This window comes from Mycobacterium sp., assembly GCF_036490025.1.
In the GTDB taxonomy this organism is placed as follows: domain Bacteria; phylum Actinomycetota; class Actinomycetes; order Mycobacteriales; family Mycobacteriaceae; genus Mycobacterium.
In genome coordinates, this window is the sequence record NZ_DASXEP010000182.1 from 1 (window position 1) to 49,104 (window position 49,104).

Here is a 49,104-nt window from a genome sequence, read left to right on the forward strand (position 1 = left end):
ACGTAGCCATTGCGCCTAGAGGCCAGGTAAGCGGTGATCGAGGCGATCTCCTCGGGAAGCCCAGCGCGCCCGAGATCGCATGGCTGGTGGAAATTGTTGTCGATCCAAGTCATCACATCGTGCGGGTTGGACGCGTCGAGGCCGTCGGCGGCGAGGACGTCCTTGAGGTTTTCGGTGAAGCTCGCGGTCACAATGGTCCCCGGGCACACGCAGTTCACCAGAATCCCGTCCCCGGCAAGGCTTTTCGACAGGTTTTTGGTGACGCTGGCCAGTGCCGCCTTCGACGCGGTGTAGGCGACGATACGCGGATTCTGCCGCTGGATGGAATGCGCGGACAAGGTGACGATGCGGGCCCAGTCCGCGGCGCGCAGCATCGGCAGCGCAGCGCGAACAGAACGGACGCCCGACATGGTGCCCAGCGCGAACGCGGCGTCCCACTCGGCGTCGTCCATCTGCTCGAAGTACCCGTCACCTGGACCGATCGTGTGAACCAGGCTGTTCAGCCGCCCCCAGCGGTCGGCCACCTCGTTGAAGCCGCTCAGGATCGACGTGGCATCGGTCATGTCCACCCTGATCCCGACGGCGTCGGGTGCGCCGGCCGCTCGGAGCGCTTCGACCGCGGCGTCCAGAGCTGTTCTGCCCCGGGCCATCACGGCGACACTGGCCCCTTCGGCTGCCAGAGTTTGCGCGATCGCCAGCCCCATACCCTTACTGCCGCCAGTGACGACGGCTGTCGATCCGGCCAAACCCAGGTCCATTGCTGCTCCTTACAGTTAGTCGCGCGCGGCGATGTCAGCGATCGTTTCGGGCTTCACCCCAAGCCCGCGCAAGCAGAAACGGAGAACTCGTCGCCGAATGTCGGATCGGCCGCAATCTCCCGCGGCCCAGTGTCTTTCGGTAATCGCCCACACCACACCCTGAATTGAGGGTGCTTCGGTCATCGGATCAACGTCGTGGAACACGCCACGGCTTAGCCCGTCGTCCAGCTGGTCAATCAGCGGTTTGAGCATCTCTTCGTAGGCGGGCTGAATCAGCTCGGGCGCGGCGAACATCTGCGACTGCGCCTCCAACGACAGACGGCGCAGATCGGATTTGATGGTTTCGTCGAACGCCAAGTCAAGGCGACCGTCGATCCACGCCGCGACCGCCTCGACAGGGTTGCCGACCTGCGCCATTTTCCTTTGCAGCCTCCGCTTCTCGGCGCCGGCCATCTCGAGAAAGACCGCAGCCACTACCTGGTCCTTGGATTCGAAATGCCGGTAGAACGCACGGGTGCTCAACTCGGCGCGATCGAGGACGGCAGCGACGTTCAATCGCCGAACTCCCTGCTCGCGCAGCACTTCTGAGGCGGCCGTCACGATCGCGCGGCGCACGTCGGGGTTCGGGGCAAGCTTGCTTCGTCGCCGCGTACGTGGGCTCGTCATACGCTCACATCGTCACCACATCTGCCTGCATATGTGCGCCTTAACTGAGAACCGCATTTTCACTTAGGTCTCGATCACTATCACAGCGGCTCGTCGAAATTGTCAATGGCCGGCCCGAAATCGCCGGTTTCGGGTCTTCTGCGTCGAAGCAGAAGCCCGGGCTGTAAGAATCGCAAAGTCACGACCGTGGCAGCTGGCTCGCGGCGAGGAGGGTACGTGACAGATCTCGAGACAGGCAATGGTGTGACGGTCGTCCGGTTCGACAATCCGCCGGTGAATGCTCTCGACTTGGACTCGCTGGAGGTCATCATCGCCTCGATGCGAAGCGTCGAGGGACCGGTCGTCATCACCGGGGCCGGCCGGAGCTTCTCGGCAGGTGTCGACCTGCACCGCCTCATCGACGGCGGCGCCGACTATGCCGAGCGCTTCGTGGCCGCGCTGTCGGAGGCTTTTCTCGCGATCTTCGATCACCCGGCGCCGGTGGTCGCGGCGATCAACGGGCACGCGATTGCCGGCGGATGCGTACTGGCCATGTGCGCCGACGTGCGGCTGATGTCGGGTGGGACGATCGGTCTCACCGAACTGGCCGTCGGTGTGCCATTCCCGGTGGCCGCACTCGAGATATGTCGCGACGCCATGGGGATATCCGCAGCGCGTGCGGCGCTGCAGGCCAAGACAATCGACGCGGACACCGCATTGGTCCGCGGATGGATCGACGCGGTGGTTCCGAAGGACGAGTTGCTCACTCAGGCACTGGCGACCGCGGGTGAACTCGGTCAGTACTCCGCGGCCGCCTACGCAGACACCAAACGGCAGCTACACCGGCCGACTCGTGCCGCGATCGATGCCGGTGCCACAACGGATGCCAAGGTCCGGGCCAGCTGGATCTCGGAGGAAACCCGGGACCGCATCGACGGATTTCTCGAGTCCTTGAACCGCGGCCGCTGAGGTCGACGACTGTGAGCTTTTGGATCACCCGGACCACGCGGACGCTGAGTGAGGAAATACCCGCGCCACCAGATGAGGTCCGCGACTTCTACGTCGATCTCGACAACATCAAAGTCGTGCACCCTCTGGTGGTTTCGGTGCAAACCACAGAGCACCGCCAAACTCCTGATGGCTACCAGCAGACCTATCGAGTCCGCGACCGTATTCCATTCGGGCCGTTGGCGATCCGAATCAGCTACTGGGCGCGAGTGGAGGTCCCGACGCACGGAGACGTGATCACCGAAGCCCGTCAGTTCCCGGGGGTGCGGCTGAACGGGATCGTGGCATTTGAACCCATCGGCTCGGGGACCCGGCTGACCGAACGGCTGACGATCGCGGCCCCCCGCCCGCTCGCCGCGATGACCCACCGCGAAGGGGTCAACGCGCACATTGCGATGTTGGCCGGCATCCGCACCCACTTCGAACGCGGTTAGAGCCTCACCGCTCCGTCCACTCCGACGTCAACGCAAACTTCGACAGGTATTTCGTGGAGCTCCATCCACCGTCGACCACGATGGTTTGCCCGTTGATGAAACTGCCGCCCGGCGAACACAAAAACGCGACGGTGCTAGCCACATCCTCCACGGTCCCGAGTCGCTGGTGTGGGGTCATCTCGGTGTTGATCCGGCGAAACCTAGGGTCCTGCAGGCGGTCCTGGGTCATCGGCGTCTGGATCACGCCGGGAGCGACGGCGTTGCAGCGGATACCGTGCGCTCCGTATTGGCAGGCGATGTGGGTTGTCAGCGCTGTCAGACCTCCTTTGGCCGCGGAGTACGGGCCACCGCGGAGCCCACCCACGACGGCGAAGGTCGACGTGATGTTGATGATGGCCGAACCGGGTTGCATGTGCGGCAACACGTCTCGCGCCAGCCGGAACGGGGCCCGCAACATCACGTTGAGGAAGTGGTCGAGGGTTTCGTCGTCGGTTCCGTGCAGCGGCGTCGGGTTGCCCACCCCGGCGTTGTTGATCAGGAAGTCGATGCGGCTCCACCGCTCGACGGCGGCCGCGACGACGCGGGCGGGCCCATCGTCGCCGGTCAGATCGACCGCCACGGTCGCGACCCGGTCCGGATCACCGATCGCGGCCGCCAATTCGTCCAGCCGCTGTTGATTGCGGCCGGTGGCCAGCACGGCCATCCCCATCTCGGCCAGCTTGGTCGCACATCCGAATCCGATACCGCCGGTCGCGCCGGTCACGATCGCTACTTGCATCTCATCCGTCCGTCGTTGTCAGGGCCGCCTGGATCTGGTGCTTGAGCACCTTTCCGGCGTCGTTTCTCGGTAGCGCCTCCCAGATGACCACCTGCTCAGGCGCTTTGAAGGTGGCGACGCCGCGGGACTGCAGGAATTCGCGCAGGTTCGCCACGTCGGGTGGTGTTGGGCCGGCAGGGACGATGACAGCGCACGCTCGTTCTCCGGTGCGGACGTCGGGCAGCCCGACGATGGCGATCTCCGCGACACCGGGATGGCCGATGAGAATATCCTCGATCTCTTTAGGGGCGATGTTCTCGCCGTTGCGGATGATCAGATCTTTGGCTCGCCCGGTGACGACCAGGTAGTCGCCGTCGACCCAGCGGGCCAGGTCGCCGGTGCGGAAATACCCGTCGACATCGAACGATTCGGCTTCGTCCTCAGGGTGCAGGTAGCCGACCAGCATCTGCGGGCCGCGGGCATGAATCTCACCACTGGGGTCGTGCAGGGAGATTCGCGCGAATCCGGCCCGTCCGTCGGTGTCCGCGGCGTGGTCGGGGTCGAACAGGGCACCGACTGTCGTCACCGGAACTTCTGTCGAACCATACACACGGGTGACGACGGCCCGCTCGAAATAGCCAGCCGCCCTGCGTATCAATGACGGGGACACCGATGCCCCACCGCAGACGAACAGCGTCAGCTCCGGCAACCGGGTGCCCGCGCGCTCCGACGACGCGAGCAGTTGCTCGAGGAACGGCGTCGCCCCGGCAAGGTGAGTGCAGCGAGTGTCCTGGATCAACTCGACCGCCTCATCGGCATTCCATCGGTCCATCAGCACGGCGGATGTGCCCAGCAGTAGCGGACATTCGAACGCGTAGATGGAGCCACCGATATGTGCGATGGGCGACGGAACGAGGAACCGGTCGCCGGGCTGCACCTGCCAGTGGCCACGGAGTTGGCAGATCAGAGCATGCATCGAGTTATGACTGTGCAGAACGCCTTTGGGTCGGCCGGTTGTCCCCGACGTGTAGAGGATCATCCGCACCGCATCGGGATCCAGCCTCGGGAACCCGGTCGCGGCAGGCCGGCGCTGCAGCAACGACAGGTAAGACGTGTGGGCAGCCTGATCGCGCACGGCCACGACTTCGGGAGGCGTCTCCAGCTGGGCGACCACCCGCGAGAGCATCGACGCGTAATCCTGGCGTCCGAAAGCCGAAGGCACGAATATCATTCGGGTGTCCGCGTCCCGGAGAATGAAAAGCAGTTCGCGATCCCGCAGTGAGGGCAGGATGGGGTTCACTACCATCCCGGCCATCGTCGCCGCCAGGTAAATGACCGCAGCCTCATGCCAATTAGGCAGCATGAACGATACGACGCTGCCGGCCGGCATCCGCTCCAGCAACGTCTGCGCCAGTGCCGTCGCCTGGTCGTAGAGGCTTTGACAGTCCAGGCGACAGTCGCCGTCGATCAGGACCACTCGCTGCGGCGTGCGCCGTGCGGCGTCGGCCAGCGAATCGGCCAGGGTGTCGCGCACCCACCACCGGTGGGCATAGGCTTCGGCGGCCCGCTCGTCGTCCCAGCGGACCGTCCGTCCACCGATCAGTTTGGTGTTCGACATCGCCGAATGTGAGATTAGCCGCGGACCCGTCGCATCGTCATCGAGTGACGGAAACGGGACGCCGGGTGCGTATTGATGGTCAGCTGGGCAACTTCGCCATCCGAGGTCGCGTAGGTGCGGTGCACTTCGAGCGCCGGGCTGCCGGCCTCGACGCTGAGTTGGGCGGCCAGCGTCGAAGAGATCAGCACCGCCGCGATCTCCTGGCGAACCTCGACGATGCTCAACCCGAAGATGTCTTCGATCAGCGGAAATATCGGGCCGGTGTGACGCGGCAGCAGCCGGCCGACCCCGGCGAATGCCCGGTTGATGTAGTACTCGGTGCGGCAGACCGGAAACTCTGCACCATCCATCCGGCGAAAACCTTTGACGGCCAGCCATTCTTCACCACCGCTGAGCCCGGTGCGGCTGGCCAGCTCGTCGTCGATCAGGACCATCCCGGTGGACTCGATCGCGAATTGGGCCCCGGTGGCGAAGGCCAGCAGGTCGTTGATCGAGACGACGTCCTGGACGTAGGAGTCCGAGGCCGGACGCGGAACGACGAGCGTGCCGGCCCGTGGCCGCGACGCGACGAGGTTGTCGTCACGCAGACGCCGCAGCGCCTCCCGCACGGTGTACCGGCTGACCGAAAAGCGTTCGCACAGCTGATGTTCGGTGGGCAGCTGTGAGCCCACCGGGTACACCCCGTCGACAATCTCCTTCCGTAACGTGCGCGCCACCTGCAGGTAGCGGTGATCGGTTGGTTGGGTGTCAGCCATCGCGGTGTTCCCGCCGGAATGCCAGCACGCTGCCGTCCGCGTCGGCCGAAACGTACAGGGTGCCGTCGGACGCCGCGGCAATGCCGGCGAACGGCCCTTGCGGTCCGGAGAACGGCGGCATTCCCTTCAGCGGCTTGGGAACCACACCGGGCGCGGCGCCGAGTGGCAACCCGGCGGCGATGGTGCGCCGGGTCGAGTCCTCCAGATCCAAGGCGACCAGTGCCCTGGCGCCGGCGTCGACGATAAACAATTGTCGGCCGTCAACCAAAATGCCTTGCGGACGGCCTAATTCGGCTACGACGGGGTGGGCGCCGGATCCGGTGAGCTTGACCACCCGGCCGGCGCCGGCTTCCGACACCAGCCAACCGCCGTCCGGTGCGATCGCCACCCCGATCGGGTCATTCAACCCGGAGGCGATCACCTCCACCCGTCCGCTCTGGATGGAGAGCACACGCCCGGTCCCGAGTTCGGCTGCCGCGACCCTACCGTCGTCGGCGATCGCCACCCCGTAGAGCTGGTCGAATCCGTCGGCCAGCACATCGCTTTCGCCGCTGGCCGGCCGGTAACGCGACACCTGCCCACCGGAGGTGGTGACGACGAACTCACCCGGTCCGGCCGGAGCCACACCGCGCACGAACCCCGGGTAGCCCGCGGTGAACAGCATGCCCACGGTCTGCAGGGTGTGATCGGGAAGCAGGACGTAAAAGTAGGTGCCGTCGGCGATGTACAGGTTGCCGTCCGAGCCGACGGCCAGATCCAGCGGCCAGTTCAACCCGCCGGCCAACACGGTCCGGGTCGCGCGGCCGGCGAGGATCTCGGTGATCTCTCCGGTGAAGTTCGAAACGAACAGCCGATCTCCCACAAAGGTCAGGTTGTCCAGGCCGGGGTTGAGGTCGGCGAGCACCGTCTGCTCGCCGTTGCGAGGATCGATGCGCAGCACCTGGCCGCTGTGTACCTGCGTCGAGACAATGCGCCCGGCCGAGTCGAACTTCACCGAATCGGGCACGCCCAGACCGGCGGCGACCGTTTCGGCTACACCACCGTCGAGGTCGACGCGCCAGATTTCGTTGGCGCCCATCACCGGGAAGTACAGCAAGCCGTCGGGGCCGACCTCCATCGCGTTGGGCGACGGAACATTGTCCAGCAGCACCCGCGGCTCGCCACCATCGAGATCGAGCTCGAGAAGCCTTCCGCCGTCCCGGCATTCGCCGATGAACAGCCGGCCCTGGTGGACCGTAATACCGTTCGCGGACGGGACATCCCCGCGCAGCACCCGGGTATGGCCGCCGGCGTCGCGCACGCTGACCCGACCGTCCATCACCTCGGTGGCAATAAGCTCGCCGCGCGGACCGAAGGCCACATCGTCCGGCGCGATGATGTCGCCGCCCTTGGGGCTGATGGTCTCCAACTGCCCGTTGCCGATATCCAGCGCGCTGACCTGGCTGCCGGTCACCTGGGCGATGTAGATTCGGCCATCCGGACCGGTTCGCAGTCCGTTGGCGCCGAACAGCCGACTGGGCGGGGTGAGTCGCTCCATGCGCCAGTCGCCGGCGAGGGTCGGTGATACCCCTGCGCCGGAGCGACCATCTTGCAGCAACATCGGTGATGACTCCCGGGGCCGTTGTTTCGCGGCGGTTCCAGCCGGTCACGTTAGCAACCGAGCTTGGTCCAGACAATAGGTAGAGAGGCCTCGGTGCAGGCCACTTGACGCTCAGCCATTTGCAGAGAATCATATTCTCAATTATGCGCATCTTGCTATCTTGTCCGGACAAACACCGGATGAATCTTCGCAGTGGTCGATAACCCGATCGGTCTCGAACGTCGCGTGGTCGTGGTGGCCGGCGCGGCGGGCGGCGGTATCGGCACCACCGTGACCCGCATGGTCGCCGAGGCGGGCGCGACGGTCATCGCGGTGAGCCGGTCCAAAGAAAACCTCGACGACCACATCGCGCCGCTGATCGAGCGCGGACTGTCGATCGTGCCGGTCGCCGCCGACGTCGCAACCGAGGACGGCGTTGCCGCCGCCATCGAGCCGGCGCTGCACGCCGACGGCGAACTGCACGGGCTGGTCAATGTGGCCGGGGGCGCCGCGCCGGAAACCTGGATGCCGTCCACCCGGGTGACCCGCAACGATTGGCGCGACTTGTTCACCCAGAACCTGGAAACCGCGTTTTTCATGAGCCAGGCGGTAGCCGCAGAACTCAAGGCAAGCAAACGGCACGGGTCGATCGTGTCGATCTCCTCGATCAGCGGGATGAATACCGCGCCGTTCCACATCGCCTACGGGACGGCCAAGGCGGCGGTCGCGGCGATGACCCGCACCATGGCCGTCGAACTGGCCGCCGACGAAATACGGGTAAACGCCGTGGCGCCCGGGGTAACCGCGACACCGGCCTCGCTCACCTACGTCGGCGAGGACGCCGAGCGCGATCGCCGTGCCATCGCGATGGGCCGGCGCGGCCGACCCGAGGAGATCGCCGGCGCCATCCTGTTCCTGTTGTCCGACCTGTCCAGCTACATCACCGGCCAGACCCTCCTGGTGGACGGTGGCCTGGACCTCAAATGGACGCACCTGGACGCCGACAACACCTCGCTCTTCCTCAAGGACGACTCCTTCCGAGCAGCGATCAGGAGCACCTGATGACCAACACCGAAGTCGAAGCGGCCGAACAGCTTTCCGCGCCGGCGACGATAGGCGTCGAGGCCTATCTGTCCGAGGCCTACGCCCGGGCCGAGCGCGACAAGCTGTGGCGCAAAGTGTGGCAGCAAGTCGGCCGGGTCGAAGACCTGCCGAAAACCGGCAGCTTCCTGACATACCAGATCCTCGACGACTCCGTCGTCGTCGTGCGTACCGGTCCGGACACCCTGAAAGCGCACCACAACGTATGTGTACACCGCGGCCGGCGCCTGGTAGATGTCCCGGACCGCGCGAAAAGCGCATGCGGGCACAAGAAGTCGTTTGTGTGCGGGTTCCACGGCTGGACCTACGACCTGGACGGCAGCTGCACGCACATCCCCGAACAGCAGGACTGGCAAGGCTCACTGACACCGCAGAACACCCACCTGGCCCCGGTTCACGTCGACACCTGGGGCGGCTGGATCTGGATCAACCTGGATTCCGACTGCGAACCGCTGCGTGACTATCTCGAGCCGGCCGCGACCATGCTCGATCCGTTCGGTTTGCAGAACATGCGGTGCAAATGGCGTAAGTGGCTGCATTTCCAATGCAATTGGAAGGTGGCGATGGAGGCGTTCAATGAGACCTACCACGTCGCCACTACGCACCCACAGTTCAACAAGTTCAGTACGTTCCGCGGCTGGGCAAAGGCGCAAGGAAAGCACAGCAACATCGGTTACGACGCGCCCAAAGACCTCACGGAGACCAAGTCGAAGATCCGGCTCGGCTCGGGAGACCCGCGGATCTCGACGGCGGAGATGCAGGTCTACACGCTGGAAGAAACCAACGCCACCACCACGAAAACTTTGGTGGACGCCGCGCGACGACTGGTCGATGAACTCCCGGAGGACACCCCGGCCGACCAGGTGCTCAGTCATTGGCTTTCCGCGGCCCGAAGCGACGATGCTGCCCGCGGCGTGATCTGGCCGATCATCGATCCCGAGCACTTGGCCAAAAGCGGTACCGCCTGGCAGATCTTTCCGAACTTCCAAATCGGCCAGGGTTTGACGACGGCGCTGTGCTACAGCGCGCGGCCCAACGGCTACGACCCCAACAGCTGCATCTTCGAAGCGTCCTGCTACGAGCTGTACCCCGAGGGCAAAGAGCCGCAGACCGCATGGGTGCACATGGAGGCCGACGATCCCAACTGGCGCACCGTGTTCCCACAGGACTTCTCGAATATGGCCGCCGTACAGCAAGGCATGAAATCGCTTGGTTTCCAAGGCACCAAGCCCAACCCCTACATGGAACGCAGCACCGTCAACCTGCACCGCAACCTCGCCGAATACATGGGCACCGGTGCGCCGCGCGAACTGGCAAAGGATTAGAAGGAGTCGCCAACAATGAAAGTCAACCTCGGTTTCGGGTCGCACAACTCGCACGACTGGGACCGCGTCCTGGCCGGCGATTTCAGCCAGCCGCCCGCAACACCGGACTGGGAATGTGTGCAGGGCACGCTCGCGATAGCGGATCTGGCCGAACCGCTCGGGTTCGACGGCATCTGGATGCCCGAGCACTGCGGGACGCCGTACGGCATGACGCCCAACCCGATTCAGGCGCTGAGTTACTTCGCCGGACGCACCGAACGGGTCGGCCTGGGGACCTTCGTTGCCGTGGCGCCGTGGTGGCACCCGATCCGGCTGGCACACCAAATCGCGTACCTCGACATCATTTCCAAAGGTCGATACACCACGATCGGGATCGGCCGCGGGGTGTCGAAGGGCGAGTTCGACGCCGTCGGGATACCGCGGGAGGAAAGCAGGCAGCGGTTCAACGAGACACTGGACATCTTGGAGCTCGCCTTTTCCGGCGAGCGGTTCTGCTATGACGGGGAGATCTTCAAGGTTCCGGAAATGTCGCTTCGCCCGGAGCCGCTGAGCCGCGATCTGTTCTCGCGCATCTACAGCTCATCGTCGACCGCCGAGTCGCTGGAGATCCTCGCCCGGCGCGGAATGGTGCCACTGTTCGTCGGCAACAAGCCGATCGAGGAGGCCGGCCGGGAAGTGCAGAAGGTGAACACCTTCCGTCAGGAGGAGGGACTGGCGCCGTGTCAGCCAAAGAACGTCATGTTCATGTATTGCACCCCTGACGCCGACGGCGCCGCCAAGAGTGAGGAGTGGATCTGGACGGCCAACCGCGATGTCACCGTGCACTACGGATTCGCCGATGCCTCCAATTTCCAAGGCGTCAAGGGCTACGAGGCCTACGCGGCCAGGGAAGCCACCGCGACGGCCGTGCTGGCGTCCGCGGTGACCGGCGACCAGAAGGGTAAGCCGAAGACCGCCGGATACCACGCGTCGAACCTCTTGATCGGCACGCCGGAGGAGATCTTCAACCGGATCAAGGCTGCCCAGGAAGCCTGCTCGTTCGAGGAGCTCACCATTGTCCCGCAGTTCGGCACCATGCCGTATGAGGAGGCAATGGCCAGCACCGAACTGTTCGCCAAAGAGGTGCTGCCTGCGACGCACAAAATGGCGGCGCCGCTGCACCGCGCCGCGCTGCCGGAGAACGCGCTGGCATGACGCGCCGTCGACGATGCAGAGCGAAGTGATGAGGAGGAGCGGCGCCATATGACGCGCCGTCGACGATGCAGAGCGAAGCGATGAGGAGGAGCGGCGCCATATGACGGACTGCGAGCAGCCGACGCAAACACCCGACGACGTCGATATCGCGGCCCTGCGGGAGAAGTATCGGCAAGAGCGTGAAAAGCGGTTGCGCTCCGAGGGTTCCAAGCAATACGTGGAGGTCGAGGACGACTTCGCCGGGTACTACGAAACCGACCCGCACTCTCCGCCGCTCGTGCGCACCCCGATCGACGAGGACATCGACGTCGCGGTCGTCGGCGGTGGCTTCGCCGGGCTGCTGTGCGCCGCGCACCTGAAGAAGGCCGGCGTCGAGGACGTCCGGATCATCGAGCTGGGCGGCGACTTCGGCGGCGTGTGGTACTGGAACCGCTACCCGGGGATTCAGTGCGACAACGAATCCTATTGCTACATACCGCTACTCGAAGAGCTCGACTTCATGCCGAGCAGGAAATTCGCCGACGGCTCGGAGATCTATGAGCACTGCCGGCAAATCGGAAAGCATTTCGGCCTTTACGATTCCGCAATCCTGTCCACCCAGGTAGAGGACCTGCGGTGGGATGACGTGATCAAGCGCTGGCGGATCAGCACAGACCGCGACGACGACATCCGGGCGCGGTTTGTGGTCATGGCGTCCGGGCCGTTCCACCGCCCCAAACTGCCGGGTATACCCGGCATCAAGGACTTCAAAGGGCACAGCTTCCACACATCCCGCTGGGACTACTCCTACACCGGCGGGGACAGCAACGGCGGGCTGGACAAGCTGGCCGACAAGCGGGTCGCACTAGTCGGGACCGGCGCGACCGGTATTCAGGTAACACCATTCATCGCACGTCATGCCAAGCACCTCTATGTCTTTCAGCGCACCCCGTCGACTGTCGACGTCCGGAACAACACCCCGACCGATCCCGAATGGGTGAAATCGCTGCAACCGGGCTGGCAGAAGGAACGGCAGCGCAACTTTCACTCGTGGACATTCGAAGGGATGGCGCTGGGCCAGCCTGACCTGGTCTGTGACTTCTGGACTGAACTCGGCCGCAACACTGCCGCGCGAGTACTCGCGCTGGAGGATCCTGCGGCGCTGAGCCCGGAGCAATTCATGGCCATCCGCGAGGAAGAAGACTACAAAGTCATGGAGCGGCTACGCCGCCGCGTCGAAAGCATCGTGGAGGACGAGGGCACGGCTGAGACCCTCAAGCCGTATTACCGGTTCCTTTGCAAGCGACCATGTTCCAACGACGATTACCTGGCGACGTTCAACCGGCCCAATGTCTCGCTGATCGATGTCTCTGCGACCAAGGGTGTGCAGCGGGCGACCGAAAAGGGCCTTTTCGCCAACGATGTCGAATATGAAGTCGACTGCATCATCTATGCCAGCGGATTCGAAATCACCACCGAACTCAGCCGCCGATACTCCATCGACGCGATCGAAGGCCGCGACGAACTCGCACTTTTCGATTACTGGGCCGACGGTTACCAGACCTTGCACGGGATGACCAGCCACGGTTTTCCCAACCAGTTCTTCACCGGCTTCACCCAGGTGGGTATCTCGGCCAACATCGCCGCCAACTACGAGCTACAGGGCGAGCACATCGCCTACATCATTGCCGAGGCGATGGCGCGTGGTGCGACAACCGTTGAACCCAGCCAGCACGCCCAGGACGACTGGTGTAACACCATCAAAGAAAGTGCCATCGACAACTCCGCGTTCGATTCCCAGTGCACGCCAGGCTATTACAACAACGAAGGCGGTGGCGGGGGAGAAGGCATCCGGTCACACCTCGGTGAGCCGTACGGGCCGGGCTTCTACGCGTTCGGGGATTTGTTGGCCGAATGGCGGGACAAAGGCGATATGGACGGGCTAGTGCTGGGACATGAATGACTGAACTGAGGTTCGACGATCGGGTCGCCGTGGTCACCGGCGCGGGCCGGGGACTCGGCCGTTCCTATGCGCTGCTGCTGGCATCGCGGGGAGCCAAAGTCGTCGTCAACGACACCGGCACCAGCCTGACCGGGGACGGCGCCGATACCGGGCCGGCCGACGAAGTGGTGCGCGAGATCCGCGCCGCCGGCGGGCACGCGGTCGCCTGCACCGAGTCGGTCGCGACAGCCGCCGGCGGCAAGGCGATCATCCAGGCGGCGCTCGACCACTACGGCACCATCGACGTCCTCGTCCACAACGCCGGAACAGTGCGCCGCGCATCCTTGACGGAGATGAGCTACGACGACTTCGACGCAGTGCTCGATGTTCACCTGCGCGGCGCGTTCCACGTCGTACGCCCGGCATTCCCGTTTATGCGCGCCAACCATTACGGACGAATCGTCCTGACGTCGTCGATCGGTGGCCTCTACGGCAACCATGACGTCGCCAACTATGCCGCGGCCAAGGCGGGCGTCATCGGGTTGTCCAACGTCGTTGCGCTCGAAGGTGCCGCCGAGGACGTGAAGTGCAACGTCGTCGTTCCGTCGGCGGTGACCAGAATGGCTGAGGGACTGGATACTTCGGCCTATCCGCCGATGTGCCCTGACCAGGTCGCGCCGGTGGTGGGCTGGCTGGCGCACCAATCCTGTTCGATCACCGGGGAGATCCTGGTAGCGGTCGCCGGCCGGGTGGCCAAGGTCGTGGTCGCCGAATCGCCGGGAGTATTTCGTCCGTCATGGTCGATCGAGCAGGTCGGTGAGAACCTGGATGACGTCCGGGATATCAATGCGCCCTTGGTGTTTCCTGTCGTGCCCGACGGGCATGCTGAACACCTGCGGTACAGCTTCGCTATGGCCGAGCGGGAAGGGGACCGCGATGGTCAACGGCGCTGAATCCAATTCGAACCGGTACTCCGGCCCACTGGCCGGGGTTCGGGTGGTCGACCTCACTGCGATGGTGATGGGCCCGTACTGCACCCAGATCATGGCCGACATGGGCGCCGACGTGATCAAGATCGAGTCACCGGAAGGTGATGACACCCGCTATATTTCGGTCGGACCGACAGCCGGGATGAGCGGTGTGTTCGTCAACGTGAACCGGGGTAAGCGCAGCGTCGTGTTGGACTTGCGCTCCGATGCCGGCAAGGCTGCGCTGCGGTCGCTGATCGAGACGGCCGACGTGTTCATTCACTCGATGCGCGCCAAGGCGGTTGCCCGACTGGGCTTCAGCTACGACGAGGTGGCCGCGATCAACCCGGCGATTGTCTACACCAACTGCTACGGATACGGCCACCGCGGACCTCACCGCGATTTGCCCGCCTACGACGACACGATTCAGGCCGAGTGCGGACTGCCCGCCGTTCAGGAACTGCTGACCGGCGAAGCCAACTACGTGGGCACCATCATGGCCGACAAGGTCGCCGGCCTGACCGCGCTGTACGCCACGACGATGGCGCTGTTCCACCGCGAACGAACCGGCGAAGGTCAAGAAGTTGAGGTCGCGATGTTCGAAACCATGGCATCGTTCATGTTGGTCGAGCATGCCAACGGCGCCATGTTCGACCCCCCGTTGGGGCCGGCGATCTACCCACGGACCGTCGCGCCCAATCGCCGGCCGTACCGCACCAGCGACGGCTTCATCGCCGCATTGATCTACAACGACAGGCATTGGTCGGCCTTTGTCAAAGCCGTGCAACCCCCGTGGGCGAGCGACCGGTATTCCACGCTCGAGCGGCGAGCGCCTCAGATCGACACGGTGTATGCCCTGGTCGCAGAGACGCTCAAGGAGCGAACGACCAACGAGTGGTTGACGCTGTTTCGCCAACTGGAGATCCCCGCGGCCCCGCTGCAGACACCTGCCGAGCTGTTCGACAATCCCCACCTGAACGAGGTCGGATTTTTCGAGACACTGAACACTCCAGACGGGCCGGTGCGCTTCCCCGGTGTGCCCACCTGGTTCTCCCGGACCGCGGGGCGAGTGGCCGGCCCTGCTCCGCAATTGGGTGCCGACACCGCGGAGGTGCTCGAAGAACTGGGGATGGGCACCGACGCCGAGGCAGCATGTGCCCCCTCGGGTGAGTAACTACGATACCGTTTCTATACATGCTTGAGTTTGAGTTTTACGCCGCCAAGAGCGCGGCAAACCTGGTCAAGCACGGCATCGACTTCGCTGCGGCGCAGTCCATTTGGATCATCTCGGTGCGCCGCTCACGGGAAAGCGAGGTGGCGATCTATGAAGGCTAAAGAGTTCGACGAAAGGTTCGACGCCGGCGAGGACATGGCCGCCGCTTTGGATACGGCACGGGCGCGCCGGCCCGGCGAGGAAGACCGGCGCGTTAACGTCGACTTCCCGGCATGGATGGTCGTTGAACTGGACCGCGAGGCCACCCGTCTCGGAGTCACCCGCCAGTCGCTCATCAAGGTGTGGATCGCCGAAAAGCTGGACAACGGCGACCACACCGCAGCCTGATTGCATCCGAACGCAATCGGCACGGGCTGCGCACTTGAAAAATCAGCCCCGCTGTCGCGGCGAGGCCCGTTCCCACCAGTCGATGGTTTCACCGTCGGTGGTCATCCCATCGAGGAGGTGAGCAATCATCTCGATGTGCGCTCCACCGCCTGACCAGCAGAACTTCCACAGCTCACGGGCTGCCCGATGGTAGTGGTGGATCGTCTCGTCGACGGTGAAGGCGTCGATCTCGCCGGCGCGGTAGCGGTCGATCGCTACCGCAATGTGTCCGATGAGCTCACCCAACCTCGCCTCGTGGTAGCCGGCCACGGCTTCCCTCGCGGCCCGGCGTTCGGCCTTCGTTCCCATGGCGAGACGATACCCACCATCGGCACCGTCTCCACGCGCTGATCAGCGGTCGTGGCTGGCGCTCTGTGTCGAGCCATCAGTAAGCGCGTGACCCGTAGACGTCACTGCCCAGCCGAGACAAGATTCGATCACTCCGGCAAGACAGCATTCGGCTTTTGAGTCGAATTGCTTTGTGCATCAACCTGCTACGGGGCAGGTGAATATTTCGGTTGCCGCCGCGTCGTGTCTGCCGCTGATGCGCTGTGCGCGCACCTAAACTGACGCCTGCATCAGCACAGGGAGGGGCACCGAAGTATCGGCGGCAACAAAGCCACCGACCGGGTAAACGGTCGGCGCGCTGGAGAGGTGACCATGGAACCGGCCGGGGCATACCCCGCGCCGGTTCGCTGTGCTCGGCGGCCTCGATGGGTCGCGCCGCCCTCGGTAAGCCGGCTGACCACCACCAGAGCCGGCGACGATGGTGACGGCCCGACGCGCCGTCCTGGTATCCGCGCGCTGGATGGCGTGCGAGGGCTCGCGGTCGCGCTGGTGCTCGCCGATCACGGTGGCATACCTGGCATGGCCGGCGGGTTCCTGGGCGTCGACGTGTTTTTCGTGCTCAGTGGTTTCCTGATCACCTCGCTGCTGCTCGACGAACTGGGCCGCAGCGGCCGTATTGACCTGGCCAACTTCTGGATTCGGCGGGCCCGCCGGTTGCTGCCGGCCCTGGTGCTGATGGTGCTGGCCGTGGCCATTGGGCGTCAATTCTTCTCACCCGAGGCGATCGTCGGATTGCGCGACGACGCCGTCGCGGCGTTCCTCTGGGTTGCGAACTGGATGTTCGTGGCCGACAAGACCGGCTATTTCGCGCAGGGCGCACCGCCGTCGCCACTGCAACACGCCTGGTCGCTCGGTGTGGAGGAGCAGTACTACATCGTCTGGCCGCTGCTGCTCGTTGCGGTTGCTGTGGTCCTGGCCGCGCGATCCCGCCGCCGGAACACCCGGGCCACCCTCGGCGGGGCCCGTTTGACGGTGTTCCTGCTGGCCACGGCCGGAGCGCTGGGGTCCGCCGCGACCGCGATCCTGCTGGCGTCCGACGCGACCCGGGATCGGGTCTACTTCGGCACCGACACCCGGGCCCAGGCGCTGCTCGTCGGCGCGGCGGCCTCGGCTTTGCTGGTCGGCGACTGGTCATCGCTGAATCGCGGGTGGTCGCTGATCCGGTCTCGCTGGGGCAGGTGGATCGCCAGGGTGCTGCCGGTGATCGGCTTGGTGCTGTTGGGGGCCGCCGCTCACTATGCCACCGGCAGCGCCCGCGAATTCCGCGGCGGTCTGCTGATTGCAGTCGCCATCGCGGCGGTGTTGCTGATCGCCCCGGTGGCGTTGGACCAGCAGGGACCGGTCGCCACCGTGCTGGCCTGGGGTCCGCTGGCGTGGCTGGGCACCATCTCCTACGGCGTCTACCTGTGGCACTGGCCGATCTTTCTCGTCCTCAACGGTGAGCGGACCGGATGGTCCGGACTCTCGTTATTCGGTGTTCGGTGCGCCGCCACGCTGGCGGTATCGGTGGTGTCGTGGTGGGCGATCGAACAGCCCGTCCGTAAATGGCGCCCGGTGCAGGTGCCGCTTCTGCCGCTGGCCGGAGCGACCGCGGCAACCGCCGCGGCGGTGACGCTGCTGGTGGTTCCGGTGGTGCCCAGGTCCGGCACCAGCGCACTCGACGCCAGTCTTCCGCCCGGTGTGTCGTCGGTCGCGGTCGTTTCGTCATCTCCTCCGCAGGGGGTCAGGCCGGCGCGGGCCGTCGCGCAGCGAGACCCGCGCCGGCCGTTCACCGTGTCGGTGTTCGGCGACTCGATCGGGTGGACGATGATGCACTTCCTCCCGGCGACGCCGGGATTTCAGTTCGTCGACCACACCGTGATCGGCTGCAGCCTGGTACGCGGAGGCCCCTACCGCTACCTGGGCCAAACTCTTGATCAAAAAAGTGAATGCGAATCGTGGCCGGGCAGATGGACATCACAGATCGCCGCTGACCGGCCCGACGCCGTCCTGCTGATCATCGGCCGCTGGGAGACCGTGGACCGGGTCAACGAGGGAACCTGGACCCACATCGGTGATCCGGCCTTCGACTCCTACATCAGCGGTGAGCTACGACGTGCGGTGGACCTGCTCAGCTTCAGCGGTGCGCCGTTGACAGTGGCGAACCTGCCGTACAGCAGGCGCGGTGAACGGCCGGACGGCAGCTTATATCCCGAAGATCAGCCTGAGCGGGCGGACGAATGGAACACCATGCTGGGCAAGACCATTGGCAATCGTCCAGGCGTGCGGATACTGGACCTCAAAAAGAAACTGTGCCCGGAAGGGACGTACACGGCCAAAGTCGACGGCATCCAGGTGCGCAGCGATGGCGTACACCTGACCGAGGAAGGCGTGCACTGGTTGACGCCCTGGCTCGAGGAATCGCTGCGGCCGCGCTGACTAAACCCCGGCGTGGCAGCTGATCTCCATACTGTCGCTCTCCCGCGCAGCGAAATTGACACTGACATAGCCGTTCTCGCTGTCGCGAACGTAGTCGAGGTAGGGCTTCGCGTCGGCCATCTCGGTGTTGTCGGCGACGACCAGAGCCCCGGGGGACAGCCGCGGCTCGACCAGCTTGATCACCGGCAGGTACAGCTCCTTCCAGCCGTCGAGCAGCACGAAATCAACCGGTCCATCCAAGGTCTCCAGCGTGGAAAGTGCGTCTCCGCCAAGGACAGTGATCACGTCGTCGAGCCCGGTCTGGGTGAATGTCTTTTTCGCCTCCGCGATCTTGGTCTCGCTGAGCTCGGTGGTCACCACCTGTCCGCTGCCGTTGTCGCGCACCGCCGATGCCAGGTGCAGCGCCGAAATGCCAAACGACATACCGAATTCCACGATGGTGGTGGGCCGGGTCGCCCGCACCAACGAGTACAGCAGTCGGCCGGCCTCCGGTGTCACCGGAATGTAGAAGGCGCTCATCGCGTCGGCACGTTCCTGAGCGGTCCGCGCGGCCGATATGTCGTTTCGCATGCCGCGCAGCTGAGCCATCTGTTGCCGCGACTCGGCATACATCCGGTCAAGAGCTTCTGCGACTCGAGGATCCTGCAATGTGGTGGCCATCTGTCGAGACTAGCCGCGCGAACGTGCCGATTGAACTCCAGCCGGCTACGGCAGCAGCACGATCTTGCCGTGAGTGTGCCGCTGCTCGAGTTCTTCGAACGCGTCGACGACCCGGTCGAGCGGATAGGTCGCGGCGACATCGAAGTCGATCGCGCCGGAAGCAACCAGATCGGCGATTTCGCTCAACACCGCAGGAGTCGAGGCCTCCGCGCTACCTTCGCTTTTCGCGCCCACCTCGGCGGCCTTTTGAAACGAGATGATGGTGTTGATCCGCTCGGCGGGCACGCCGAGGTCGACCGCGAGCTGAACATAGTCCGGTCCGAACAGGTCGATGAACGCATCGATGCCGTCCGGCGCGGCCTGTCGCAGGCGGTCGGCCAACCCGTCGCCGTATTCCACCGGCACAACACCGTGAGCGCGAAGCCACTCCGCATTACCGGATGACGCGATACCCAATACCCGCACGTCACGCAATGCCAACAACTGCGCCACCAGGCTGCCGACGCCGCCGGCCGCCGCCGAGACCGCGACGGTGTCACCCGGCTGCGGCGCTACCGCGCGAACGGCGGCGTACGCCGTGACGCCGACGACGTACAACGAACCCGCGACCTCCCAGCTAAGCTGGGCTGGTTTGTGAATCAGCTGGTCGACCGGGACGACGGTGTGAGTGGCGTGGCTCGACCGCTGAAAGCTGAAACCCAGCACCTCGTCCCCAGCGGCGAAGTCGCTGACACCGTCGCCGACCTCGACGACGACGCCGGCGAGGTCGCTGCCCTCACCGGACGGAAATGTCGTGGGAAACTGCTCATGCAGCGCACCACTGCGGATACCCGCCTCACCGGGATTGATTCCGGCCGCGCGAACCTCGACGAGAACCTCGGCCGCACCGGGGACCGGCCGATCGATCTCGGCCACATACAACACATCACGCCCGCCGTACTGATCGAAGCGGACCGCTCGCGCTTTTGCAGCTGCCATCGTGATTTCCTATCCGTCGTTGTGAAATACTCTGGGCTGCAACAACTTCGAGTGAGCGACGGCGACTCCAGTTACCCACATCGAGTAACCCATCATCCGTCCCTTGTCTGCAGCCGTCTGTAGGCCCAACTCAGCGGCCTGCCGATGTCTTCCGACGCCCGGTGTGACCGTCGTCATACCAGGACGCTAGGCCACCACGTTGATGGGGTCACCGATGTGAACGGTGTCGAAGTACCACGCGGCGTTGTCCGGGCTGAGGTTGATGCAACCGTGGCTGACGTTGGCATAGCCCTGCGAATCCACCGACCACGGAGCCGAATGCACATAGACACCGCTCCAAGTGACGCGAACGGCGTACGAGGCGGTGATCTTGTATCCCTCCGATGAGTCGAGTGGAATGCCGATGGTGCGCGAATCCATCACGACCGTGCGCTCTTTGGACAGCGCCGAGTAGTTGCCGATCGGGGTCGGACGACTGGGCTTACCCATCGACGCCGGCATCGTGCGCATCACCTCACCGTTGACGCTGACCGTGAACGTGTGCTCGGAGATGCTGGCGACCGCTGTCACCTGGTCGCCGGTGTCGAAACCCGTTGACAGGGCGTGCACTTGGACGCTGAGGTGGCTGTGGGCAGGCCAGTAGCCGTCCGGCTTCCACTGGACCACGTTGGTGTCGAGCCACTCGAACCGCCCGGTGATGTGGTTCGGGGCGGTGATCTTGATGGCCCGCTCGGCCGCTGCCCGACTGGTGACCGGGCCGGTGAACGTGACGATGACCGGGTGGGCTACGCCGACCACCGTGCCGTTGGCCGGCTGGATGGAGGCGACGGCGGCGGTCGGGTCTGTCGGTGCGATCGCCGCCGTGCTCGTGGCGCTCGATCCCGCGACGGCCAGCACTGCGATCAGGACCGCGTGCCACCCGGTTCGAATCGCTCTACCCACGGTGTCCACCCTCCGAGACGATGTAAGCCCGAAGCGCTCACATTCCGTATCTCCAATATGCCCTATCGCGCACAGCAAACGGATCATTGATGCATAAGTCGGGACCGCCGCGTTGGGCACCCAGCTATCATCACAGCTCGCGGCACTAATAGCGGCTGAAGCGTGATATCGAGGTCGCTGCGCCGGGCTGATTCGGCAAGCGCTAATCGGCCCGCCTATGCGGCGGCTGTGTGGGGCTCAGTCCGCGGACTTCACCCGCGTCGCAGCGGATTCCGGCATGGGTTCATATCGGGCAAAGGAGCGGGTGAACGAGGCCGCTCCGTGTGCGAGCGAGCGCAAATCGATGGCGTAGCGGGTCAACTCGACCTGCGGCACTTCGGATTTCACCAATGTGCGGTCATTGCCGGCGGTGTCGGTCCCCAATACCCGGCCACGACGGCCGGACAGGTCGCTCATCACCGCGCCGACGAGATCGTCGGGTATCAGCACCGAGATTTCGTCGATCGGCTCGAGCAGCGTCGCCTTCGCCGCTGCAGCGGCCTCTTTCAACGCCAGCGCGCCGGCCATCTGAAAGGCGAAATCCGAGGAGTCCACGCTATGCGCCTTGCCGTCGAGCAGGGTGACCCGGATATCGACCACGGGATACCCGGCGTGCACGCCCTTTTCCATCTGAGCGCGCACGCCCTTTTCCACGCTGGGGATGAACTGCCGAGGGACCGAGCCGCCGACCACCTTGTCGCAGAACTCGAACCCTGAGCCTTCCGGTAGTGGCTCCACCTCGATCTCGCACACCGCGTACTGGCCGTGTCCGCCGGATTGCTTGACGTGGCGGCCGTGGCCTTTCGCCTTGCTGCCGAAAGTTTCTCGCAGCGGTACCCGCAGCTCAACAGTGTCCACGCTGACGCTGTACCGGTTGGCCAGTGCGTCAAGCACCACACCGGCATGCGCTTCGCCCATGCACCACAGCACGGTCTGATGCGTTTCCGGATTCTGTTCGATCCGAAGCGTCGGATCCTCGGCGGTCAACCGCCCCAGCCCGACCGACAACTTGTCCTCGTCGGCTTTTGCGTGTGCCTGAATAGCCACCGGCAGTAGCGATTCCGGCATCATCCATGGCTTGAGCACCAGCGGCTGCGCCTTATCGGAGAGGGTGTCTCCGGTTTCTGCTCGGCTCAGTCGCCCTATCGCGCACATGTCGCCGGGCAGCACGACCGATGCGGGCCGCTGCTGCTTGCCCAGCGGGAAGGACAGCGCACCGATGCGTTCGTCTTCGTCGTGGTCAACGTGGCTGGCCAGGGAATCGGGGCCGGCCCCGTTGCTGTCGCCATTCGATGAGCCGAAGAAGGACGAGAAATGGCCCGACACATGAACGGTCGTGTCGGGCCTGATGGTCCCGGAGAACACCCGGACCAGGCTGAGCCTGCCGACGTAGGGGTCTGACGTCGTCTTCACCACCTCGGCCAGCAGTGGTGAATCCGAGCCGCACGTCACCTTGGTGAAGGTGGTGCCTTGCGGCGTAAAGACTTCCGGCAGCGGATGTTCCCGCGGTGACGGGAACCCGCGGGTGGCAACCTCGAGTAGTTCCAGGGTGCCGACGCCGGTGCTGCTGCAGACCGGGATGACCGGGAAGAACGAGCCACGAGCGACTGCTTTCTCCAAATCGTCGATCAACACCGCTTCATCGATCTTCTCGCCGCCCAGATAACGCTCCATCAGCGATTCGTCTTCGGACTCCTCGATGATCCCCTCGATCAGGGTGCCGCGGGCTTCCTCGATTTGATCGGCGTAGGAGCCATCCGGGGCGTGCGTGGTCCGCTTGTTGTCCGTGTACTCGTAGTGCGTCTGCGACAACAGCCCGATCACTCCGTCGCCGGACGGGAGGTAGAGCGGTAAAACCTTGTCGCCGAACGCATTCTGTGCTGCTGTAAGCGCGTTCTGATAGTCGGCCCTGGCGTGGTCGAGTTTGGTGATCACCACGGCCCGCGGCATCCCGACCTGGCTGCACTCCTGCCAGAGGGACTTCGTCGGCTCGTCGATGTCCTCGTTGGCGGCGATCACGAAGAGAGCGCAGTCCGCGGCACGCAACCCGGCACGCAGTTCGCCGACGAAGTCGGCGTAGCCGGGAGTGTCGACGAGGTTGACCTTGACGCCGTCATGCGCCAGCGAGGCCAGGGCGAGGCTGACCGACCGCTGCTGACGGATCTCGGCCTCGTCGTGATCGCAGACCGTGGTCCCGTCGGCGATGCAGCCGGGTCTGGACAACACCCCGGAGGCGACCAGAAGCGCGTCGACCAGAGTGGTCTTGCCGCCGCCGGACGGGCCTACCAGCACCACGTTTCGGACGGCGGCCGGATCGTCTACGGCGGGAGCTGCTCCTGCGCCGTGAGAATTGTGGGACTTGTCTGCCATGACGTCACTCCTCGTGTCCCGCGTCATCGTGGTGCACGTCACTTTTCTCCTAGCGCCCGCGCAATACAAGGGTGAACGGGCGGCGACGGCAGAACTGGGCAGCGCCGCGTTCAGCCGTGCCAGCTGTTCCAGCGCCGGACCGCGACGGAGATCACCGGACCATCCAGCGAAACCGATTGATATTGGCCGTATTTCGCGCGCAGGAGATCGCGTCCGGCCTGCATCGCGTCGCCGTCGAGATGGATCGTGGCGGCACCGTCGGCCCGGACCCACCACAGCTGCGCCCAGTCCTCGGCGTAGTGGTCAACCAGCACACTCACCTGCGGGTTGCGCTCGATGTTGGTCAGCCGCCGCAGCCGTTGCGTGGTCTTGGGTTTGGCGTCGACGGCGGTGTAGATGATCTCGTCGTGCAGCGCGAACACCACGGGCACCAGGTGCGGACGGCCGTCGGGGGCGACGGTCGCGAGCCGGGCTACCGGTGCCCGCGCGAAGCGGGTCTTGGGGTCGAAGTCGACCACGTCGCTGAGCCTAGGGCCCGGCAGGCGATTACGTAATCGTGAGGCCGCCGTCGACGATGATGGTCTGGCCCGTGACGTAGCCGCCGGCCGCTGATGCCAGCCAGATCGCGGTGGCAGCGAGTTCGCGTGCATCACCCAAGCGGCCCAGGATCAGCCGATGCGCCTGGCTTTCCAGATATCCGGGCTGGTACTCGTCGGTCATCTCGGTTTTGAAGAATCCCGGGGCCAACGCGTTGACGCGAATGCCCTTGCGCGCACCCCACTGTTGGGCCAGATCGCGGGTGAGTCCGATGATCGCGGCCTTGCTCGCGCTGTAGGCGGCCTGCGGCAGGCCCGCGGTGGTGATCCCCAGGACGCTGGCGATGTTGATGACCGAACTTCCGGGCTGCATGACCCGCCCGCAGGCTTGTGCCACCCAGTACGCGCCGTTGAGGTTGATGTCGATCACCGAGCGGAACTGGTCCGGTGTCTCCCGGGTCGCCGGGTGCGCGGTCCCCACACCGGCGTTGTTGATCAAGACGTCGACCCGGCCGAAAGTCTGCATCGCAGCGTCCACCAGCGCCCGGCATTGCCCGGGCACGCTGACATCGGTGGCGACCGTCAGCGCCCGGCGGCCGCCGGCCTCGACGAGGGCGGCCGTCTCGGCCAACCGGTCGACGCGGCGCGCGCCCAATACGACGTCGGCACCGGCCTCGGCGAATGCCTGGGCGAATGACACACCCAGCCCCGACGAGGCGCCGGTGACGACCACAACTTTGTCGTCCATCCGGAATGAATCAAGCACGCCCATGCGATGAACACCTTTGCTGTCGAGTGGCCGTCCGGCCCGAAGCTATGAAGCTACCCAAGAGTTGATGCGGCGGAGGATCCCGACGTTGATATGCCTGTTTGAACAACGCAAGCTACGGTTAGATGGACAAAGTTGTGCCGTCGACATCGAAACGTTGTGCACTTCCGCCCCCGATTCGGGGCGGAACTTATCCGGGAGGTGACGGGATGGGCGGATCGCACCGCCGCGGACCGCGGGGGTCGCTGCGCTTGCTCAGTCTGCTGGCAGCAACGGCGCTGGGCCTGGCAACAGCGCCCGTCCAGGCGTCACCCCTGACGCCCCCGGCGCCGCAAGACGTGGCGGCAGCCATCGGGCAGGTGGGTCCCGGAATCGTCGATATCGACGCCAAGCTGGGATATCAGAGCGCGATCGGCGCCGGAACCGGCATCGTCATCGACGGGGGCGGCGTGGTACTCACGAACAACCACGTGATTGCCGGTGCCACCAACCTCACCGCGAGGTCCATCGGCAACGGACAGACCTACCCGGCCTCGGTGATCGGCTTCGACCGCCAACACGACATCGCGGTGTTGCAACTCGCCGGGGGCGGGCTGCCTACGGCCAACACCGGCAACTCGGACACGGTGACCGTCGGCGAGCAGATCGTTGCGATCGGCAATGCCGGTGGCGTCGGCGGAGCGCCCAGCGCAGTGGAAGGACGCGTGGCCGCGCTGAACCAGACGGTGTCGGCCAACGATGCGCTGACCGGCAGCACCGAGACGCTGGACGGGTTGATGCAGCTCGACGCCGACATCCGACCCGGCGACTCCGGCGGACCGACGGTCAACGAGGCGAACCAGGTGATCGGCCTGAACACCGCCGCCTCGCAGAACTTCCATTTGGGCCGCGGTCAGGGTTTCGCGATCCCGATCAATGCGGCGTTGGCCGTCGCGGGCCAGATCCGGTCCGGCGCCTCGTCGCCGACCGTGCACATCGGGCCGACCGCGTTCCTCGGCGTCGGCGTCAACGACGCGTCCGGTGGCGCGGGCGCGATCGTCCGCCAGGTGATTCCGACCGGTCCTGCCGCAGGTGCCGGGATCAACACGGGCGACGTGATCACCTCGATCAACGGCCAGCCGGTCAACTCGGCCACCACGCTGACAAACATTCTCGATCAGCACCACCCCGGCGACAGCGTCAGTGTGGGACTGCAAGATCGGGGCACCAATGTGACGCTGGCGGACGGCCCGCCGGGCTGATCCGACGCCCAGTCGTGCGTGCTCAATTCGTTTGGCGCATAAAGTTTTCGATACCGGCCCCCGGGTACGTGTAGTCTCGTGGACTTGATCAGGGACAGAGAACACACGTCCGAGCATGATCCCGCGGAGGGAAGTCACGTCGAAGGCGGCGTGGTCGAGCACCCCAGCGCCGACGAGTTCACCGAGGCCAAGTCACTGCCCGCCGATCCGACGTGGTTCAAGCACGCGGTCTTCTACGAGGTGCTGGTCCGGGCTTTCCTGGACGATGACGCCGATGGGTCCGGTGACCTACGTGGGCTGCTGCAGCGGCTGGACTATCTGCAGTGGCTGGGAATCGACTGCATCTGGTTGCCGCCGTTCTACGACTCGCCGCTGCGCGACGGTGGCTACGACATCCGGGACTTCTACAAGGTGCTGTCTGAATTCGGCGCCGTCGAGGATTTCGTTGCGTTGCTCGACGCTGCCCACGAGCGGGGGATCCGCGTCATCACCGACTTGGTGATGAACCACACCTCCGAATCGCACCCGTGGTTCCAGGAATCGCGCCACGACCCCGACGGGCCCTATGGCGACTTCTACGTGTGGAGCGACACCAGCGAGAAGTACACCGACGCCCGGGTCATCTTCATTGACACCGAGGAGTCGAACTGGACCTTTGATCCGGTGCGCCGACAGTTTTACTGGCACCGGTTCTTCTCTCACCAGCCCGACCTGAACTACGACAACCCGGCGGTTCAGGAAGCCATGATCGACGTCCTTCGGTTCTGGCTGGACCTCGGTATCGACGGGTTCCGGCTGGACGCCGTGCCGTACCTATTCGAGCGGGAAGGCACCAACTGCGAGAACCTGCCCGAAACCCATGCGTTCCTCAAACGCGTGCGCAAGGTCGTCGACGACGAATTCCCGGGGCGGGTGCTGCTGGCCGAGGCCAACCAGTGGCCCAGCGATGTCGTCGAATACTTCGGCGATGCCAGCACCGGGGGCGACGAATGCCACATGGCGTTCCATTTCCCGCTGATGCCGCGCATCTTCATGGCGGTGCGACGTGAGTCGCGGTTCCCGATCTCGGAGATCCTGGCGCAGACGCCCCAGATTCCGGACATCGCGCAATGGGGAATCTTCCTGCGCAACCACGACGAGTTGACGCTGGAGATGGTCTCCGACGAAGAACGTGACTACATGTACTCCGAGTACGCCAAAGATCCGCGGATGAAGGCCAACGTCGGGATCCGCCGCCGGCTGGCGCCGCTGCTGGACAACGACCGCAACCAGATCGAACTGTTCACCGCTTTGCTGCTGTCGCTGCCCGGATCCCCGGTGCTGTACTACGGCGACGAGATCGGAATGGGCGACGTGATCTGGCTGGGTGACCGCGACGGGGTGCGGACCCCGATGCAGTGGACCCCGGACCGCAACGCGGGGTTCTCCAAAGCCAACCCCGGTCGGCTGTATCTGCCGCCCAGCCAGGACTCGGTCTACGGGTACCAGGCCGTCAACGTCGAGGCCCAACGCGACACCTCGACGTCACTGCTCAACTTCACTCGCATGATGCTGGCGGTGCGTCGCAGACACGAAGCTTTCGCGATCGGAAACTTCGCCGAGCTGGGCGGGTCCAACCCCTCGGTGTTGGCGTTCCTGCGCCAAGTGCCGGACGACGGTGACACGGTGCTCTGCGTCAACAATCTGTCGCGTTTCCCGCAGCCCCTCGAGCTGAACCTGCAGGATTGGAGCGGCTATACGCCGATCGAGCTCACCGGCCACGTCGAGTTTCCGCGCATCGGTCACCTGCCGTATCTGCTGACACTGCCGGGGCACGGTTTCTATTGGTTCCAGTTGTGCGGGTCTGAGGAGTCGCAATGAACTTGCCGTGGTCAGAGTGGCTCCCGCAGCAGCGCTGGTACGCCGGCCGCGGCCGCGAGCTGGCTGCCGCCGAGCCGGACCTCGTGGTCGGGCTGGGCGACGATCTGGATCTGGTACTGCTGAACGTGACCTACACCGACGGCTCGGCCGAGCGGTATCAGGTGATCGTCGGCTGGAATTCCGAGCTGCCTGCCGAGTACAACACCGTCGCAACCATCGGCGCCGACGTTGATCGGACCGGCTACGACGCACTCTACGACCCGACGGCGGCAGCATTTCTGCTGTCCTTGGTCGGCACCTCGGCCACCCGCGAAGGCGTCTCGTTCGGCAAGGAGCCCGGTGTGACCCTGCCGGGGGAGGCCTATCCGCGGGTCTCGGAGGCCGAGCAGAGCAATACCAGCGTGATCTTCGATCGCGACGCCATCTTCAAAGTGTTTCGTCGGGTCAGCCCGGGCGTCAATCCCGATATCGAGCTCAATCGGGTCCTGGGCCGGGCGGGAAATCCGCATGTTGCGCGCCTGTTGGGCACCTACGAGCTGACCGGCCCGGACGCCGACGCCAGCTGGCCGCTCGGCATGGTGACCGAGTATGAAGCCAACGCCGCCGAAGGCTGGGCGATGGCCACTGCCAGCGTGCGCGATCTGTTCGCGGAGGGCGATCTGTACGCCCACGAGGTCGGCGGCGATTTCGCCGGCGAGTCTTACCGGTTGGGTGAAGCCGTGGCTTCGGTACATGCCGGGCTCGCCGAAACCCTCGGCACGTCGAAGGCCCCGTTTCCGGTCGAGACCATGCTGGCGCGGTTGTCGTCGGCGGCCGGGTCGGTGTCCGAACTCGAGCACTACGCGCCGGCGATCGAGCAGCGCTTCCAGAAATTGGCGGGGCAGACGATTACGGCGCAGCGGGTGCACGGCGACCTGCACTTGGGTCAGGTGCTGCGGACACCGGAGTCCTGGTTGCTGATCGACTTCGAAGGTGAGCCGGGTCAGCCGCTGGAAGAGCGTCGCGCACCGGACTCCCCGTTGCGCGACGTCGCGGGCGTGTTGCGTTCTTTCGAATATGCCGCCTACGGTCCCTTGGTCGATCAGTCGGGCGACAAGCAACTCGCCGCGCGTGCGCGAGAGTGGGTGCAGCGCAACCGAACAGCGTTTTGCGATGGTTACGCCACGGCATCCGGCGTCGACCCGCGGGATTCGGCGCTGATCTTGGCGGCGTACGAGCTGGACAAGGCGGTTTACGAGGCCGGTTACGAGTCCCGGCACCGCCCCGGTTGGCTGCCGATTCCGCTACGGTCGATCGCCAAGTTTGTAGCAGATTGATGTGAGTCTCACCTGAATGGCCGTGCCCGCCGTGCACACGGCGTCGCTCCTTTGAAAGCATAGTTTTATGTTGCGGGAGATGTTCGACAGTGAAGCGCGTTTGTCGTGGGTGCTGGCCGCGCTTGCCGGAGTGCTCGGCGCAACGGCCTTTGCCCACTCCGCCGGGTACTTCGTCACGTTCATGACCGGGAACGCGCAGCGCGCCGTGCTGGGATATTTTCGCGACGACGTTCTGTTGTCCGTGACGGCAAGTCTGCTGCTGATGAGCTTCGTCGCCGGCGTGGTGGTTGCCTCGGTGTGCCGGCGGCATTTTTGGGTCGCGCATCCGCACGGATCGACGATGTTGGCTACCTTCAGCCTGTTGGCGGCCACGGTGGTGGACGTCTTGGACGAAGGCTGGGAAGAGAACCAGCTCGATTTCCCCCCGATTATGTTGCTGGCCTTCGGCATTGGTGCCCTGAACACGTCATTCGTCAAAGACGGCGAGGTCTCGGTGTCGTTGAGCTACGTCACCGGCACGCTGGTGAAGATGGGCCAGGGCATCGAACGGCACATCGCCGGCGGAAATCTCTCGGATTGGCTCGGCTACTTACTGCTGTTCGCCAGCTTCATCTTCGGCGCCACGGTGGGCGGGGTGATCAGCTTGTTCGTCAACGGGACAGGGATGCTGGTGGTCGCCTCGGCGGTGTGCACGTTGACCACCGCCTATACGTACTGTCATCAGGACCGCCGCGCCCTGCTGAATTAGCTTCACCCACATGTACATCGGCAGCAGCGCTGGGGGAGCGCTGCTGCCGATGCGTGGGTGGAGACGTCAGGTGGCGGCTGGACCACCGCTCAGGGTCCGCTGAATGTCGGGCTTCATGGCAACCAGTTGCTGGTTCCAGTAACCCCAGTCATGCGTTCCGTTGGGCGGGAAGTTGAACGTCCCGTTGCGGCCGCCCGCGGCCGTGTAGTTGTCGCGGAACTGCTCGTTGGTGCGCAGCGTGAACTGCTCCAAGAACTTGGCCGGCATGCTGTCGCCGCCCAGGTCGTTCGGAGTGCCGTTACCGCAGTACACCCAGATGCGGGTGTTGTTTTGCACCAGCCGAGGGATCTGGACCATCGCGTCGTTGCGTTTCCACGCCGGGTCACTCGTCGGGCCCCACATGTTGGTGGCGTTGTAGCCGCCCGCATCGCCCATCGCCAGACCGATCAGTGTCGGCCACCAGCCCTCAGAGGGGTTCAGGAAGCCGGACAGCGATGCGGCATAGGAGAATTGCTGCGGGTAGTACGCGGCCAGGATCATCGCGGAACCGCCCGACATCGAAAGACCCACCGCCGCATTACCATTCGGGGAGATACCCCGGTTGGCCTGCAGGTACGCCGGAAGCTCCCTGGTCACGAACGTTTCCCATTTGTAGGTCTGGCAGCCGCTCTTGCCGCATGCCGGCTGGTACCAGTCGCTGTAGAAGCTGGACTGTCCACCGACCGGCATGATCACCGACAGGCCAGACTGGTAGTACTCCTCGAACGCGGGAGTGTTGATGTCCCAGCCGTTGAAGTCGTCCTGGGCGCGCAGCCCGTCGAGCAGGTAGACGGCGTGCGGTCCCCCGCCCTGGAATTGCACCTTGATGTTGTGGCCCATTGCCGCCGACGGTACGTCCAGATACTCGACCGGCAGGCCCTTCTTGGAGAACGCCCCCACGGTCGCCGAGCCGCCGATAGCACCGACGACGCCGGACAGCAGCGCCGCCCCGATAGCCGCGATTGCCAGTCGGCGCGGCAACTGTGTCGCCGCACCGCGGAACTTCTCAACGAACTTCATAGCTCCTACACATCCCAACTTTCATCTGCCGCAATTTGCGGTCGAATAGCTGTCTGTGGCAGTCAAACACGACGGGAGTCACACGCGTGTTACTCGCCCCGGGGTGTGGGATCGCGGTTCGCTAACGATTGGGGCTCAGAGCGTTACTTCAAGATAACGATCGTGAAACGGGGCTACCGACGTCAGTTGAACGCCCCGCCGAATCGAATTCAGCAGGGGGCGTTATAGATTCGTGACCTACACAACTGAGCGTCGCAAAAGCGTTGAGACAGTGGCGATTCCGAGCACCGTCGCCACGACCAGCACGTACCGATCAGTAGCGCCCCAGGCGATGCAACACGACGTCCGCGAGCGCGCCGCCCTCGATCTGCGCAGTCATATAGGTGCAGAACGGTTGTCTGCGGCGATCGGTCGGCGAGCCCGGGTTCAGCAATCGCAAGCCGGTGCTGGTCGTGGTGTCCCACGGGATGTGGCTGTGGCCGAACACCAGTACATCGGTGTCGGGGTAAAGACGCGACATGCGGGTTTCCCGGCCCGCGGTGGCACCCGTCTCATGTACCACCGTGAATCGCAGCCCGTCCACGACCACGTCTGCGCGTTCCGGCAACCGCGAACGCAGGGCCGGACCGTCGTTGTTGCCCCAACACGCCACCAGTCGCGGGGCCTTGGCCGACAACTCGTCGAGCAACTCGGGTACCACCCAGTCGCCGGCATGCACAACGATGTCTGCCTGAGCGACCTCGTCCCACACTCGTGCCGGCAGATCGCGGGCGCGTCGCGGAACGTGGGTGTCGGCGAGCAGCAGCAGTCTCACGGAGCCATCTTGCACCTGGTACGGCGGCTATTGGTCGGTGCTGCGCGCTTCCGCCCCGGTCTCGCCGGCGTCGATAGCGTCGTCGGCGGAAGTCCGTCCGACATAGCTTCCGTCGTCTTCGCGCCCGTCGCGGGCCTCCGTCTGGTGGCGTTCGGTCTCGACGTCCTCTTCGGCCTTGTGGCCTTTGCGGCCAAGCATTGGGCTCCTTCCGGGTGCCTCGCTGGATCTGACGTGGGTACCCGGTCGCGAATCGCGGCGAAACATCGACCCGGGGTGGCGCAGGCTGCCGAAACACCGAGTGGCACGATACTTAGCAGCGCCGCCCGCATCGACGTCGGGCCGACTCAAAGGAGAGAAACGCTATGCGCACCTTCGAATCAGTCGCCGATCTTGCCGCAATCAAGGGTGAAAGCATCGGACAGAGCGACTGGGTGGCCATCAGTCAGGAAGACGTCAATCTCTTCGCCGACGCGACGGGCGATCACCAGTGGATCCACGTCGACCCGGAAAGGGCGGCCAAGGGTCCGTTCGGCAAGACGATTGCGCACGGTTTCATGACGCTGGCGCTGCTGCCGCGGCTGCAGCACCAGATCTACACGGTCAACGGCATCAAACTCGCAATCAACTACGGCCTCAACAAGGTTCGCTTCCCGGCGCCGGTACCGGTCGGCTCCCGGGTTCGCGCGCAGAGCTCGTTGGTCAACGTCGAGGACCTGGGTAATGGCGCGGTGCAGGCGATCGTGTCGACCACGGTGGAGGTCGAGGGCTCGGACAAACCGGCATGTGTGGCCGAGAGCGTCGTTCGCTACATCTCGTAGGAAGGCGGACTCATGGACGCTGACCTGGCTTCTTGGCTGGATGCCGGACGGTACTTCGACTATCTCGGTTTCGACATCTTCTACCGGATCCAGGGCAGTGGCCCGCCGTTGTTGCTGATTCACGGCTACCCATTCAATTCCTTTGACTGGGCGCCGATCTGGCCGACGCTGACGCAGCGGTTCACCGTGATCGCGCCGGATATGATGGGCATGGGCTTCTCCGCCAAGCCCGTCGCTTACGAATACTCGGTGCACGATCACGCTGACATGCACGAGGCACTACTGGCCCACCTGGGCATCGGTAACGCGCACATCCTCGCTCATGACATCGGCGACTCGGTGGGTCAGGAGTTGTTGGCGCGTCACGAATTTGGGCAGTCTGCCTACGGCACGCTGCGCATCGACTCGATCACCTGGCTCAACGGCGGCATGTTCGTCGAGACCTACACGCCGCGGGCCGCACAGAAGCTGATGTCGGGAACTCCGTTGGGCGGCATCGTCAGTCGCGTGCAGAACACGCCGCTGCCTCGTCGACTGCTGGAGTCGACGCTGCGGGAAATGTTCGGCCCGAACACCAAACCGACGCCGCACATGATGGATGTGTTCAGCCAGATTTTGGGCTACAACGACGGCCGCCGTGTGCTGCACAAGGTCGGCCGCTTCATCGGAAACCGCTACACGCACCGCAATCGATGGGTTCGGGCCATGCGGGAGACCGACATTCCGATGCGGCTCATCGACGGGCCCGTCGACCCCAACTCCGGCGCACACATGGCACGCCGCTACGCTGAGGTGATCCCCAGCCCCGACGTGGTGATGCTCGCCGACGACATCGGGCACTGGCCGCAACTGGAGGCTCCCGAGGCGGTGCTGACACACTTTCTCGCCCACATCGACCGCGTCACCGGCGGAAGCTAGAACTCGGCGACCGCGTGCTCCAGCCGTTCGGCCACCCGGGCCTGCGCCTCGGCGCGCCGAGTGGGCAGATGCTGCGACGGGAAAGGCGTTGTGACCGGCTCGTATTCACGCAAGGTCCGGCGGGCCACCGTCATCTTGTGTAGCTCGGTGGCACCGTCGGCGATGCCCAACGACTCCGCGGCGATCATCATCTTGATGAACGGCATTTCGTTGGACACCCCGAGCGCGCCGTGCAGGTGTAAAGCGCGCTGCACGACGTCGTGCAGCACTGTAGGCATCGCGACCTTGACCGCGGCGATGTCGCGGCGCACCTTCTGGTAGTCGTGATGCTTGTCGATCAGCCATGCCGTGCGCAGCACCAGCAGCCGGAACTGCTCGATCTGGATCCAGCTGTCGGCGATCTTCTCCTGTGTCATCTGGAAATTCGACAGCGGGCCCATCCGGGTTTGGCGCGATACCGCCCGCTCACACATCATGTCGAAGGCCCGCCGGGCCAACGCAATGGTGCGCATGGCGTGATGGATGCGACCGCCACCCAGCCGGGTCTGCGCGATGGCGAAGGCTTGTCCCTCGCCGCCGAGGATGTGGTCGGCGGGCACCCGGACGTCGGCGTAGCGAACGTAGCCGTGGGTGGCGTGTGATTCCGTGCCGACCCCGACGTTGCGGATGATCTCGAGGCCTGGCGTCCCGGCGGGGACGATGAACAACGACATCTTGTCGCGGGTGCGCGCGTCGGGATTGGTGACCGCCATGACGATGAAAAAGCTCGCATGCCGGGCGTTGGTGGAAAACCATTTCTCGCCGTTGATGACCCAGCTGTCGCCGTCGCGCTCGGCGCTGGTCACGAACAGGCCCGGATCCGAACCGCCTTGCGGCTCGGTCATCGAATAGCACGAGGTGATATCGCCGTCCAGCAGCGGCTGCAAGTAGTGCGTTTTCTGCTCGGGGGTGCCGAACAGGGCGAGGATCTCGGCGTTGCCGGAGTCGGGTGCCTGCGAGCCGAACACGGACGGCGCCCAGCGAGACCGGCCCAGGATCTCGTTGAGCAGCGCGAGCTTGACCTGGCCATAGCCCTGACCGCCGAGTTCGGGTTTCAGGTGAGCGGCCCACAGGCCGTGATCCCTGACCTGCTGCTGCAGGGGCCGCAAGGTCGCCATGGTCTCGGGATTCTTTTTGTCATACGGGTCCAGCGCCACCAGGTCGAGTGGCTCGAGCTCGTTGACCATGAATTCTTCGACCCAGTCCAGTTTTTCCTGGTATTCGGGGTCGGTTTCGAAGTCCCACACGATTTCCGACGCTACTACTCTGTCCGCTAATGACAATCCATACGCGTCCGGCGCGCAAAGCTGACGTCACCGAGCTCTCGCACGCCCTCGGCCGCGCCTTCTACGACGACCCGGTGTCGGTCTGGATCATGCCCGACGACCAAGCCCGGGCCGCGCACTTGCGGAAGTTCTTCGCAACCGTCACCCGCCACCACCATCTGGCCGGTGGTGGTGTGGAGGTGGCCAGCGACGAGTCCACGATCGGCGCGGCAGCGCTCTGGGATCCGCCGGGCCGGTGGCAGCAGTCGGGGCGCGAACAACTGATGATGCTGCCGTCGTTCATTCTCGGATTCGGACCGCGGCTGTCGCTCGGCCGCAAGTTGGGCGATCTGTTCGCCAGGATGAAGCGGCAACACCCCGAGGAGCCGCACTGGTATCTGGCGGTGATCGGCAGCGACACGTCCGTTCGCGGCAAAGGCTATGGGCAGGCGCTGATGCGCTCACGCCTCGATCGAGTCGACGCCGAGCACGCCCCGGCGTATCTCGAGTCCAGCAAGGAAGAGAACGTGCCGTATTACCAGCGGTTCGGTTTCGAGGTGACCGGCGAGATCGTCATCCCCGACGGCGGTCCGACGCTGTGGCCGATGTGGCGGGCGCCGCGGTAGTTCCGGGTGTTTAGCTGCCCGACGCTGAGGGCAACCGAGTGGACATGGCTGATGACGACACCTTGGACCCAAGCGAGTCGACCGACTCCGACGAGGTGCGCAACGACGACGGCGACATCGTCGTCGACCCTCCCGACGATTGGAGCGAGGCCGACAAGTTCGGGATGACGGCGCGCGAAGAGGAGGAGGGCGAGGCCCTCGACGACAAACTCAGCGCCGAGGAACCCGATGTAGTGCCCGAACCAGGACCCCCTGCCGAGCGGCCGGCTCGCGTCCATCGTGGCCAGATCGACGGAACTCCCGAGGATGGCGACTCGCTATTCAACGTCGATCGGTGACGTCTTAGTAGAGGCGCGCAGCGTCGCACGGAATTGCATTGCCCGGTAAGGCCATCCGAGTGTGGTGTTCCACTGCGATACCACCAGGCCGACACCGCCGACAACATCGAGCGTCGATCCCGGCAGTAGGTATCCGCCGTACAGTTGCGCCACCCGGCTTTTGGCGTGGTCTTCACCGTCCCACCCGGATCCGAGTATCGGGCGCTGCAGCGGGGTGGCGCGCACGGCCGTGGGGGATTTCATCACCCGATACCCAAGCGCGTATTCCGACGACAGGAACCCGCCGAGAATCCATTTACCGTCCGCGAGCCGGCGCAGCGACAGTTCACCCCAGGTCTCTCCGAGGGGAGTCAGCGGCGTCGGCTCTCTGCCCCATGACCAGAGGGCGCGGGCGCGTCCCCAGCCGGAGTACTGACGCGGATCGCCGATGTGTTCGGGGCGGACCCGCTTCAGGATGATGCCTTTGTCGCGCTGAAAGCCCGTGGACACCACGTAAATCCAGCCGTCAACCGGGTCGTAGTCCCAGGACCAGCACTGCGCATGGCCACCGTGCAGTCCGGCGGGAAACCTGGTGTTGCCACCCAGGTGGCGCCAAGAGATGCCGCTGTCGTCGGAGCGCCAGATCTCGGTCCACACCACGTTGCCGAAGCCTCGGTTCACGATCGCGTGCAGGTAGAGCGTGTCGCCTACCCGCAGCAGGTCGGACGGAATCACCGTGCTGATACCGCGGCGCGGTCGGCTGCAGGTGCGATGGGCGTAGTGCCAAAGTTGTTGCGCGAATTCAGGATCGGCGCCGCCGGCGCGGTGGTAGGTGATTGCGTGACCGGCGTCGCCTTTACCGATGAGGATCACCGGCGAACGCCACTCGCCGTGCCCAACGCGATTGCCGGAGAAGGTGTCTCCGAATACCGAGACCAGCGTCCCGTTGGGTGCGGTCACCGACGCGCCCAGGTCGGTGCACGTCACGCCCCACCGACCAGTGATGCCCGGCCCGGTGATGTCCGCCAGCTTGCCCTCGATGCGGCGAGCGTCCGCCATGGCCGTCAGTCCGACCAGTGCGTCACGGGCCGTTCTCGGCATTGGCCGTCGACGATGATGTCGACCCGCTCGTTGAAGAACGCGACGTAGTCCCGCACGGGTTCGGCTTCGCGGAGCGGTGCGGGATAGGTCCACGCCACGTCGGCGGGTCCATCGGGCACCGACAAATACGATGCCCGGCCCTTGTACGCGCAATAGCTGATTGTTTCGCTCGGATCGAGGTCGGCGACGACGTCCGCACGCGGAAGATAGAACCGCACGGGCAACAGGGTTTCGAACAGCAACAGTGGCCGTGACGACTGGGCCAGCAGTCGACCCTCCCACTCGATACGTACCTGCCGGGTGCTTGCCAGGATGTCGACGCGTTTGAACGGGTCGTGCGGATGGGCCACGATCGGCTCGTTTTCTTCGTGCCACTCGAACGCGCTGAAATCGAACGTCAGATAGCCGGAAAGGTCGGGGTCATCGGGCCGGAAAGCCGCCGACGGGTGTCGCACGCCGTCGACGACCACGTCGAACATCTCGCCAGTGCAGCTGTGCACGGCGAACGGGTTGGTCGGGAACAGCAGCGATTCATCGACGAGATCGTCGATCCGGCCCGCCGATTCCAGCTCGGCCGTCACGTCGGCCTCCGGCACGGCGTAGGTCGGGACCAACCGCCGCGGTTCCCACACCAGCAGCCCGTTGATCGTGTCCGCGACCGGCCCGCCGTCCAGGTCAATCCGAAGACGCTTCTCGGTGGGCTCGTAGCGCAGCGATCCCAGCGCGCCGCCGAGCAGGTCTCGCATTCGGGTGGCCATCACTCCATCATGACGCGGCATGCACCGACTCGACGGTGTAAAGAAGCGGTTCGAATCCGTCGGCCAGGCCGGCGCACTGCGCCATGTGTTCGCGCGCACTGGGGTTCTCCCGCATCGCCTGCATTGCCTCCACGCTGCGCCACTGCGCGTAGTTGACCACGCGGGTGCCGTCGGTGCTCAGATGAATGTTCGCCGAGATGAAGCCGTCGATGTGCTGCATGACGTCCTCGGTGGCCGCCGTCAGCAGATCGGCGAGTTGTCTCGCCCGCTTGGGTTGCACGGTGAACACGTTGATCAGCGTTGCGTGGTCGGCGTGTGCGGTAATGGTCGACATGATTCTCTCCTTTGTCAGGTTCCTGACGAAACCATAGCACCGGTGTAAGGTTCCTGTCATGCAACCGTCGGAGGCCGAACGCTCGGTCGGGTATCTGGTCAAACGGGTTCAGCAGGGCCTGCGGCGCCGATGTGACAGCGCGCTGAAGCCGACCGGCCTGTCGATGGCCCAGTACTCGACGTTGCGAGCGCTGCACGAGCATCCGGATGCCTCGGCCGCGGAGCTGGCCCGGCTGTGTTTCGTGACCAGGCAGTCGCTGCAGGACGTGTTGGCCGGCTTACGGGCTGATCGCCTGGTCGAGACTGCCGCCGCGCCACCGCGCGGGCGATCCCGATCGCTGGCGTTGACTCGCCTCGGATCGCGCCGGCTGAGCGCAGCTCATGACGCGGTGTTCGGCGTCGAAGCCGAGATGCTGCACGGGATTTCGTCACATGACCGGCGAAGCGTCGCCGAGGTCCTGACTAGTTGCGCTAAAAACCTGGAAAGGACTGAAGGTGCTTAGGGGCTGCTGTGCCAGCCGGTGACGCCGACCACGATCATCCGTAGTTGTTTGACCGCGGTTATCCGGATCTCCTCGATCGCCTCGGCGCCCTGGACGTCTTCGAGCGCTTCGGCGATGACGATCATCGAGTTGACGAACAGTGTCGCCAGCACGTTGAGGTCCTCGGTGCTCCACGCATTCAGGCCCGGGAACCGGGCGAGGTCGGTGGCCAGCTCCGAGGTGAGAAGCCGGAATTCGGTGCGAATGGCGTAGCGCAAAACCGTGACGCCGCTGGAGCGCTCCCTTCCGATGAAGCGCCAGTGCTCGCGACGTTCGGTGATGCTTGCCACCACGATCTCGACCGACGACTCGATCACCCGGTTGGGGTCCAGCTTGCCGGCGCGGGCGCCGCGCAGCATGTCGCGCAAGGTTCGAAACGACTCGTCGATCAAGACCAGCCCAAGGGCCTCCATCGATTCGAAATGGCGATAGAACGCTCCAGGGACGATCCCTGCTTCTCGGGTCACCTCACGCAGGCTCAGTCCGCTGAAACTGCGCGCGTCGAGCAGTTTGAGTGCCGCCGCGACAATGGCCCGACGAGTCGCTTCTTTGCGTTCCTCGCGGGACGGACCTTCGCGGCTGCGCGCGCGCCCCGACCGATGCGTACGTGAGCTGGGCGAACGACTGTTCACCGTGTGAACCGTACCACAGGCCTGCGGAAACCCTTGACGAACTGGGGTATGCCGTCGCACGGTATACATATGTTCACTGAGAAATCCACTCAAACGTTGAAGGCGCGGGTGCTCGGTTCTGACCTAGTCAACCTACTGACCGGCCCGCACGGCGTCGAGCGGTACACCGAGCTGGTCGATCCGACGTGGACGTTGGCCGAGGGCCGCGCGAAGGTCGTCGACGTGCGTCGGGACACCCCGCGCAGCGTCACGCTCGTGCTGGCACCCAACGAGGCGTTCACCGGCAGCGGCCGGGCCTTTCGCGCCGGGCAGTATGTCAACCTCAGCGTCGAGATCGACGGACGCCGGCACACCCGGTGCTACTCGCCGGCCAACGCCGAGGGCTCCTCGCGCCTCGAGCTGACCATCGGTCATCACGACGGCGGCCTGGTCTCGACACATCTGTACGAGCGCGCGCGCCGTGGGATGGTGGTCGGGCTCAGCGGCCTCGGCGGTGACTTCGTCCTGCCGGCGCAGCGACCCCGTCGCATTCTGTTCGTCTCCGGCGGCAGCGGGATCACCCCCGTCATGGCGATGCTGCGCACGCTGGTCAACGAAGGACATGCCGGCGATATCGCATTCGTGCACTATGCGCGCAGCCGCGCCGAGGCCTGCTACCACGACGACCTTGCCGCGATGCCGGGTGTACTGGTGCTGCACGGCTATACCCGATCGGCCGGCGGCGACCTCGAAGGTAGGTTCAGTCCCGACCACCTGGCTGCGGCCATGCCGAATCCCGACGCCGTCTTTGTCTGTGGCCCAGCCGCTTTGGTGGACGCCGTCCGCGGGCACTGCCCAAACGTGCATTCAGAAAGCTTCGTGGCGCCTGTGCTAGACCTGCCCGCGCAAGCGTCCGGTGGACGAGTCAGTTTCGCGGACAGCGGTATTGAGATTGCCGACGATGGCCGCCCACTGCTCGAGCAAGCCGAATCGGCCGGCCTGAGCCCGGCGAGCGGATGCCGGATGGGCATCTGCCACACCTGCACACGCCGCAAGACCGGCGGTGTCGTGCGCAACCTGACCACCGGCGCGGTGTCGACTGCGCCCGACGAGGACGTGCAGATCTGCGTGTCCGTTCCGGTCGGCGACGTCGACATTGCCCTTTAAAGCCCCCTAGAGACTTCGGAAGGTTTCATCATGTCGCAGCCCAAGATCACCCTGACGCCCGAGCAGGCCGATGCGTTCGGCGCTGAACTCGACGCCATCAAGGAACGCGTAATGGCCGACCTCGGCCAGCGCGACGCCGACTACATCCGTCGCGTCATCAAGACGCAGCGCGCACTCGAAGTGAGCGGCCGCGCCCTGCTGTTCGCCGGAATCCTGCCGCCGGCCTGGCTGGCGGGAACCGCGATGCTCGGGATCTCAAAGATCCTGGACAACATGGAGATCGGCCACAACATCATGCACGGCCAGTACGACTGGATGCGCGACCCGTCGATTCGCGGCCGCGACTTCGAATGGGACACCGCGTGCCCGGCCGACCAATGGCGGCACTCGCACAACTACATGCACCACACCCACACCAACATCGTCGGCATGGACCGCGACATCGGCTACGGCATCCTGCGGATGAGCGAGGACCAACCGTGGAAGCCCTACTTCCTCGGCAATCCGGTCTACGCCTTCCTGCTGATGGTGCTGTTCCAGTACGGCGTCGCGCTGCACGAAATGGAAAGCGAGCGCATCACCTCCGGCGAGATCCGGCTGGCGGACAAACGCGAGGTCCTGCAGGAGATTTGGCGCAAGACCCGCAAGCAGGTGCTGAAGGACTATGTCGCCTTCCCACTGCTGGCCGGACCGTTCGCCCCGTTCGTGTTCACCGGTAACCTGACCGCCAACCTGATGCGCAACGTCTGGTCCTACATGATCATCTTCTGCGGCCACTTCCCGGACGGCACACAGGAATTCACCGTCGAAGAAACCCAGGGCGAATCGCGCGGTATGTGGTATTTCCGCCAGATTCTGGGTTCGGCGAACTTGACCGGTGGCAAGCTCTTCCACCTGCTGTCCGGCAACCTGTCGCACCAGATCGAGCACCACTTGTTTCCGGACCTGCCGGCCCGCCGGTACTCGGAGATCGCGGCGGAGGTGCAGGAAATCTGCCGGCGCTACGGGATTCCGTACAACTCGGGCTCGCTGTCGAAGCAGTTCGGCACCGTCGTGCGCAAGATCGTCAAGCTGGCCGTCCCGCCGCAGGACCGCAGCGACACCAAGCCGAAAGAACGCGAGCTGGTCGCTGCCTGACCGGCAGCGGGCCTTTCAAGATCTGATCAGTGCCGATAGCCGAGCATCGCCACCGAGGCCTGCACCGCGGGCTCGACAATCTCGCGCACACTGAGTCCGTCTTCGACCGCCAGAGCCGTCAGTTCGCGTAGGCCGCCCACCAGGATCACCGCTTTCGGCCGGGTCAGGGGCGGCAGGTCGGCGTTCTGAAAGCCCAGGCTTTCGCTGAGGTTGACCAGCAGAGTGGTCAGCAGCCGCATCCCGCGACGCTGGAATGGTCGCGCGGCCGCGTCCAGCGACGGCAGCTCGCGAATCCAGCTCAGCGTCAGCTCCGGTCGGGACTCGATGTGGTCGACGTAGGCCTCGACGGCCCGACGGATCTGGGTCTGCCAGTCGGCGTCGGGATCGACGGCGTGGCGAATGTCCTCGCCCAATTTTTCGACGTCGGCGTGCAGCAGTTCGAGGAAGCACTGCTCCTTGCTGGGGAATTGGCCGTAGAACGTGCGTTTCGACGTGCGGGCGTGCCGGACGATATCGGCGACGGTGCTGGCACGGTAGCCGCGCTCGGCGATGGAGGCCGCGAGGCCGTCGAGCAGGCGTTGCCGAAACGGGTCGATGCTGGTGGGTTCGGCCGAAGCCGCAGCCTCAGCGACGGTCGTCGCCACGGCGCCTCCTTCTGCGGAATCCACGTCGTTTCAACCCTTGCCCGCACCTGGTACCACACGGTACCGTACCGGAATGAGTAGTGGTACGGCGCAGTACCACACCGATGTTGGGAGTGCACCGCGATGAGCACCATCGGCACCCACGCGGGTTCGACGACGGCGACCGGCAAGTTGCCCCCTGGGCCACGAATTCCAAAAGCGTTGCAGGGGGTCGCCTTCGCGTTCGTCCGGCGACGCTTCATGCACGAGATGGCGCGCCGCTACGGCGATGTATTCTCGCTGCACCTGCCGGTGTACGGCCCGATGGTGGTGGCGGCAAGTCCGCAGTTGGCCAAGCAGGTCTTCACCGCCAGCCCAGAAGTGCTCGGCAACATCCAGCCCAACCTGAGCCGGTTGCTCGGGTCGGGTTCGGTGTTTGCGCTGGACAACGACGATCACCGGCAGCGCCGCCGATTGCTCGCGCCGCCCTTTCACGGCAAGAGCATCAAGAACTACGAGTCGATCATCGAAGAGGAGACGCTGCGCGAGATCGCCGACTGGCCGCAGGGGACGGCGTTCGCCACCCTGCCGTCCACGATGCGCATCACGCTCAACGTGATCCTGCGGGCGGTGTTCGGCGCCGAGGGCGCGGAGCTCGACGAGCTCCGGCGGATCCTGCCGCCGTGGGTGACGTTGGGTTCGCGGCTGGCCACGCTGCCCAAACCCTCCCGAACCTACGGTCGCTACTCACCGTGGGGCCGGCTGGCGGAATACCGACACCGCTACGACGCCGTTGTCGACAAGCTCATCGCCGACGAGCGGTCAGACCCGAACTTCGAGCATCGGACCGATGTGCTGGCGATGATGCTGCGCAGCACCTACGAAGACGGTTCGGCCATGTCGCGCAAAGACATTGGCGATGAATTGCTCACTCTGCTCGCGGCCGGGCACGAGACGACCGCGTCAACGCTCGGTTTTGCATTCGAACGGCTCAGCCGACATCCTGAAGTGCTGACCGCGTTGGTCGCCGAGGCCGAGACCCACGACAACGAGTTGCGGCAAGCGACGATCCTCGAGGTGCAGCGAAGCCGAACGGTCATCGATGCCGCCGGCCGGCACGTCTACGCGCCGGCGTTCGAGCTCGGCGAATGGGCGATCCCGCGCGGGCACACCATCATCGTCAGCATTGCGAAGCTGCACGCCGACCCGGAGTTGTTCCCCGATCCCGACCGGTTCGACCCACAGCGTTACGTCGGAGCCAAGCCGCCCAGCTTCGCCTGGCTCGCATACGGTGGCGGTTCCCGACGCTGTGTGGGGGCCGCGTTCGCCAACATGGAGATGGACGTGGTGCTGCGAACAGTGTTGCGCCACTTCACTATCGACACCACGAACGCCCCCGGGGAGAAGCTGCATTCCCGTGGTGTCGCCTACACCCCGAAGGGCGGCGGAAAGATCGTGGTCCGTCGGCGTTAAGATCTGCGGCTATGCCTTCCCGTCCCGCGAAATCGCGCTGAGGGTTGTGATTTGGGCCAAAACAACAGCCCTAGCTGCTGTCTCGCGGCCTGTTGCGCCTAGCGCTCGGCGTTTGCCCGTCGCGGCAACTTCCAGTCCGGCCTGATGAAGTGGCAGGTGTACCCGTTGGGGAAGTGCTCCAGGTAGTCCTGGTGCTCCGGCTCGGCCTCCCAGAAGTCGCTGGCCGGGCTGACTTCGGTGACCACGTTGCCCGGCCACAGACCTGAGGCCTCGACGTCGGCGATGGTGTCCAGCGCAACGCGCTTCTGATCGTCGTCGGTATAGAAGATCGCGGAGCGGTAGCTGGGTCCGACGTCGTTGCCCTGCCGGTTCTTGGTGGTCGGGTCGTGGATCTGGAAGAAGAACTCCAGGATTGCGCGGAAGTCGGTGACTGCCGGGTCGTAGGTGATCTCGATGGCTTCGGCGTGGGTTCCGTGGTTGCGATAAGTCGCGTTGCGGACGTGTGGGTCGCCGGTGTAGCCGACTCTGGTCGAGACCACTCCGGGCTGCTTGCGGATCAAGTCTTGCATGCCCCAGAAGCAGCCGCCGGCCAGTATTGCCTTGTTGTAGTCCGTCATCTCCGCGATTATCCACGTGCTCGACAAACCGCGGTAGAACGTGTTCTAGTTCCTTGCGTGAAGCAGGTTTTTAGCGGCGACGAGCTCGCCGCCGCGTTCGACACGTTCGAGCAGACCGTGGCTCACGCGGCCGAGACCAAGAACTGGGACGAGTGGGTGCAGCACTACACCCCGGATGTCGACTACATCGAGCACGCCGCCGGCACCATGAAGGGCCGCGAGCAGGTGCTCACCTGGATCAGCAAGACGATGACGACGTTTCCGGGCAGCCACATGACGGCCTTTCCCTCGCTGTGGTCGGTGATCGACGAGCCGACTGGGCGGATCATCTGCGAACTGGACAACCCGATGGTCGACCCCGGCGACGGCACCATCATCAGCGCGACGAACATCTCGATCGTCACCTACGCCGGTGACGGTCAGTGGTCCCGGCAAGAGGACATCTACAACCCGCTGCGCTTTCTGCAGGCGGGCATCAAGTGGTGCAAAAAGGCGGAGGCGCTGGGCACGCTCGACGATGACGCAGCACGTTGGCTACAGACATACGGAGGACCACAGTGAGCCCCGCCAAGCTGGTCATCGGGGCCAACGGCTTTCTCGGTTCGCATGTCACCCGCCAGCTCGTCGCCGCGGGCGCCGACGTGCGGGTAATGGTTCGCCCGACCGCCAACACCCGCAGCATCGACGATCTGGACGTCACCCGTTTTCACGGTGACGTCTTCGATACGGCCACCGTGCGCGCGGCGATGGAGGGCTGCGACGAGGTGTACTACTGCGTGGTCGACACGCGGGCCTGGCTGCAAGACCCGTCACCGCTGTTTCACACCAACGTCGACGGGCTCCGCAATGTCCTGGACATTGCTGCGGCAGAACCTATTTCGGCTACGTTGACGCGGTTCGTGTTCACCAGCACGTACGCGACGGTGGGCCGTCGTCATGGCCACGTGGCGACCGAGGACGACCCCATCGACCGCCGCAGCCTCACGCCGTATGTCGAATCGAGGGTCCAGGCCGAGGACATGGTGTTGCGGTACGCGGCCGACGCCGGCCTGCCCGCGGTCGCCATGTGCGTCTCGACGACCTACGGCAGCGGCGACTGGGGCCGCACCCCGCACGGTGCCTTCATCGCGGGAGCGGTCTTCGGCAAGCTGCCGTTCCTGATGAACGGGATCCAGTTGGAGGTCGTCGGTGTCGACGACGCGGCGCAGGCCCTGTTGCTGGCGGCTGAACGGGGCCGTACCGGCGAGCGCTACCTGGTTTCGGAGCGGATGATTCCGCTGAAAAACGTGGTCAAGATCGCGGCCGACGAGGCAGGCGTGCCGCCGCCGCGGCGGTCGATCTCGGTGCCGGTGCTGTACGCAATGGCTGCGATCGGGAGCCTGCGAGCCCGGTTGACGGGCAAAGACGCCGAGCTCAGCATGGCGTCGGTACGGATGATGCGGGCCGAAGCCCCGGTCGACCACGGCAAGGCCACCCGCGAATTGGGTTGGGAGCCACGGCCGGTCGAGCAGTCCATTCGGGAGGCGGCCCGGTTCTGGGCCGACATGAAGAACGCTAGGCGAAACAGCAAGGCCGCGCCCGCCGAGTGAAGCGGAATCACGCTTAACTTCCTACGCCGGATTCCCCGCGTGTCTCATGTAACTGAAGTGATTTCTGTTACATAGTGTGACGCATGGTGATTGCGTGCAGGCACCGCACTGAAGCACGCCACCCTGCGCTGGTCCATGGCTGCCCGCTTTCGGCGGTCGGGCAGCGATGACCGCTACCACGCCCGGCGGGCTCACCGGCTACCTGCGTGACCAACTCACGCCGCCGTTGGCGACAGTCGGTGGCTTCGCCCGGATGTGCGTGCTTGCCGGAAAAGCGTTGTTCCGACGGCCTTTTCACTGGAACGAATTCATTGTTCAAACGTGGTTCATCACCAGGGTCGCGTTGTTGCCGACGATCGCGGTCTCGATACCGCTGACCGTGTTGATCGTCTTCACGCTCAACACCTTGCTGGCCGCCTTCGGCGCCGCCGACATCTCCGGAGCCGGTGCCGCGCTCGGAGCGGTGACGCAACTGGGTCCGCTGACCACCGTGCTGGTGGTGGCCGGCGCCGGCTCGACGGCCATCTGTGCCGACTTGGGCGCGCGCACCATCCGCGAAGAGATCGATGCGATGGAAGTCCTGGGCATCGATCCCATCCACCGGCTGGTGGTACCACGGGTGGTGGCGGCGACGGTCGTCGCAACGCTGCTCAACGGAACCGTCATCACCATTGGTTTGGTCGGCGGGTTCCTGTTCGGCGTCCACCTCCAAAACGTCTCGGGCGGCGCCTATCTCGCCACGTTGACCTTAGTCACCGGCTTGCCTGAGGTAGTCATCGCGACGATCAAGGCCGCGATCTTCGGCACGATCGCCGGCCTGGTCGGCTGCTATCGCGGCCTGACCACCAAGGGTGGTCCCAAAGGTGTCGGCGTCGCGGTCAACGAGACGCTGGTGCTGTGCGTGATCGCGCTGTTCGCCGTCAACGTGGTGCTGACCACCATCGGCGTCCGGTTCGGGACGGGCCGCTGACATGTCGACCACGGCTGTGATTCGTGCGCGTTACCCGCGCACGGTCGCCAACCTCAACTACTACGCCGGCGGCGCGGTACGGGGGCTCAACAAGGCCGGACACCTCACCCGGTTCGCGATCATCGGTGGCTGGTCGACCGGTTGGGCGTTGCGCCGCTACCGCCGGGAGACGTTGCGGCTGATCGCTCAGATCGGCATGGGCACCGGCGCCATGGCCGTGGTCGGCGGCACCGCGGCAATCGTGGGTTTCGTGACGCTGTCCGGCGGCTCGCTGATCGCGATCCAGGGATTCGCGTCGCTGGGCAACATCGGCGTGGAGGCGTTCACCGGGTTCTTCGCCGCGCTTGCCAACGTGCGTGTCGTCACCGCGGTGGTGACCGGGGTCGCGCTGGCCGCCACGGTCGGAGCGGGTGCGACGGCCGAACTGGGCGCGATGCGAATCAGCGAGGAGATCGACGCCCTCGAGGTGATGGGCATCAAGTCGGTGGCATTTCTGGTGTCGACCCGACTGATGGCCGGGCTGGTGGTGGTCGTCCCGTTGTACGCGATGGCGCTGGTCATGTCGTTTCTGTCCGGGCAGGTCGTCACCACGCTGTTCTACGGCCAGTCGGAGGGCACCTACGAGCACTACTTCCGAACCTTCCTGCGCACCGAGGACGTGTTCTGGTCCGGCGGGGAGGTCATCGTCATGGCGGTGATCGTGATGATCACCCACTGCTACTACGGCTACAACGCCAGCGGGGGGCCGGTCGGAGTGGGTGAGGCCGTCGGCCGTTCGATGCGTTTCTCGTTGGTGTCCACGGTGATCGTCGTCCTGCTGACCTCCCTTGCGCTCTACGGCGTCGACCCGAACTTCAACCTGACGGTGTAGCCGCGATGACAATCCCCGTGAAAAAGGCGAAGGAGCGAAAGACCCGGACCTGGCCGGACACCGCTGCGGGTGCGGGCCTGTTCCTGGCGTGTGCGCTGCTACTTACGTTGATATACGCGCAGTTTCGTGGCGACTTCACGCCCAAGACCGAGCTGACCATGCTGGCCGCGCGGGCCGGTCTGGTGATGGATCAGGGCTCGAAAGTCACCTATAACGGTGTGAGCATCGGCCGGGTAGCCGGCATCTCCGAAGTCGAACATCGCGGCAAACCGGCGGCCCGGTTCGCTCTCGACGTCGACCCGCAATACGTCGACTTGATACCGGTCAATGTCGTCGCCAAGATTCAGGCGACCACCGTCTTCGGCAACAAGTACGTATCGCTGACATCACCCAATGAGCCGACACCACAGCGGATTACATCGTCGACCGTCATCGATGCGACATCGGTTACGACAGAGTTCAACACCGTGTTCGAGACGCTCGTCGAGCTTTCCGAGAATGTCGACCCCGTGAAGGTGAACCTCACGCTGGGTGCCGCCGCCCAGGCGTTGACGGGATTGGGCGACAAGTTCGGGCAGTCGATCGTCAACGGCAACAAGATCCTCGACGACGTGAATCCCCGGATGCCGACTATCCGCCACGACATTCAACAGCTCGCCGCGCTCGGCGATGTCTACGCGAAAGCCGCGCCGGATCTCTTTGATGCGCTTGAGAATGCCGTGACCACAGCGCGAACGCTCAATCGGCATCAGGCCGAACTCGACGCGGCGCTGCTGGCAGCAATCGGCTTCGCCAACACCGGAAACGACATCTTCACCCGCAGCCGGCCGTATCTGGAACGCCTCACCGCCGACCTGCTGCCGACTGCCCATCTGCTCGACACCTACAGCCCGGAGGTGTTCTGCACCATCCGCAACTTCGCCGAGGTTGCGCCGAAAGTCGCCGCACTGGAGAGCGGCAACCACTACGCGGCCCAACTCGGGGTGGCGATCGCGGGCACGGAGAACCCGTACGTGTATCCGGATAATCTGCCCAGGATCAACGGGCGCGGCGGACCCGGCGGCAAGCCGGGTTGCTGGGCGCCGATCACCCGCGATCTGTGGCCCGCGCCGTATCTGGTGATGGACTCCGGCAACAGCATCGCGCCCTACAACCACTTCGAGCTGGGCCAGCCGCTGGCCAACGAATACGTGTGGGGGCGCCAGTACGGGGAGAACACGATCAACCCATGAGAATCACCGGTACAGTCGTGCGGCTCGCGACGGTCGTGTCCGTCCAATTGTTGCTCACCGCCGTCATCGTCGTGGTGTTCGGTCAAGTGCGCTTCGACCGCACCGACAGCTATTCCGCGGAGTTCAGTAATGCCAGTGGCTTGCGCGCCGGCCAGTTCGTCCGCGCCTCAGGCGTGGAAGTGGGCAAGGTCAAGAAGGTGGAGCTGGTCGAGGGGGACAAGCGGATACGCGTCGAGTTCTCCGTCGACCGCACGGTGCAGCTCTACCAGTCGACGACCGCGCAGATCCGCTACCAGGACTTGATCGGCAACCGGTACCTCGAAATCAGCCGGGGAA

At 64.8% G+C, this 49,104-nt stretch carries 52 protein-coding genes; 29 read left to right on the forward strand and 23 right to left on the reverse strand.

Features of this window, described 5'->3' with window-relative positions:
* The coding region (locus tag VGG53_RS21535) for an SDR family NAD(P)-dependent oxidoreductase (RefSeq protein WP_331520145.1) at window positions 1-758 on the reverse strand (758 nt) is incomplete at its 3' end.
* A gap of 15 nt (window positions 759-773) precedes the next feature.
* The gene (locus VGG53_RS21540; protein WP_331520146.1) at window positions 774-1,424 is read right to left on the reverse strand and encodes a TetR/AcrR family transcriptional regulator; all 651 of its coding nucleotides are present in this window, start codon (window positions 1,422-1,424) and stop codon (window positions 774-776) included.
* 216 nt (window positions 1,425-1,640) lie between these two features.
* Between VGG53_RS21540 and VGG53_RS21545 the strand changes: the two genes are divergently transcribed.
* Window positions 1,641-2,372 (forward strand): enoyl-CoA hydratase/isomerase family protein, encoded by a 732-nt coding sequence (locus VGG53_RS21545; protein WP_331520147.1) that lies wholly within the window; start codon window positions 1,641-1,643, stop codon window positions 2,370-2,372.
* 11 nt (window positions 2,373-2,383) lie between these two features.
* Window positions 2,384-2,845 carry an SRPBCC family protein gene (locus tag VGG53_RS21550; protein WP_331520148.1) on the forward strand — a complete coding sequence of 154 codons (462 nt, stop codon included), beginning with the start codon at window positions 2,384-2,386 and terminating at the stop codon, window positions 2,843-2,845.
* A 4-nt stretch (window positions 2,846-2,849) separates the two neighbouring features.
* Here the strand turns inward: VGG53_RS21550 and VGG53_RS21555 are convergent, their stop codons facing one another.
* From VGG53_RS21555 to VGG53_RS21570, 4 genes are read right to left on the reverse strand one after another with little or no spacing between them, the layout of a single operon-like run.
* Window positions 2,850-3,623, reverse strand: coding sequence for an SDR family oxidoreductase (locus VGG53_RS21555; protein WP_331520149.1), 774 nt, complete (start codon window positions 3,621-3,623; stop codon window positions 2,850-2,852).
* Window position 3,624: 1 nt separating this feature from the next.
* A complete protein-coding gene (locus VGG53_RS21560) occupies window positions 3,625-5,220 on the reverse strand; it encodes an AMP-binding protein (RefSeq protein WP_331520150.1) in 1,596 nt (531 codons plus the stop codon).
* A 14-nt stretch (window positions 5,221-5,234) separates the two neighbouring features.
* The gene (locus VGG53_RS21565) at window positions 5,235-5,975 is read right to left on the reverse strand and encodes a GntR family transcriptional regulator (RefSeq protein WP_331520151.1); all 741 of its coding nucleotides are present in this window, start codon (window positions 5,973-5,975) and stop codon (window positions 5,235-5,237) included.
* The gene (locus VGG53_RS21570; protein ID WP_331520152.1) at window positions 5,968-7,575 is read right to left on the reverse strand and encodes an SMP-30/gluconolactonase/LRE family protein; all 1,608 of its coding nucleotides are present in this window, start codon (window positions 7,573-7,575) and stop codon (window positions 5,968-5,970) included. Before VGG53_RS21570 ends, VGG53_RS21565 begins: the two co-directional genes overlap by 8 nt.
* Before the next feature lie 192 nt (window positions 7,576-7,767).
* Here VGG53_RS21570 and VGG53_RS21575 point away from each other — a divergent pair, with 192 nt between their 5' ends.
* The 8 genes from VGG53_RS21575 (at window position 7,768) to brnA (ending at window position 15,624) form a co-directional block, all read left to right on the forward strand.
* On the forward strand, window positions 7,768-8,616 hold the full coding sequence (locus tag VGG53_RS21575) for an SDR family oxidoreductase (protein ID WP_331520153.1): 849 nt from the start codon (window positions 7,768-7,770) through the stop codon (window positions 8,614-8,616).
* Window positions 8,616-9,980, forward strand: a complete 1,365-nt coding sequence (locus VGG53_RS21580) for an aromatic ring-hydroxylating dioxygenase subunit alpha (protein WP_331520154.1) — start codon at window positions 8,616-8,618, stop codon at window positions 9,978-9,980. The genes VGG53_RS21575 and VGG53_RS21580 overlap by 1 nt, the downstream gene beginning before the upstream one ends.
* 15 nt (window positions 9,981-9,995) lie before the next feature.
* Entirely contained in the window at window positions 9,996-11,174 is a 1,179-nt protein-coding gene (locus VGG53_RS21585) for an LLM class flavin-dependent oxidoreductase (protein WP_331520155.1), read from the forward strand.
* 100 nt (window positions 11,175-11,274) lie between these two features.
* On the forward strand, window positions 11,275-13,116 hold the full coding sequence (locus tag VGG53_RS21590; protein ID WP_331520156.1) for an NAD(P)/FAD-dependent oxidoreductase: 1,842 nt from the start codon (window positions 11,275-11,277) through the stop codon (window positions 13,114-13,116).
* The gene (locus VGG53_RS21595; RefSeq protein WP_331520157.1) at window positions 13,113-14,048 is read left to right on the forward strand and encodes an SDR family NAD(P)-dependent oxidoreductase; all 936 of its coding nucleotides are present in this window, start codon (window positions 13,113-13,115) and stop codon (window positions 14,046-14,048) included. Before VGG53_RS21590 ends, VGG53_RS21595 begins: the two co-directional genes overlap by 4 nt.
* The gene (locus VGG53_RS21600) at window positions 14,032-15,237 is read left to right on the forward strand and encodes a CoA transferase (RefSeq protein WP_331520158.1); all 1,206 of its coding nucleotides are present in this window, start codon (window positions 14,032-14,034) and stop codon (window positions 15,235-15,237) included. Before VGG53_RS21595 ends, VGG53_RS21600 begins: the two co-directional genes overlap by 17 nt.
* Window positions 15,238-15,257: 20 nt before the next feature.
* On the forward strand, window positions 15,258-15,398 hold the full coding sequence (locus VGG53_RS21605; RefSeq protein WP_331520159.1) for a hypothetical protein: 141 nt from the start codon (window positions 15,258-15,260) through the stop codon (window positions 15,396-15,398).
* The gene (gene brnA, locus VGG53_RS21610) at window positions 15,388-15,624 is read left to right on the forward strand and encodes a type II toxin-antitoxin system BrnA family antitoxin (protein ID WP_331520160.1); all 237 of its coding nucleotides are present in this window, start codon (window positions 15,388-15,390) and stop codon (window positions 15,622-15,624) included. The genes VGG53_RS21605 and brnA overlap by 11 nt, the downstream gene beginning before the upstream one ends.
* A 42-nt stretch (window positions 15,625-15,666) precedes the next feature.
* On the opposite strand, the gene VGG53_RS21615 is transcribed toward brnA, so the two are convergent.
* Window positions 15,667-15,972, reverse strand: a complete 306-nt coding sequence (locus VGG53_RS21615; protein ID WP_331520161.1) for a hypothetical protein — start codon at window positions 15,970-15,972, stop codon at window positions 15,667-15,669.
* 351 nt (window positions 15,973-16,323) lie between these two features.
* Between VGG53_RS21615 and VGG53_RS21620 the strand changes: the two genes are divergently transcribed.
* A complete protein-coding gene (locus VGG53_RS21620; protein WP_331520196.1) occupies window positions 16,324-18,429 on the forward strand; it encodes an acyltransferase family protein in 2,106 nt (701 codons plus the stop codon).
* On the opposite strand, the gene VGG53_RS21625 is transcribed toward VGG53_RS21620, so the two are convergent.
* The 6 genes from VGG53_RS21625 to VGG53_RS21650 form a co-directional block, all read right to left on the reverse strand.
* Complete coding sequence (locus VGG53_RS21625) at window positions 18,430-19,089, reverse strand: O-methyltransferase (RefSeq protein WP_331520162.1); 660 nt, start codon at window positions 19,087-19,089, stop codon at window positions 18,430-18,432. It abuts the gene before it with no gap.
* A gap of 45 nt (window positions 19,090-19,134) precedes the next feature.
* On the reverse strand, window positions 19,135-20,067 hold the full coding sequence (locus VGG53_RS21630; protein WP_331520163.1) for an NADP-dependent oxidoreductase: 933 nt from the start codon (window positions 20,065-20,067) through the stop codon (window positions 19,135-19,137).
* 186 nt (window positions 20,068-20,253) lie between these two features.
* Window positions 20,254-21,009: a L,D-transpeptidase gene (locus VGG53_RS21635; RefSeq protein ID WP_331520164.1), complete on the reverse strand. Its 756-nt coding sequence runs from the start codon at window positions 21,007-21,009 to the stop codon at window positions 20,254-20,256.
* A 237-nt stretch (window positions 21,010-21,246) separates the two neighbouring features.
* Entirely contained in the window at window positions 21,247-23,418 is a 2,172-nt protein-coding gene (locus tag VGG53_RS21640; RefSeq protein WP_331520165.1) for an elongation factor G-like protein EF-G2, read from the reverse strand.
* Between the two features lie 110 nt (window positions 23,419-23,528).
* Window positions 23,529-23,936 (reverse strand): TIGR03668 family PPOX class F420-dependent oxidoreductase, encoded by a 408-nt coding sequence (locus VGG53_RS21645; RefSeq protein WP_331520166.1) that lies wholly within the window; start codon window positions 23,934-23,936, stop codon window positions 23,529-23,531.
* A 28-nt stretch (window positions 23,937-23,964) separates the two neighbouring features.
* On the reverse strand, window positions 23,965-24,726 hold the full coding sequence (locus VGG53_RS21650; protein WP_331520167.1) for an SDR family NAD(P)-dependent oxidoreductase: 762 nt from the start codon (window positions 24,724-24,726) through the stop codon (window positions 23,965-23,967).
* A 206-nt stretch (window positions 24,727-24,932) separates the two neighbouring features.
* Between VGG53_RS21650 and VGG53_RS21655 the strand changes: the two genes are divergently transcribed.
* The 4 genes from VGG53_RS21655 to VGG53_RS21670 all read left to right on the forward strand — a co-directional run bounded on the left by VGG53_RS21655 (window position 24,933) and on the right by VGG53_RS21670 (window position 29,888).
* On the forward strand, window positions 24,933-25,964 hold the full coding sequence (locus tag VGG53_RS21655; protein ID WP_331520168.1) for a S1C family serine protease: 1,032 nt from the start codon (window positions 24,933-24,935) through the stop codon (window positions 25,962-25,964).
* Window positions 25,965-26,051: 87 nt separating this feature from the next.
* Window positions 26,052-27,824: a maltose alpha-D-glucosyltransferase gene (gene treS, locus VGG53_RS21660; RefSeq protein WP_331520197.1), complete on the forward strand. Its 1,773-nt coding sequence runs from the start codon at window positions 26,052-26,054 to the stop codon at window positions 27,822-27,824.
* Complete coding sequence (locus tag VGG53_RS21665) at window positions 27,821-29,140, forward strand: maltokinase N-terminal cap-like domain-containing protein (RefSeq protein WP_331520169.1); 1,320 nt, start codon at window positions 27,821-27,823, stop codon at window positions 29,138-29,140. The genes treS and VGG53_RS21665 overlap by 4 nt, the downstream gene beginning before the upstream one ends.
* 67 nt (window positions 29,141-29,207) lie before the next feature.
* The gene (locus VGG53_RS21670; RefSeq protein ID WP_331520170.1) at window positions 29,208-29,888 is read left to right on the forward strand and encodes a YoaK family protein; all 681 of its coding nucleotides are present in this window, start codon (window positions 29,208-29,210) and stop codon (window positions 29,886-29,888) included.
* 66 nt (window positions 29,889-29,954) lie between these two features.
* Here the strand turns inward: VGG53_RS21670 and VGG53_RS21675 are convergent, their stop codons facing one another.
* The 3 genes from VGG53_RS21675 to VGG53_RS21685 all read right to left on the reverse strand — a co-directional run bounded on the left by VGG53_RS21675 (window position 29,955) and on the right by VGG53_RS21685 (window position 31,959).
* The gene (locus VGG53_RS21675; RefSeq protein ID WP_331520171.1) at window positions 29,955-30,947 is read right to left on the reverse strand and encodes an alpha/beta hydrolase family protein; all 993 of its coding nucleotides are present in this window, start codon (window positions 30,945-30,947) and stop codon (window positions 29,955-29,957) included.
* Between the two features lie 313 nt (window positions 30,948-31,260).
* On the reverse strand, window positions 31,261-31,761 hold the full coding sequence (locus tag VGG53_RS21680) for a metallophosphoesterase (protein WP_331520172.1): 501 nt from the start codon (window positions 31,759-31,761) through the stop codon (window positions 31,261-31,263).
* A gap of 27 nt (window positions 31,762-31,788) precedes the next feature.
* Entirely contained in the window at window positions 31,789-31,959 is a 171-nt protein-coding gene (locus VGG53_RS21685) for a hypothetical protein (RefSeq protein WP_331520173.1), read from the reverse strand.
* A gap of 164 nt (window positions 31,960-32,123) precedes the next feature.
* Here VGG53_RS21685 and VGG53_RS21690 point away from each other — a divergent pair, with 164 nt between their 5' ends.
* Together VGG53_RS21690 and VGG53_RS21695 are read left to right on the forward strand one after the other, a co-directional pair.
* Entirely contained in the window at window positions 32,124-32,579 is a 456-nt protein-coding gene (locus VGG53_RS21690) for a MaoC family dehydratase (protein ID WP_331520174.1), read from the forward strand.
* A gap of 12 nt (window positions 32,580-32,591) precedes the next feature.
* The gene (locus tag VGG53_RS21695; protein ID WP_331520175.1) at window positions 32,592-33,497 is read left to right on the forward strand and encodes an alpha/beta hydrolase; all 906 of its coding nucleotides are present in this window, start codon (window positions 32,592-32,594) and stop codon (window positions 33,495-33,497) included.
* Here the strand turns inward: VGG53_RS21695 and VGG53_RS21700 are convergent.
* Window positions 33,494-34,783: an acyl-CoA dehydrogenase family protein gene (locus tag VGG53_RS21700; protein WP_331520176.1), complete on the reverse strand. Its 1,290-nt coding sequence runs from the start codon at window positions 34,781-34,783 to the stop codon at window positions 33,494-33,496. The two genes, VGG53_RS21695 and VGG53_RS21700, sit on opposite strands and share 4 nt — an antisense overlap.
* A gap of 29 nt (window positions 34,784-34,812) precedes the next feature.
* Here VGG53_RS21700 and VGG53_RS21705 point away from each other — a divergent pair, with 29 nt between their 5' ends.
* Window positions 34,813-35,427, forward strand: a complete 615-nt coding sequence (locus tag VGG53_RS21705) for a GNAT family N-acetyltransferase (protein ID WP_331520177.1) — start codon at window positions 34,813-34,815, stop codon at window positions 35,425-35,427.
* 38 nt (window positions 35,428-35,465) lie between these two features.
* Window positions 35,466-35,765 carry a hypothetical protein gene (locus VGG53_RS21710; RefSeq protein WP_414689027.1) on the forward strand — a complete coding sequence of 100 codons (300 nt, stop codon included), beginning with the start codon at window positions 35,466-35,468 and terminating at the stop codon, window positions 35,763-35,765.
* Here VGG53_RS21710 and VGG53_RS21715 read toward each other — a convergent pair.
* Genes VGG53_RS21715 through VGG53_RS21725 form a run of 3 tightly spaced genes read right to left on the reverse strand, consistent with a single transcriptional unit; the run spans window position 35,745 to window position 37,937 of the window.
* Complete coding sequence (locus VGG53_RS21715; RefSeq protein ID WP_331520179.1) at window positions 35,745-36,803, reverse strand: DUF4185 domain-containing protein; 1,059 nt, start codon at window positions 36,801-36,803, stop codon at window positions 35,745-35,747. The genes VGG53_RS21710 and VGG53_RS21715 overlap by 21 nt on opposite strands.
* 5 nt (window positions 36,804-36,808) lie before the next feature.
* On the reverse strand, window positions 36,809-37,603 hold the full coding sequence (locus VGG53_RS21720; protein WP_331520180.1) for a DUF427 domain-containing protein: 795 nt from the start codon (window positions 37,601-37,603) through the stop codon (window positions 36,809-36,811).
* A 7-nt stretch (window positions 37,604-37,610) separates the two neighbouring features.
* Window positions 37,611-37,937, reverse strand: a complete 327-nt coding sequence (locus tag VGG53_RS21725) for an antibiotic biosynthesis monooxygenase family protein (protein WP_331520181.1) — start codon at window positions 37,935-37,937, stop codon at window positions 37,611-37,613.
* 58 nt (window positions 37,938-37,995) lie between these two features.
* Between VGG53_RS21725 and VGG53_RS21730 the strand changes: the two genes are divergently transcribed.
* Entirely contained in the window at window positions 37,996-38,439 is a 444-nt protein-coding gene (locus VGG53_RS21730; protein ID WP_331520182.1) for a MarR family winged helix-turn-helix transcriptional regulator, read from the forward strand.
* Here the strand turns inward: VGG53_RS21730 and VGG53_RS21735 are convergent.
* The gene (locus tag VGG53_RS21735; RefSeq protein ID WP_331520183.1) at window positions 38,436-39,110 is read right to left on the reverse strand and encodes a TetR family transcriptional regulator; all 675 of its coding nucleotides are present in this window, start codon (window positions 39,108-39,110) and stop codon (window positions 38,436-38,438) included. The genes VGG53_RS21730 and VGG53_RS21735 overlap by 4 nt on opposite strands.
* A 69-nt stretch (window positions 39,111-39,179) precedes the next feature.
* On the opposite strand from VGG53_RS21735, the gene VGG53_RS21740 reads away from it, so the two are divergent.
* The gene (locus tag VGG53_RS21740) at window positions 39,180-40,256 is read left to right on the forward strand and encodes a ferredoxin reductase (RefSeq protein ID WP_331520184.1); all 1,077 of its coding nucleotides are present in this window, start codon (window positions 39,180-39,182) and stop codon (window positions 40,254-40,256) included.
* Between the two features lie 30 nt (window positions 40,257-40,286).
* Window positions 40,287-41,393, forward strand: a complete 1,107-nt coding sequence (locus tag VGG53_RS21745) for an acyl-CoA desaturase (RefSeq protein WP_331520185.1) — start codon at window positions 40,287-40,289, stop codon at window positions 41,391-41,393.
* Window positions 41,394-41,419: 26 nt separating this feature from the next.
* Here the strand turns inward: VGG53_RS21745 and VGG53_RS21750 are convergent, their stop codons facing one another.
* The gene (locus VGG53_RS21750; protein WP_331520187.1) at window positions 41,420-42,037 is read right to left on the reverse strand and encodes a helix-turn-helix domain-containing protein; all 618 of its coding nucleotides are present in this window, start codon (window positions 42,035-42,037) and stop codon (window positions 41,420-41,422) included.
* Between the two features lie 123 nt (window positions 42,038-42,160).
* On the opposite strand from VGG53_RS21750, the gene VGG53_RS21755 reads away from it, so the two are divergent.
* A complete protein-coding gene (locus VGG53_RS21755; RefSeq protein WP_331520188.1) occupies window positions 42,161-43,489 on the forward strand; it encodes a cytochrome P450 in 1,329 nt (442 codons plus the stop codon).
* A gap of 98 nt (window positions 43,490-43,587) precedes the next feature.
* On the opposite strand, the gene msrA is transcribed toward VGG53_RS21755, so the two are convergent.
* On the reverse strand, window positions 43,588-44,106 hold the full coding sequence (gene msrA / locus VGG53_RS21760) for a peptide-methionine (S)-S-oxide reductase MsrA (protein ID WP_331520189.1): 519 nt from the start codon (window positions 44,104-44,106) through the stop codon (window positions 43,588-43,590).
* 57 nt (window positions 44,107-44,163) lie between these two features.
* Here msrA and VGG53_RS21765 point away from each other — a divergent pair, with 57 nt between their 5' ends.
* The 6 genes from VGG53_RS21765 to VGG53_RS21790 form a co-directional block, all read left to right on the forward strand.
* Window positions 44,164-44,667: a nuclear transport factor 2 family protein gene (locus tag VGG53_RS21765; RefSeq protein ID WP_331520190.1), complete on the forward strand. Its 504-nt coding sequence runs from the start codon at window positions 44,164-44,166 to the stop codon at window positions 44,665-44,667.
* Window positions 44,664-45,695 (forward strand): NAD-dependent epimerase/dehydratase family protein, encoded by a 1,032-nt coding sequence (locus VGG53_RS21770; protein ID WP_331520191.1) that lies wholly within the window; start codon window positions 44,664-44,666, stop codon window positions 45,693-45,695. Before VGG53_RS21765 ends, VGG53_RS21770 begins: the two co-directional genes overlap by 4 nt.
* Window positions 45,696-45,861: 166 nt before the next feature.
* Window positions 45,862-46,665 carry an ABC transporter permease gene (locus VGG53_RS21775; protein WP_331520192.1) on the forward strand — a complete coding sequence of 268 codons (804 nt, stop codon included), beginning with the start codon at window positions 45,862-45,864 and terminating at the stop codon, window positions 46,663-46,665.
* Window position 46,666: 1 nt separating this feature from the next.
* Window positions 46,667-47,536 carry an ABC transporter permease gene (locus VGG53_RS21780; RefSeq protein WP_331520193.1) on the forward strand — a complete coding sequence of 290 codons (870 nt, stop codon included), beginning with the start codon at window positions 46,667-46,669 and terminating at the stop codon, window positions 47,534-47,536.
* Window positions 47,537-47,541: 5 nt separating this feature from the next.
* Entirely contained in the window at window positions 47,542-48,768 is a 1,227-nt protein-coding gene (locus VGG53_RS21785) for an MCE family protein (protein ID WP_331520194.1), read from the forward strand.
* Window positions 48,765-49,104 (forward strand): MlaD family protein (locus VGG53_RS21790; protein ID WP_331520195.1); only part of this gene is annotated, 340 nt, incomplete at its 3' end. The genes VGG53_RS21785 and VGG53_RS21790, both read left to right, overlap by 4 nt.

What these genes read in the sequence shown, in the direction of transcription:
- VGG53_RS21690 (WP_331520174.1), top strand. Translation starts at nt 32,124, where the DNA reads ATGCGCACCTTCGAATCAGTCGCCGATCTTGCCGCAATCAAGGGTGAA.
- VGG53_RS21665 (WP_331520169.1), top strand. Translation starts at nt 27,821, where the DNA reads ATGAACTTGCCGTGGTCAGAGTGGCTCCCGCAGCAGCGCTGGTACGCC.
- VGG53_RS21620 (WP_331520196.1), top strand. Translation starts at nt 16,324, where the DNA reads ATGGAACCGGCCGGGGCATACCCCGCGCCGGTTCGCTGTGCTCGGCGG.
- VGG53_RS21570 (WP_331520152.1), bottom strand. Translation starts at nt 7,575, where the DNA reads ATGTTGCTGCAAGATGGTCGCTCCGGCGCAGGGGTATCACCGACCCTC.
- msrA (WP_331520189.1), bottom strand. Translation starts at nt 44,106, where the DNA reads ATGACGGACTACAACAAGGCAATACTGGCCGGCGGCTGCTTCTGGGGC.
- VGG53_RS21775 (WP_331520192.1), top strand. Translation starts at nt 45,862, where the DNA reads ATGACCGCTACCACGCCCGGCGGGCTCACCGGCTACCTGCGTGACCAA.
- VGG53_RS21675 (WP_331520171.1), bottom strand. Translation starts at nt 30,947, where the DNA reads ATGAAGTTCGTTGAGAAGTTCCGCGGTGCGGCGACACAGTTGCCGCGC.
- VGG53_RS21560 (WP_331520150.1), bottom strand. Translation starts at nt 5,220, where the DNA reads ATGTCGAACACCAAACTGATCGGTGGACGGACGGTCCGCTGGGACGAC.
- VGG53_RS21615 (WP_331520161.1), bottom strand. Translation starts at nt 15,972, where the DNA reads ATGGGAACGAAGGCCGAACGCCGGGCCGCGAGGGAAGCCGTGGCCGGC.
- VGG53_RS21590 (WP_331520156.1), top strand. Translation starts at nt 11,275, where the DNA reads ATGACGGACTGCGAGCAGCCGACGCAAACACCCGACGACGTCGATATC.
- VGG53_RS21740 (WP_331520184.1), top strand. Translation starts at nt 39,180, where the DNA reads ATGTTCACTGAGAAATCCACTCAAACGTTGAAGGCGCGGGTGCTCGGT.
- VGG53_RS21630 (WP_331520163.1), bottom strand. Translation starts at nt 20,067, where the DNA reads ATGGCAGCTGCAAAAGCGCGAGCGGTCCGCTTCGATCAGTACGGCGGG.
- VGG53_RS21565 (WP_331520151.1), bottom strand. Translation starts at nt 5,975, where the DNA reads ATGGCTGACACCCAACCAACCGATCACCGCTACCTGCAGGTGGCGCGC.
- VGG53_RS21605 (WP_331520159.1), top strand. Translation starts at nt 15,258, where the DNA reads ATGCTTGAGTTTGAGTTTTACGCCGCCAAGAGCGCGGCAAACCTGGTC.
- VGG53_RS21585 (WP_331520155.1), top strand. Translation starts at nt 9,996, where the DNA reads ATGAAAGTCAACCTCGGTTTCGGGTCGCACAACTCGCACGACTGGGAC.
- VGG53_RS21715 (WP_331520179.1), bottom strand. Translation starts at nt 36,803, where the DNA reads ATGGCGGACGCTCGCCGCATCGAGGGCAAGCTGGCGGACATCACCGGG.
- VGG53_RS21725 (WP_331520181.1), bottom strand. Translation starts at nt 37,937, where the DNA reads ATGTCGACCATTACCGCACACGCCGACCACGCAACGCTGATCAACGTG.
- VGG53_RS21705 (WP_331520177.1), top strand. Translation starts at nt 34,813, where the DNA reads ATGACAATCCATACGCGTCCGGCGCGCAAAGCTGACGTCACCGAGCTC.
- VGG53_RS21595 (WP_331520157.1), top strand. Translation starts at nt 13,113, where the DNA reads ATGACTGAACTGAGGTTCGACGATCGGGTCGCCGTGGTCACCGGCGCG.
- VGG53_RS21785 (WP_331520194.1), top strand. Translation starts at nt 47,542, where the DNA reads ATGACAATCCCCGTGAAAAAGGCGAAGGAGCGAAAGACCCGGACCTGG.
- VGG53_RS21600 (WP_331520158.1), top strand. Translation starts at nt 14,032, where the DNA reads ATGGTCAACGGCGCTGAATCCAATTCGAACCGGTACTCCGGCCCACTG.
- VGG53_RS21625 (WP_331520162.1), bottom strand. Translation starts at nt 19,089, where the DNA reads ATGGCCACCACATTGCAGGATCCTCGAGTCGCAGAAGCTCTTGACCGG.
- VGG53_RS21745 (WP_331520185.1), top strand. Translation starts at nt 40,287, where the DNA reads ATGTCGCAGCCCAAGATCACCCTGACGCCCGAGCAGGCCGATGCGTTC.
- VGG53_RS21650 (WP_331520167.1), bottom strand. Translation starts at nt 24,726, where the DNA reads ATGGGCGTGCTTGATTCATTCCGGATGGACGACAAAGTTGTGGTCGTC.
- VGG53_RS21640 (WP_331520165.1), bottom strand. Translation starts at nt 23,418, where the DNA reads ATGGCAGACAAGTCCCACAATTCTCACGGCGCAGGAGCAGCTCCCGCC.
- VGG53_RS21655 (WP_331520168.1), top strand. Translation starts at nt 24,933, where the DNA reads ATGGGCGGATCGCACCGCCGCGGACCGCGGGGGTCGCTGCGCTTGCTC.
- VGG53_RS21580 (WP_331520154.1), top strand. Translation starts at nt 8,616, where the DNA reads ATGACCAACACCGAAGTCGAAGCGGCCGAACAGCTTTCCGCGCCGGCG.
- VGG53_RS21730 (WP_331520182.1), top strand. Translation starts at nt 37,996, where the DNA reads ATGCAACCGTCGGAGGCCGAACGCTCGGTCGGGTATCTGGTCAAACGG.
- VGG53_RS21755 (WP_331520188.1), top strand. Translation starts at nt 42,161, where the DNA reads ATGAGCACCATCGGCACCCACGCGGGTTCGACGACGGCGACCGGCAAG.
- VGG53_RS21540 (WP_331520146.1), bottom strand. Translation starts at nt 1,424, where the DNA reads ATGACGAGCCCACGTACGCGGCGACGAAGCAAGCTTGCCCCGAACCCC.
- VGG53_RS21695 (WP_331520175.1), top strand. Translation starts at nt 32,592, where the DNA reads ATGGACGCTGACCTGGCTTCTTGGCTGGATGCCGGACGGTACTTCGAC.
- brnA (WP_331520160.1), top strand. Translation starts at nt 15,388, where the DNA reads ATGAAGGCTAAAGAGTTCGACGAAAGGTTCGACGCCGGCGAGGACATG.
- VGG53_RS21670 (WP_331520170.1), top strand. Translation starts at nt 29,208, where the DNA reads ATGTTGCGGGAGATGTTCGACAGTGAAGCGCGTTTGTCGTGGGTGCTG.
- VGG53_RS21720 (WP_331520180.1), bottom strand. Translation starts at nt 37,603, where the DNA reads ATGGCCACCCGAATGCGAGACCTGCTCGGCGGCGCGCTGGGATCGCTG.
- VGG53_RS21780 (WP_331520193.1), top strand. Translation starts at nt 46,667, where the DNA reads ATGTCGACCACGGCTGTGATTCGTGCGCGTTACCCGCGCACGGTCGCC.
- VGG53_RS21555 (WP_331520149.1), bottom strand. Translation starts at nt 3,623, where the DNA reads ATGCAAGTAGCGATCGTGACCGGCGCGACCGGCGGTATCGGATTCGGA.
- VGG53_RS21685 (WP_331520173.1), bottom strand. Translation starts at nt 31,959, where the DNA reads ATGCTTGGCCGCAAAGGCCACAAGGCCGAAGAGGACGTCGAGACCGAA.